The sequence below is a fragment of the Microbispora hainanensis genome, assembly GCF_006874475.1.
GTDB classification, from domain to species: domain Bacteria; phylum Actinomycetota; class Actinomycetes; order Streptosporangiales; family Streptosporangiaceae; genus Microbispora; species Microbispora hainanensis.
The window spans coordinates 1-55,005 of sequence record NZ_VIRM01000062.1; the positions used below are offsets into that span (position 1 = coordinate 1).

Below are 55,005 nucleotides of genomic sequence, written 5' to 3' on the forward strand. Positions count from 1 at the left end.
GGCACGTGCCGGACCGCCTCGGGCGTGGGGAAATCGCGGAGATCGCAGAGATCGCGTTTCCGTGACCTTGCGGCGGGCTTTCGGGGAGCGACCGGGGTGGGCGGAGGCTGCTTCACGCCGAGACCGGGCATGCGCATGCTGTAATGCTGAAAAAGCATGGAACGCTGGTTATTCCCCGGAAATATGAAGGCTATTCATATCGGATGTGGCGATCGGATGACGGATGAAAGGTAGGCACCGAAACCCGTCCGCCGCCGAATGTCTCGCATGCCGGAAAGCGGAATGAAAGGGCAGGTCATCCGGCTGATGGGGCGGCGATGGCAATCATGATCCGCAAGTTCTCCAGACAAGTCGGGAGACGATACGGAGCCGTTACCAGACCCCTTTCGGATGACCATATCGGTGTTATTTGCGGCTTATCCTCAACTCAGGATTTCTCTGGTTCTTTTCCTTCCCAACACATCGCGGTCAGTCTAAGATCTCGTTCTATGTATCGGTATGCATCAAGATTTCCTGTTAGGCAAGTGGCATGCCTAAGTCGCAGGGATGCTCTGGCCGAACATGATGCCGTCGTCGTCCTCACCCCGATCCGGTGCGCATGAACCCGCCCGTCGGGGATGTGACGCTCGACCCCGGCCAGGGGATGACGTGGGTGGACGAGCACGGCGCCCACCTCGTCGACTATGCCTCCGGCCACCTCGCGTCCGGCCCCATGCTCGCGGCGGTGACCGCCGCGCTGGAGTCGTGCGCCGCCCGCGAACGGCCCGGGAACGTTTCAGACCGGGCCTGGCTGCTGTCGGCGCTGCGCCGTGAGGTCGCCACCGGCCCGGGGCGGGGATTCGTGCCCGGCCCCGGGTCCGGCGGCCCCGACCACCTCGCGGTGCGGCGTGCCTGGCGCCTGGCCGACCCGCTGGGCGCGGAGACGCTGCTCCTGCTCTATCGCCACGAACTCCCGCTTCGGGATCTCGTGTACGTGCTCGCGCTGCCGCTGAAGGAGGCAGGCAGGCTCATCGCGCGCACCCAGGACGTGGTGGAGATCCTCGTGAGCGGGCTGGACGGCCTCGCCCGGGGCAGGCCGATCTGCCCGGACCTTGCTCCGCTGGCCGCCGCCGTCTTCCCCGACGAGCAGGGCGAGACGGCCGACTTCGGCGCCGCCCGTACGGCGCTGCTCCGGCACATCGTGACGTGTGTGGTGTGCAAACGGCCCATCAACATCCGATACACCGTTCCGCAGATCCTCTCCCGCCCTCCGGTCGCCGACCTCACGCCCGAGACCAGGCAGCGACTTCTGGACGCCCTGAGCAGGGCCGGCCGCAGAGCCAGGCCCGCCCCCGCGCCCCCTTCGCCGTCCGCTCTGCCGACTGCCCCGGTGTTCACTCCGCCGTCCCTTCCGCCGTTCCCGCCGTCATCCGCTCCGCCGTCCGTTCCGGCGCCTGTCCAGGCGTTCGCTCCGCCATCCCCTCCGCCATCCCCTCCGCCGTCCGTTCCGGCGCCTGTCCAGGCATTCGCTCCGCCATCCGATCCGGCGTCCGATCCGGGGGAGCGGACGGGGCACCGGCCTCCCTCGTCGTTCGGCATGCCGCTGTCCGCTCCCGTGGGCACCGCGCCCGCTCCCGCCGCCCCTGCACCGGCGTCCCCCGCACCGCCGCCGCCCGCGTCGGCGTCCCCCGCGTCGCCACCGGTTCCGCCACCGGTTCCGCCGCCGGCTCCGGCGGTCCCAGGGGCGACACCGCCCGGTCCGCCGTCGGTGCCGCCCGACTCCGGCCTGTCGCCGGTCGGGTTCCGGGAGGAGCCCCGCCCGTCGTCCCGTGAGGACCGTGAGGACCGGGAGGACATGGAGGACCGGGAGGACCGGGAGGACACAGGGGACCGGGAGGACACGCGACCCGGCCCCCTGCCCGCGAGGCCGGAAGCGCCCCGTCCTGCGGGCACCGCTGCGACCGCCGGGGGCGGACTGTCGCACGCGGCGACTCCCGGGGCCGTACGGCCGGCCGCGGCGACTCCGGGGGCCGAGCTGCCGACTGCGGGAAGTCCCGGGGTCGAGCTGCCGGAGCGCCCGGTGCGGCCCATTTCCCAGGAGGACACCCAGCCGAGCCTGCCGTGGCAGCCGGGAACGTTGAAGTCACGCGGCACGCAACGGCCCAATCCGTTCCCCCGGGCGGCGAGAGAGGCGCACCCGGCCTCCGGAAAGAGTGCCGCGCTGCAGCCGGGGCAGGACACGCCTCTCTACAACGCGCTGCTCTCGCAGATCAGGGCCAGAGAGGCGCTGGCGCACGCCGCCGAGGCGGTTCCTGTCCCCGCTCCCACCTCCGGCGCCGTCCCTGCACCTGCCGCCGTCCACGACGCCGCGGGTACGGCAGGGGAGGCGGACCTCGCGCCCAGGCCGCCCGCCGGTGCGCAGATCAGGATCGTCGCGGTCCTGGCCCGGGTCGGCTCGCTGCTTCGGGCGACCGCCTTGAGGATCGTCATCGTCGTCGTCGCGGGGGCGGCGGGGACCGTGACGGGGATCAACCTCTTCGCTCCCGCCCCCCAGTCACAGAAGGGGGCATTGGAGGCGAGCGTCGCGCAGACGTCCGCCGATCCCGCGGGAACGGGAACGGGCGCGAACCCCGCGGCCGACGGCGCGGCGGGTGCTACGGCGAACGGCGCGACAGGGGGCGAGGGCACCACCAGTACGGCCTCGGGCGCGCCCCAGGTCACGGTGACCGCGACCGCCGCAGGGGACACCACAGCCGGGGGCGCCGCGCAGCCCGGCGGACAGGACACGGCGAACGGGGGCGCCGCAGACAGGGGTGCCGCGCAACCCGGCGGACAGAGCGGGGGACAGGGCGACGGACAAAGCGGGGGACAGGGCGACGGACAAAGCGGGGGACAGAGCGGGGGACAGAGCGGGGGACAGAGCGGGGGACAGGGTGCCGCTCTGGACACTCCCACACGTCCCGGCGTCTTCCTGATGGGCGCCTGGGGTGTGCAGGCGCCGTCCGTCGTCGCACTCGACGCGTTCGGGAGGGGGACCCTCACTCTCTCGACGACATCCGGAAAACCCGTGAAATGGCGGATAACGGCTCCCGGCCTGGTGGTCGAGCCGTCCAGTGGAACGCTCAAGCCCGGGCACACCGACGTGCTCACCGTGCGCGCGTTGCGCGTCCGCTACTGGTGCGGGGTCCCCTCGCCCGTGACGGCGCCGCTCGAACTGCACGGCCCGAAGGGCAAGAAAGGCACCGCCACCGTGCGATGGAGCACCTGCTGACCGCCCCTGTTTCCTCCCGTCCTCGGTGAAAGGACCCGCCCATGACCGAGATCCACACTCCGGTGCCCACACCTGCCGAGCAGTTCCCGGAGAGCGTGCCCCTCACGGCCGAACATCTGCTGACCAACCGCCGCATCGAGCCCACGGGCGGATGGCGGCGGCTCGTCTATCAGCTCTCCGGCGGCCGGATCATCCCTTCCGAGTCGGCGGCGGAGCTGGAACGGCGCACGCTGATCGCCCAGGCCCAGACGCCCGTCGCCAGCGGTCACCACAGGATCGCGGTCATGAGCCTCAAGGGCGGGGTGGGGAAGACCACGACGACGGCGGCGCTGGGCAACACGCTGGCATCGTTGCGCGGCGACCGGGTGATCGCCATCGACGCCAACCCCGACAGGGGGACGCTCGGCATCAAGGTCAAGTCGGAGACCGCGGCCACGATAAGGACCCTGCTGGCCGAGGCGCCGCACATCGTCCGGTATGCCGACGCCCGCGCGTTCACGTCGCAGTCGTCCGCCCGGCTGGAGGTGCTCGCCTCCGACACCGACCCGGCCGTCAGCGAGGCGTTCGACGCCGAGGACTACCGTACGGTCGCCAATCTGATCGAGCGCTACTACTCGATCTGCATCACCGACTGCGGCACCGGGCTCCTGCACGGCGCCATGGGCGCCACGCTTGAGCTCGCCGACCAGATCGTGCTGGTCACCATGGTCGCGGTGGACGGCGCGAGCTCGGCCGCCGCGACCCTCGACTGGCTCACCGCCCACGGCCACGGCCACCTCGTGAGGAACGCAATCGTCGTGCTGAACGCGGTCGAGCCGAAGTCACACGTGGACGTCGACCTGCTCGAACGCCACTTCGCCGGACGCTGCCGCACGGTGGTGCGGGTGCCGTTCGACCCGCATCTCAAGGAGGGCGCGGAGGTCGACCTGGCTCGACTGAGGCCCACCACTCGGGGCGCGTACCTGCGCCTCGCCGCCGCCGCCGGGCAGGCGTTCTCGCAGCGGCAGGACCGGAGCAAGTAGTGGGACCTGTCATCCCCGATCCGGCGCTCGACTGGGACCTGGGACCACCGCGACGGTGGGATCCCCGGCACCTGGTCGTCGCCATCGCGGGGGTCGTCACCGTCATCGCCGTCGCGGTGATCGTTCTGCAGACCCGGCACACCGATGCGCCGCCCACGCCGGCGCGCGTCGTCGCGCCGACCGTCGCGCTGGCGGTGCCCACCGGTCACGAGGGCGACGGGGGCTATCCCGTCGGATTCCCCCACACCGAGATCGGGGCGGCGTCCGCCGCGGCCGCCGCCCTGGAGGCCGCCTGGACGCTCGACCTCGGCCAGGCGGAACAGGCGGCAGCGCTGTACGCGCCGCCGGACCAGCGTGAGGCGGCACGCGAGGGTGCTCGCGACGCCGTACGCGGCTGGCGGGAGACCCTCGGACTTCCCCCAGAAGGCGAACTTCCCGCCGGGGCGGCCCTGCGGACGCAGACGATCGGCGTCCAATGGAGGGTCCGCTCCGAGGACCAGGTGCAGGTCTCCGTCCTAGTGCAGGTGACGGCGACCACGGGCGCCGGTGCGACCGGCCCCGTCTACTCCAGCCCCTACGCCATGAGCCTGCTGATGGCGTGGAAACCCGATATGCGCGGTGCCGGCAAGGGCGACTGGGTGAACATCCCCGACCCGACGCCCCCGTCCGTGCCCGCAGCCGCTCTCCCAGGGACACCCGAGTTCGCCGCGGCGGGCTGGAAGTCCCTCATCGGTCCCCGGCCCACTCCCTAGATCGAGGAAGAGCCTCAATGACCCCCCGAATGTCCTCCCGGCGCGCCACCCTGGTCTCCGGCCTGCTCCTGGCAGCGGTGTCCGCGACCGGTGGCGCCGTCGTCGCGCAGCCCTGGGTGGCCGTGGCCGAGCCCGGCCGGGACGCCCCCCCACCGATAGAAGGCGCCGCCCCCATGGCCGCGCCCACCTCCGATGAGCGCACCTCCGATGAGCGCACCTCCGACGAGCCCACCTCCGACGAGCGCGGCCGCGCTTCGTCGCTCTCGTCGGATTCGTCGTCCTCGTTCGACCCGTCGTCGTCATCGGATCCGGCGTCGAATTCGGCGCCCGATTCCTCGTCGGGCGGCTCCGGCCGCGTGGGTGCCGGCGTGCACGACGACGCCGCGGCGGGCGCGGAGCAGGACTCGTCCCGCGGCCCGAGTGATTCGTCCGGCCGTTCGAGTGATTCGTCCGGTTCTGCCCGCGACGACTCCTCCTCGACCACCGCGAACGCGCCTGACCACACCACGATCGCGCCGCGCCGCACCGGCAGCGAGCCCACCGGCACCTCCACTCGCGACCGGACCGCTCGCGAGTCGCGTGACCAGGTCCGGCGAGTCCCGAGCCGTGCCACCGGTGACCGGACGGCTCGCGACACCGGTAACCACAACCGGCAGGGGTCCGGCCGGACCGGCACCGACTGGCCTTCCGGCACCTCGCGGGCGAACGCGGCGGCGGCTCCGACGCCGACGGTGGGCGGCGGCGCCACCACGGCTCCGGGCCAGAACGGCCAGAACGGTCAGAACGGCCAGAACGGTCAGACGGGCCAGCCCGGACACAGTGGCCAGCCCGGACAGAACGGTCAGGGAGCGCCTGCGCCGACCGCGAGCGGCGGACCTACCGCGGCGGCGACGCAGAGCGCTGCTGCGCAGGGTCCCACGGGGCAAGGGGCTGCGGCGCAGGCTCCTGCGAGGCAAGGGACTGCGGCGAAGAGTGCGGCGACGCAGGGTGCTGGGGCGCAGAGTGCGGCGGCTCGGGACGCCGGTCCCGCCTCCCCGGCACCCGGCGCAAGCGGTGCGACCGCGCCCAAGGCGGGCAACGAGCACACCGCGCCCGCGACCCCGCCCGCGACCCCGCCCGCGACCCCGCCTGCGACCCATCCAGCGACCCCGCCTCCGACACAGCAGGCCAGCCCGCAGGCGCCCGTCCCGGTGAGCGTCTCGCCCAACCCCGGCACCACGGCGAGCACGCAACCGGGCACGCAACCGAGCTCCACGCCCACAGGCGAACCGACCGGGAAGCCCACGAGCACGCCCACGAACGAAGCGACGGGCAAACCGTCTGAAAAGCCGTCCGAGAAGCCGACGGCCGATGCCACCGCGAATCCGAAGCCCACGGACACGCAGGCGCCGGGCGGCACATCGACGGCCAAGCCGACCCAGCAGCCTCCGACTCAGCAGCCTCCGGCACCCAAGCCGAGCGCGACCGTCACGTCGACCGCGCTTCCCGCCGCCTCGCCACCCGCCGTCCCGCAGGCGGGCGGCACCGCGACGCCGACGGGGACGGCCCCGGCCGTGACACCGACGTCCGCTCCCACAGCCGTGCCGACGTCGCCGGGCAGCCCGGTGTGGGAGATGCCCGCGCCGCCGCTCACCGGCCGGTCCTCGGTGGTGCCTCCCGCCGGTGGGCAGCCGCCGGCCGCACCGATCGCCATCCCGGGATATCTGCCGCTGCCGCCGCTGGTCGCCCACGCGCACGACCGATGCGGGGACGACGGCACGGCCGGCTGCTGGAGCCTGGCGCCCTGGCGGAGCCGTACGTCCGGGCACTCCGCGCCGTTCTCGGGTGACGAGGGGACGAGCGGAACGGCGACGCCGCGGTGGGCCTTCGCCCCGCCGAGCGTGAAGCCGGGCGGGCCCAGCCCGTCGGGCGTCCCCGGCGCGTTCAGCGTGCCGTTCGCCGGGTTCGCGCTCGCAGCGGACGAACCGGACGCGGGCCGGGCCGGATGCTGGGCCTTCAGCCCCTCCGCCCACTGCGCGAGATGGGACTGATCGCACGCCGCTGACCACGTGTTATGCCGTCACCGTTCCGGGCAGGCTGCTCCGCATGAAGCACATGGCGGAGGACCGGACACGGTGACGGCGGACACGGTGACGGCGGTCACGGTGACACCGTGCGAGGACGGCCCGCTGCTCGTGCGCGGGCCGTTCACGCTGATGACGCAGGACGGACGACAAATCGATCCGGGCAGGGCCAGCCCGGCACCTGGTCGTACACGCCCGCGCTCACTAGGGATCGGTGGGCAGCAGCGTGCCGAGGGGGCCCAGGTCGAGGTTGAGGTCCGACGGCGAGATGTCGAACCGTTCGCACAACTCGTTCATGGCCTCCTCCAGGCGCATGAGCGTCAGGCCGAGCGTCTCGACCTGCTCGTCGGACAGGTCGCCCTGGTCCATCCGCCGGATGGCCTGCCGCTCCACGAGCTGGCGTACGAGCTCGACGAGCGTCAGCACGAGACGGCTCAGGTCGCGCCGCACCGCGTCCGGGTCGGTGTTGAGCCGCCAGGGGCCGCCCCTTCCGGGCTCCGGGCCCGGCGCAGGCTGATCCGGCTCCCGCTGATCCGGCTGCGACCGAGCCGTCCCCGGCTGATCCGGCTCAGCCTGATCCCGCTCCCACCGGGTCGGCTCCCGCTGATCCGGTTTCCACTGGTGCGCGCCGGTCTCGATCTCGGTCTCGGTCTCGACGCCCAGCCGCCACGGCCCCGCCGCCGTGTTCCGCGGGGAGCTCATGGCCTCACCACCGGTCATCCTCACTCACCCCTCTGCTGCCGCGATCGTCCGTTGCCCGCCCCCTCCTCGCGTCGTACGGCTCGCCGAGCGGGTCGAACGGCTGGGTGCCGCGTACGGAGCCGAGCAACGCCCGCAGGGAGATGCGGACGAGGTCGACGTCGGCGATCGACAGCACGATGTCGCCGGTGATCACCACGCCGCCCGCGAGCAGCCGGTCGAGCAGGTCGACGAGCGCCACGCGCTCGGGCGGCAGGCGGCCCTCGGCGGCGAGCGCGGTGCCTCGCGACCGTTCCGGCAGGTGCGGCGGGGTCCCCTCGAACGTCATCGCACGCCTCCGCCCCGGCCCGCCCCGAGGTCGATCGAGGTGAAGGAGTAGGGCGCCCACGGGCCGGTCAGCTCGACGTCGAGGAACCGGCCACGACAGCTGTCGAGCACCGCGGCGAACTCCTCCTCGCGGGCCGGATCCACCAGGTAGGCGCCGTTGAGCACCATCGACTCGCTCCGCCCGGACAGCTGGGGGTCCTGTGGACGGTGGCGGCGGCTGGCCACGGCGATCCGTCCCAGCTCGGCGTGCAGGAGCTCGGCCCGTTCGGCCGCCGCGCGCCACAGGTCCTCCCTGCCGCGCAGGCTCTCCTTCTTCCGGCGCAGGTAGGCCATGCCGGGGCTGTCGCCACCTGCCGCGGTGGTGGCCGCGGGCGCCGGGGAGGAGGGCGCCGGGGAAGGGGGCGGCGTGTCCCGGCGCAGGTAGGCCTTGACGCCCCACTCCCGCCGTCCCGCGACATGCGACAGGATCTCCATGAAGTCGTCGTGCCGCAGGTCGAGAAGGTCGCGGACCTGGTCTTCACCGGTGTAGACGGTCACGAGGCGCACGGGGGCGGTCGGCCCGGCCGCGGCCAGCGCCTCGACGACCCGGTGATGGGCGCGGGCGACTCCCTCCACCCAGTCGAGGTCCTCCAGCGAGCGGCGCAGCGGTTCCTCGCCGAACCGGTCGAGGGGCACGTCGCTGACATGGGCCACGAGCCCGCCGCGAGGCACGGGCCGCACGACCCCGCCCATGACGCCGCCCATGACCCCGCCCATGACGCCGCTCATGACCCCGCTCATGATGCCGCGCACGCCGGCCGGAACCTCGCCGCGCTCCCCGGCCGTCCCGCCATACGTCACCGCGTACAGGTAGACCCCCTGTCCGGGGTGGTCGTCACGCATCGCCGGGCTCCGTTCCGCGAGGGCGGCCGGGCCGCCGGTCGCGGGCCTCGGCCTGGCGGTCGCGCGCTCGCTCCTGCGGGTGCTCGCCCGGTTCGAGTTCCGTCCGCTCCTCCCAGGCGAGCAGGCGCTCCTCGACCGCGCTCAGGCGCTCGCGGAGCCGGCGGTTCTCATCGACCAGCTCCTGGTCCCTGCCGCTGAGCCACGGGTCGCGTTCCCACCAGTCGATGCCGATCTCCCGCGCCGTGTCGACCGAGGCGATGACCAGCCGCAGCTTGATGGTCAGCAGCTCGATCTCCAGCAGATTCACCTTGATGTCGCCGGCGATCACGATGCCCCGGTCGAGGACGCGTTCCAGGATGTCGCCCAGGTTGGTCGACTCCCGGCCGATGACGGGCGGCGGGCCGTACGACGACTCGCGGAGCACGGGACGCGAGCGGGGATCGGTCATGGCCCACCCCCGTAGGCGCCCGTGCCGCGCCGGTAGGTCCGGGTGCGCCGGTAGGACATCAGGTTGCCCTCGTCGTCCAGTTGGCACTCGTAGATCGACAGCATGTCGCCGGTCGACGGAATCCTGCGGTCTTCGACGACCTCGATGTTCACCAGCCAGCCGTCATCCACGGGTTCGACCGATATGACCCCCTCGATCTCCTTGGAGGTCAGATCCGCGATGTAGCGCTCGCCGAGCCGTCCGGCGGACACCGCGTTCAGCGCGGCCCGGCGCCGGCGCGGCTCGGCAGCGCGCTCGTTTCTGCGCTCGCCCCTGCGCTCGCCCCTGCGCTCGTCCCTGTCCTCGAACCCGTCTTCGTCCTGGAACCCGTCTTCGTCCTCGTCCTCGACCTCGTCGTACGGCCCGTTCTCCTTGGCGGGCACGCCGGACGGGGCCCGCCGCCGAAAGGAGGCGGGACCCTCGTCATAACGGGCTCTTCGCCGGGGAGGCATCAGGCGGTCACCTCCTCGGCGGGCCGCTCATGAGCCTGAGGATCTCTTCCACGGCCTGGGCCTCCTCCTCTTCGGAGATCTGACCCGTGCGCCTGGCCTCCTCGATCGCCTCCAGCCGTCGCCGGACCGCGGCCGGATCCCGCAGTTCGTGCTCGACCTGCTGCTGGATCAGCTCGGCCAGCTTGATGACGCCGTGGACCGGGGCGACCGGCCAAGTGAACAGCAAACCGATCAGTCCCACGGCGGCCTCCTCTCGTGATTCAGGTGGTGACGAAGTCGTACGGCGCCATCGGCCCGAGCAGCCGGACCTCGACCCGGTCGCCCCACTCGGAGCGCAGCTCTCCCACGGCGCGTTCGAAGTCGGCCTGGCGGTCGTCCTCCACGAGGAAGGCGACGTGCGCCGCGTCCCGTTCGTGGCTGGGGTCCCGGACCACCGCGCCGGCGGTGAAGGGCTCGAAGCGTCCGACGACCGCCTGGGTGTCGGCCTCGCGTTTCGCGGCGATGAGCTGGGTGATCAGCTCGCCGAGCCGGATCCGTTCGTTGCGCGTCACCTCTTCCGGCAACTGCCTGATCCGTTCACGTAGCTGCCTGGCCTCGGCGTTCTCCGTCAGCACCTCGACCAGCACCGGCTGCTCGGCATACCGCGCCTTGAGGACGAACTGGGTGCGGCCCTCGATCTGCTTCAGGGCGGCCGCGAACGAGTCGTGGTGCGGGGCCAGCAGCTCCTCCACGACCGCTTCGGGCGTGGTCATCACGGCGCCGAACCGCAGGGGGAGCACGGGGACCTCCGCCGCGGCCTCGTCGAGCAGCTGCTCGTGGGCCACCAGGTCCTGGGCGCGGCCGAGGGGGCGGTCCACGTCGACGTCGCTGATCAGAGCGGCGATCTCACCGTGTCTGACGATCGTGACCGCGCGGGGAGGATCACCCACCCCGACGGCGTCCTCGCTGATCTCGACGTCCTCCGGGAGGATGCCGTAGACGTAGCATGCGGTGTTGCGCGGGGGAGCCTCGGCCTGGTCGCCCGCCCCGGACTGCCTGGTGGAGCCCGTCATCTCAGTCATCCTCCCGTCGACGCCTGCGGGCACGCGGGACGGGTTCGTCCGCGTAGCTCTCCCTCATGTCCTGCAGCTTCTCTCCGGCCGCCTCCAGCACGCCCTGGACCATGCCCTTGGTCTTGCCGCGGGCGACACTCTGCGGCGCACTCGACAGGAGGTCGGGCAGCCCCTGCTTCTGGGACGCCAGGTCGAGGCGGTTCACCGCCTCGGCGAAGCGGAGATAGGTGTCGACGCTCGCGACGACGACGCGTACGTCGATGGTCAGGATCTCGATGCCGACCAGTGAGACCCTCACGTAGGCGTCGATCACGAGGCCCTTGTCCAGGATCGTGTCAATGACGTCCGCCAGGCCCGATCCCGACGATCGGCCCGGCAATCCGCCGCCACCAGCCGGTGGAACGGCTACCGTCATGCGCTTCCCCTCCTCGGTTCTCTGTCGTATTTCCGATCACTCGCTCCGCCCGCCGCCGTCCGCGGCGTACGAGCGGCCGTTATGCGTCGCCTCCTATTCCGGGGAACGGCGGCGCCGGATCAGGGGACGGCGGCGGGGCGGCTGCTCCTCGGCCTCGCCCGCCTCCTCGGCCTCGCCTCCGCGGGTCTGCTCGCCCCTGCGGGTCTGCTCGCGCCCGCGACCCTGCTCACGCCCGCGACCCTGCTCACGCCTCGGGGGCCGCTCGCCCTCGTCCGCGGGCCCGCGGGTGCGTCCTTCGCGTCCGCCTGCCCGGGCGCCCGCGTAGGCCGGCCTGCGCTCCCGCTCCGGCTCCTCCTCTTCCTCCTCCTCGTACGGCTCCTCCTCGTACGGCTCCTCCTCGGCTTCGGGCTCGGCCTGCTCGGCTTCGGGCTCGGCCTCCTCGGCTTCGGCCTCGGGCTGCTCGGCCTCGCGCTCTTCGCCTTCCTGGCCCTTCTCGCGTTCGCGCTCCTCGCGCAGCGCCGTCTCGTGGTCCTTGACGACCTCGCTGTTGCGGATCTCGCCCCGCCAGCCCTCGATCTCGTCGGGACGCAGCAGGGAACTGGTCATGACGTGCCGTCTGAAGTGCTTGAACTCGAGCCGGACGCGGCGGCCCTGGGCCCGCCACAGGTTGCCCACGTGCTCGAAGAAGCCCTGCGGGTGATACTCGATGACGAGCAGCACCCGGGTCATCTCGGGACTGAGCTCGTGGAACGTCACCGTGCCGTCCGGGAAGCCCTTCGGGCCTTGCGACCGCCAGATGATCCTGCTGTCGGGAACCTGCTCGATGATGGTCGAATCCCACGTGCGGTGGGACAAGAAAATCTGCGCCTTCCACCCGAGCTTCTCGTCGGACTTCTGTTCGACGGTCTCGATCTTCTTCATGAAGCTCGGGAACTCCTCGAACTGCGTCCACTGGTTGTAGACCAGGCGGAGCGGCGCGCCGATGTCGAGCGACTCGACGATGTTGGTGACCTTGAGCTTCTTGCCCTTGCGGCCCTTGCCTCCGCCGCCACCGCCGAACAGTCCCTTGATCTTCTCCTTGCCGTACGCCATGAGGGCCGCGCGCATGGGGTGGCCGCCTCCGCCGTCCTCGGTGAGAGCGCTACTGAGAGTGCCGAGCAGGCCGCCTCCTCCCGTCGCGCCGAGCCGGTCGGCCGCCGACTTGAGCAGGTCCCGGCTGCCCTTTCCGCGGGTGAGGCCGCCGAGCAGGCCGCCGAGCGCCTGCCGTCCGCCGCCCTCCTTGCCCGTGAGCGCGCTGAACAGCCCGGAGCCGCCGTGCTCCACATAGTCGGTGAGACGGCCGGCGAGACCGTCGATCTTTTCGGCGACCCGCGACAACGCGCGCTCGGCCACGGCGGTGGCGAGGTTCTGGAACTCCTCTCCGAGCCGTTGCGTGGGCAGCGCTCCCGGGTCCGGCGCCCGCGGGCCCTCTGTCTGTTCAGTCTGGGTTTTTCCGGTCTGCGTTTGTCCGGTCTGGGTTTGTCCGGCCTGGGCTCGTTCGCTCTGAGCTCGTTCGGTCTGGCTGCGCTCTCGCGTCTGTTCGGCCATCGGTCTCACCTCCTCCGCACCACGGGACGGGGGGGACGGATCCGAGGCCGGCGCCGCTCCTCGGGTTCCTCCGCCTCTTCCTCGTACGGCTCCTCCTCGTACTCCTCTTCGTCCTCATAGGCCTCTTCGGGCTCAGGCTCGGGCTTGCGCTGCGGCGGGCGGCGGCGGGGCGCCCGGCGGCGGGCCTCCTCCGGACGCTCCCTCTCCTCTTCTTCTTCCTCTTCCTCCATCACCGCGGCCCGGCCCCGGCCCTTGGGCTGCCGGAGGGCCTCTGCGCGTTCGTGCAGCTTGTCGCTCAGGTTGTCGATCTGGCGGCTGGTGGCGCGCTTGGCCGCCGCCTTGCCGATGTCCACCAGGTCGCCGCGTACGCGCTCGGTGATCTTGCCGAGGTCGGGGGCGGCGCCGCCGAGGATCTTGGGGACCTGTTCGAGGAGGGCTCCCGCGGCCCCCTCTCCCTTGAGGCGGGCGGCGAGGATGGCCAGCGCGAGCACCATCGCCAGGCGCAGCTTGTGGTGCCGGCCGAGGTAGTAGCCCGCGATCACTGCCAGGGCCACCTTCAGTCCGTCTTTCATGATCGCGCCTCCTACTGGCCGCCCGATGCGCCGTTCCGGCCGCTCGCCCGTCATCCCGTACGGCGCTGCGATCCGACTGAACGGTATGAATGCCCCAGAAGGGCACACAAAAACTCGGTCCGGTACATACCGGGCAGTTTTGGATGGACCTGATCCCTGTCTTCGTGCTGTCCGCTCTGACCGTCGCCGGATTCGCCGGTCTTGGTGTGTTGGAGGGACTCCGCTGACCCAACCTCGCCCCACCTCGGACGATTACTGTGTGCAAACCGGGTATCACGGGCGTGTATCGGCGGTAAGCGGTATCTACTGCGCGCGTGAAGCGGGTGAGTCACATGACCGAGACCAGAACGTCGACCGCGACCGTCGAGCCGGCACCCGGGCGGTCCATGGGGACCCTGGGCGGCTCCAGTCTGGTGACGGAGCGGGGCCGCACCACGATCTCCGACGAGGTGGTCGCGAAGATCGCCGGCATGGCGGCCCGAGAGATCGACGGCGTCCACGACTTCGGCACCGGCACCGCTCGCGCGTTCGGCGCGCTCAGGGGCGCGCTCGGTGGCGAGGACGGTGTCACCCGAGGCATGTCGGTGGAGGTCGGCGAGCGGCAGGCCGCCGTGGACATCCACCTCATCGTCGAGTACGGCGTCGCGATCCCCGACCTCGCACAGGCGGTGCGGAGCCACGTGATCCGGGCCGTGGAACGCATGTGCGGGCTGGAGGTCACCGAGGTCAACATCGCGGTCGACGACGTCCACCTGCCAAGGCAGCAGGAGCCGCAGACGCCGGGCGACGGGGAGCCACGGGTCCAATGAACGCCGCGCCGGAGAACGCGGGAGCGGAACCCGGAAGGGTCACGACGCCCGAGCGGGCCGGGCCCGGCGCTCCGCAGGGCCAGCCCCGGCAGCGGGACGCCGGAGCGGAGGCACCGGGACGCGAGGCCTCGGAAGGCGCGGCCTCGGCAAGCGAGGTCTCGGAAAGCGAGGTCTCGGCAAGCGAGGTCTCCGCCCGCCGGATCGCCGACCGCGTGCTGTCGTGTCCCGATGTCGCGGGCCTGTCCCGGGGGCCGTTCGGCGTGGTCGCGACGTACCTGCCGGGAGGTCTCGTCCCGGGCGTCGCCGTACGCGACGACGCCATCGAGGTCGACATCGTGGCCCGGTATGGCAGGCCGCTGCCGGAGGTCGCCGACCTGGTGCGCGACGCCATCAGCGACCTGGCGGGCGGCCGGAGGGTGGACGTGACGATCGCCGACGTGGTCACAGACGACGGCGGAAGGAAGGGATGATCATGCAAGGCTATCCGGTCTGGGGCCTCGTGGGGCTGCTGTTCGGCACGGTGCTCGGGGTGGTCGGGGCCTTCGGCGGCCTCACCGCGTTCATCATCGTCCTGGTCCTCGGCGTCGTCGGGTTCCTCGTGGGCCTGGTGCTCGAAGGCGGCGTACACCTGCCGCAGATGCACCCGAGACGGCAATGAGCGTGCCCACGGAGCACGGGACGACGACGATCTCCGATCGTGCCTTCACGAGGATCGCCGAGAAACTGGCGAGTGAGGACGAGCACGTGGCGGGTCCGCCCCACGTGAGGGCGTCGGTGTGCGGGGCGGTCGCGGCGGTCCATTGCGACCTGGCCTTGCGATATCCGGCGCCGGTGCCGCGGCTGGCCGCGAGGATCCGCGAGCACATCCGGCGGCGGCTGCGCGAGCTGACCGGCGTCGCCGTGGAGAACGTGGACATCGAGGTCGTGGAGCTCGTGCCCGAGCAGAAGCCGGGGCGCGGGCTCGCGTGAAGGCCCGAGCGGGGGGATGGCGATGACCGAAGGCCGAGGGGCGCCTGAGAAGGTGCCGCGCTTCGTCCCGATGCGGGGGTTCGGGGCCGGCGGGGCCGGCGCGGCCTTCCGGCCCAGTCGCGGGCTGCCGGCCGCGGTCGCCGCGCTGGCGCTGCTGGCGATCGGGGGCCTCACCGCCGTCCACGTGGTCTCCGCGCTGCTGGGGCGGCCCGTCAAGCTCGTGCCGTACGAACAGTGGGCCCGCTGGGCGAGCACCACGCCCTGGAACGACGGCCGGACCCTCGCGGTGGCCTCCGCGCTGGCCCTGATCGGCCTGGTGCTGATCCTGATCGCGGTGGTCCCCGGCAGGGGACGGATGATCGCGCTGCGCACCGGAGACCCCGACCTGGTGGTCGGCCTGCCGCGCCGCGCGCTCGCACGGGCGCTCAGGGCCAGGGCCGGTGAGGTGGACGGCGTGCGCGCGGCGCGCGCGCGGCTGCGCGGCTGGCACGCGGACGTGTCGGTCAAGACCGACCTGCGTGACACGACGGCGCTCGCGGAGCGCGTGCGCGCGGCCGTCGAGGACGAGCTCGCCCGGCTCGCCCCCGCCCACCCCATCTCCCTGAACGTACGCGTCCACGGCCCGTCGTAGGCGAAGGAGGCAGGACGTGAAGACGAGATCGGGCAAGGGCAACCGGGTGGGCCTGGCGGTGTTGGGCCTGGTCCTGCTGGCGGTGGGCGGCCTCGCGATCGCGCGGGCGCTGGGCTCCTTCGGCGACGCCGCGGCGCGGGAGCCGGTGGTGGACGCCGGAGCCAGGAGCTTCGCGGCGACCACGCCGTGGTTCTGGCCCGTCGTGGCCGCCGTCGGAATCGTGATCGGGCTCATCGGGCTGGCCTGGCTGCTGGCGCTGTTGCGCGTCGACCGGCCGCGGCGGTTGCGCCTGGAGTCGGGCACGACGGGCGTCACCGAGGTCGACGCGCATCCCGCGAGCGAGGCCCTGGCCGAGCAGGTCAGCACTTATCCGGAGGTGCGCCGCGCGCACGCCGTGCTGCGCGGCCCGTCCGACGACCCGCACCTCGACATCGGCGTCTCCGCGGAGGAACCGGCCGACCTCGGGGCACTGGTCACCCGGTTGCACGACGAGGCCGTCCCCGACCTGCGCACCACGCTCGGCCTGCGCCGTCTCCCGGCGATGGTCCGGCTCAACCTGACCGGCGGCCGCCGGACCCGCCCCGTCCACTGAAACCGTCCTGCTGAAACCGTCCTGCTGAAACCGTCCACTGAAACCGTCCGCTGAAGCGCTCCACTGACAGGCGCTCCACTGACGTGCTTCGGGGATCACCGCGATGCGCTGCCCGACAGGACCTCGGCGAGGACGGCGGCCTGGCTGTGCTCGACGTCCCTGGTCGCGGTGAGCAGGGTCAGCGGGCCCTTCTCCATGAGCCGGCGCAGCCGGTCGAGCGCCGCCCGCCGCTCGGGCTCGTCCAGTTCGGCGAGGTAGCGGCTGCGGAACTCGTCGAACCTCTCGGGGACGTGCCCATACCAGGTGCGCAGGGTGCCGGACGGCGCCACGTCCTTGACCCATTCGTCCAGATGAGCGGCCTCCTTGGTGAGGCCGCGCGGCCACACCCGGTCGACCAGCACCCGGGTGCCGTCCCCGGGCGCGGGATCCTCGTACACGCGGCGGACCGTGACGGACACCGCTCCCACCTCCTCCTGCGACTCCTGCCGCCATACTCCCCGAAGAGGGGCGGCGCACGCCGGGTGTCCGGCAGGCCGGACAGTTCGTGTGACTGAAAGTTTCACTTTCCGTAAGGGCGTTGTCGCTGGTCGGGGTTTCGTCCAGATTGTCGACCAAATCGGGCCATGTCGCCCGCCTCGACCCGGTGCCTATGGTCCGGGGCATGAAGATACGAATGATCACGGCGGGCCTCGCCTTGCTCGGCTCCGTCGCCGCGTCGCTCGTCGTCGGTCAGGCGGCGCACGCGGACACCACGATCTGCGAGAAGTATGGTGCGACCACCATCCAGGGCGGCAAGTACGTCGTCATCAACAACGTCTGGGGCAGCGACGCCCAGCAGTGCATCAACGTGACGAACAACGGCTTCACGGTGACGCAGGCGGGGCACAACAAGGCGCAGAACGGCGCTCCGGCGGCCTACCCCGCCGTGTACGCGGGCTGCCACTATGCCAACTGCTCCAGCGGCAGCGGCCTGCCCCTGTCGGTGAGCAACAGCCAGTTCAACTCGGTGCAGACCAGCGTCAGCATGAGCTACCCGGGCTCCGGGGTCTACGACGCCGCCTACGACATCTGGTTCGACCCGACGCCGCGTACGGACGGGCAGAACACCGGCGCCGAGCTCATGGTCTGGCTGAACCACACCGGCTCGGTCCAGCCCGTCGGCTCCAGGGTCGGCACGGTCAACATCGCGGGCGGCACCTGGGACGTCTGGTTCGGCAACACCGGCTGGAACGTCGTCTCCTACGTCCGCACCTCCCCGACGAACTCCATCAGCTTCGCCGTGCGGGACTTCTACAACGACATGCTGAACAGGGGATACGCCCAGCGGTCGTGGTACCTGACCAGCGTCCAGGCCGGATTCGAGCCCTGGGTGGGCGGCGCCGGTCTCGCGGTGAACAACTTCTCCTACAGCATCGGCGGCGTGGTGCAGAGCCCCTCGCCGACCCCCACCGCCTCGCCGACCGGCGGCAACGGCAACGGCGGCGGCGCCTGCCGGGTCAGCTACAGCAAGAACGAGTGGCAGGGCGGCTTCACCGGCACGGTGACCGTCACCAACACCTCCTCCAGCGCGGTGAACGGCTGGAACCTCGGCTTCTCCTTCCCGAGCGGCCAGCGGATCACCGGCTACTGGAACGCCGACGTCGCCCAGAGCGGGTCGTCGGTGACCGCGAGGAACCTGTCGTACAACGGGTCGATCCCGCCGGGCGGGAACACCTCGTTCGGCTTCCAGGGCACCTGGAGCGGCTCGAACGGCGACCCGACCGGCTTCACGCTGAACGGCACCCGCTGCTCGTGACCCGCTGACACGCCCTGGCACCCCCTGACACCCCCCAAAAAAAACCGGCGCCGCCGGAGGGACGTCCCTCCGGCGGCGCCGTCACGTCAGGGGTTGACGTTGATGGTGAAGGTGGACGTCGTGTTCTTGACGTCCTGGTAGTTGTCGCTGAGCCTGAGGTTGTCGAAGGTCACCGACCCGACCGCCGGGCCCTGATCGGGCTCCGGCAGCTCGTTCGCCCAGAGGCCGAAGCCCGACTTGGCGTCGAACTCGTCACCGCTCCTGTGCGCCCCGGAGATCGAGACGTTGGTGAAAACGGTGTCCTTGATCGGGTTGACCGGCCGGCCGCCGAGATACTGGGTCTGGAACATGATCCCCGAGTACGTCGGATCCACGATGTCCACGTTGCTGACCCGGATGCCCTGGAACACCTTGGAGGCGGAGAACAGCCAGATCGCCGGGAAGGTCTGCCGGCCCCAGAAGTGGCCGCCCGCACGGACGATCGAGATGTTGTCGAACACCGTGGGCGGGCTCGCGCCGAAGCCGTTCATCGGATAGCCGAAGTCGAGCGAGCTGATCGTGATGCCGGAGTAGGTCAGCGTGTCCGCGATGTAGATGTTCCTGAACGTGTTCGCGTACCCGCCGTACACCGCGATGGCGGCCGCGCGCCACGGCAGGATCGCGGTCAGATTCTCGTAGACGTTGTTCTTCTCGTCGGCGCCTCCCGCGTCGATGGCCGAGAACAGCGCGAAGCTGTCGTCGCCGGTCGACCTCGCCTCGTTGTTCGAGACCAGGTTGTCGGTGCTGCCGTTGGTCATGTTGACGCCGTCGGCGAACGTGTCACGGATCCGCGAGTTCCTGATCGTGATGTTGTCGGTGTTCGCGCCCCAGTACATGCAGACCTGGTGCTCGACCCAGATGTCGTCGATCGTCATATTGGCGACGTTCGACCAGTCGAACACCTTGCCCGGCCCGTCGATGCGGCTGGTGTAGTTGCCGAAGTAGGCGAACCCGGAGAACGTCGAGCCGTTGGCCGACGCCTCCGCCCGGAAGCCGACGTCGGTGTTCTCCTGCGTCGACGGCGCGTAGAACCGGGTGAACCACGGCCCGGCACCGGTCACCTTGACCGGCTTGCCGTACACCTGGAACTTGCCCGACGTCTGGTAGTCACCGGCCGGCAGGTAGACGCCCACGAGCGTGCCCGTGGTGTCCATCCGCACCCTGTCGAGCGCGTTCTGCACGTCCTGGTGCGTGAACCCGGCCGGCACGGCATACGTCGCGGGGTCGGGGTCGGGGATCGCCGAGACCTGCTCCAGGTTCACGAAGTCGATCGCGTACGAGGAGGTGTTGGCGGCGTCCTTCTGCAGCCGGATCCTGCTGCCCTTCGGGACCGTCGTCCCGAGTAGGAGGTTGGCCTCGTCGTAGATGTGCCGGGGGCCGCCCGCGCCCGGCGAGTTGCCCGGGCTCGCCTCGGGACCGTACAGCCAGGCGTACTTCGAGGTCAGGTTGATCGCCTTGAGGAAGCTGCCGTTGACGTAGACGTTCAGCGTGGCGTCGGTGCCGCCGCCGCCCGCCGCGTCGGGGATCGAGAAGCGGGTGACCAGGGTGTTCGTGTCGGCCCTCGTCGTCCACTCCACGTAGCTGCCGGTGGTGGTGAGCCGCACGGCCTTGCGCCCGGACGCCTCGCCGGCGAGGTCGCCGATGGTCCGGTTCGGGCCGACGACCGTCGCCCCGCCGCCGGTCACGCCGTCTTCGGCCTCGTACATGTCGTACGGCATGTTCGCGCCGCGACCGGCGAAGAACGGCAGGCTGGAGGTGTTGTTGGCCTGCTTGACCGGCAGCTCGTTGGCGTCGGCGGCGAGCACGGTCTTCACCGTGTATCGGCCGTTGGCCGCCGTCCACGTGCCCAGGGTCACCGGGCTCGTCGTGGACCCGGCCGCGATCGCGCCGCTGTAGGAGCCGGTCAGCGTCTTGACCACGGTGCCCGAGTCGTTGGCGATCGTCAGCGTGATGCCGTGGGCGCCGCCCGCCGACGCGACCGTGCCCTGGTTCTTGATCGCCACGGTGAACGTCACCGTGCTGCCGCCCGCCGGGTTGCCCGGCGTCCAGCTCACCGGCGCGGCCACCAGGTCGGAGCTGTCCACCGGCCTCACGACCAGCGGGGAGGAGGCGGAGAAGGAGTTGTTGGTCTCGTTCTGCTCGATCACCGCGTTCGACTCGTCGACCTTGGCGCTCAGCGGGTAGCTGCCCGCGTCACGCTGGCCGATGTTCGCCGTCACGGTGGCCGAGGCGCCGGCCGCGAGCGCGCCGACCGCGGCGGTGCCCACCTTGGCGCCGCCCAGGTAGAAGTTCACGTTCGTGGCGCCGGAGCCGAGGGTGCCCGCGTTGCGCACCGTCGCCGACAGCGTGACGGCGTCGGTCTCGACCGGCGACGCGGGGGAGGCGGACAGGGAGGTGACGGTCAGGTCGGGGTTGGGCGCCGGGGTGCCGATCACCTGGAACTCGGCCACCTGCCCGGCCGGGGCCCCGGAGTTGGCGGTGAACCGGAGCTGCACGTCGGCGACCGTGCCGGAGACCGGGATCGTGACCGTGTTGCCGGTGGCCGGGTTGAAGGTGTAGGTCGCGGCGCCGGCCAGGTTGGTGAATCCCGGCGCGCTCTGCTCGCGGCCCAGCACCTGGATCGTCTGCGTACGGGTGGACCAGGCGGCGTCGGGGTTGAGCTTCAGCACGACCGAGCTCACGACCGCGTTGGCCCCGAGCTGCACGGTCAGCGTCTGCGGGTAGGAGCCGCCCGCGCCCTCCCAGTAGGTCGTCAGGTCGTTGTCGTTCGCGTTCGCCGCGACGTACGTGAACGTGGAGGAGGAGGCGGTGATCGGCTTGCCGACGGCCATGTTGGAGCCGCCGCCGCCCGAGCCGTTGCGGGTGACGGTGTTGCTGTCGGCCGACTCGTTGCCCGCGGCGTCCCTGGCCCGCACGTAGTAGGTCACCGTGGCGGTGGTGGGCTGGCTGTCGGTGTAGGTCGTGACATTTCCGGCGACGCTGCCGCGCAGCACGTTGTTCGCGTAGACGTCGTAGCCGGTGACGCCGACGTTGTCGGTCGAGGCCGACCAGGTGAGCATGACCTGGCCCGGCGTGGTCTCGGTGTAGGCGAGGTTGCTCGGAGCGGTCGGCGCCTGCGTGTCACCGGTCGCGCCGTTGCGGGTGACGGTGTTGCTGTCGGCCGACTCGTTGCCCGCGGCGTCCCTGGCCCGCACGTAGTAGGTCACCGTGGCGGTGGTGGGCTGGCTGTCGGTGTAGGTCGTGACATTTCCGGCGACGCTGCCGCGCAGCACGTTGTTCGCGTAGACGTCGTAGCCGGTGACGCCGACGTTGTCGGTCGAGGCCGACCAGGTGAGCATGACCTGGCCCGGCGTGGTCTCGGTGTAGGCGAGGTTGCTCGGAGCGGTCGGCGCCTGCGTGTCACCGGTCGCGCCGTTGCGGGTGACGGTGTTGCTGTCGGCCGACTCGTTGCCCGCGGCGTCCCTGGCCCGCACGTAGTAGGTCACCGTGGCGGTGGTGGGCTGGCTGTCGGTGTAGGTCGTGACATTTCCGGCGACGCTGGTGCGCAGCACGCCGTTGGCGTAGACGTCGTAGCCGGTGACGCCGACGTTGTCGGTCGAGGCCGACCAGGTGAGCCTGATCTGCCCGGAGCCGGGCTCGGTGTAGGCGAGGTTCGCCGGCGCGGCCGGGGCCTGGGTGTCACCGGTGGGCGCCGGGCCGTACACCTCGAACTCGGAGATCTGCGCGGCCGGCCAGGCGGTGTTGGCGGTGACGTTGATCCGGACGTAGCGGACGTTGGCCGTGGAGAACGTGATGGCGACCGTGTTGCCGCTCGCGGGATCGAAGGCGCGGCCCGCGGAGGCGGCGAGGGTGGAGAAGTTCGTGCCGTCGGTGCCGCCCTGCACGGCGAGCGTCTGGGTGCGGGCCTCCCAGGTGGGCGGGAGCTTCAGCACGACCCGGTTGACCGCGGTCGAGGCGCCGAGGTCCACCTGCAGCCATTGGGGGAAGGCGTTGTTGGCGCTCTCCCAGTAGGTGGCCTGGTTGCCGTCGTTGGCGTTGCCCGCGCCGTACACGTCGGCGTGCGCGCTCTCCCTCATGGTCTTGCCGAGGGCGAGGTTGCCGGACGCGGTGGCGGCGCCGTACACCTCGATCTCGGACAGCTGCGCCGCGGGCCAGGCGGTGTTGGCGGTGACGTTGATCCGGACATACCGGGTCGAGGTGGCGGCGAAGCCGATCGTCACCGCGTTGCCGCTCGCGGGGCTGAAGGCGCGGCCCGCGGAGGCGGCGAGGGTGGAGAAGTTCGTGCCGTCGGTGCTGCCCTGCACCGACAGCGTCTGGGTGCGGGCCTCCCACGACGCGGGCAGCTTGAGCACGACCTGGTCGATGCTCGTCGCGCCGCCGAGGTCGACCTGCGCCCACTGTGCTGATCCTTGAGGGGGGAAGGCGTTGTTGGCGCTCTCCCAGTAGGTGCCCTGATTGCCGTCGTTGAGGTTGCCCGGGACGTACGGGCTGGTGCTGGTGCTCACGGTCACGGTGCGACCGGTGGCGAGGTTGGGGCCGCCGGCGGCGGAGGCGGGGGAGAGGGGCGCGGCCACGGCGAGCAGGCAGGCCGCTGCCACCACAGCGATCAAGCGCAATAACGGGACATGCGTTTTCGACATTTGCGTTCCTCTGTCCGGGCAGGAACCGACCGGCGGGCTGTCCGATCCGCGCGGTCGTGGGGGGATTTTGGAAGTCGGGGCGCGCTGGGGTCGCGGCGGCGACCGGTTGCCCACTGCCGTGGCCGACATCACCTCGTGTCCTTTCACGCGAAAGGTGACGGTGGCGGGGCGCACGGACGCAGTGCTTCCTGCCGGAACTTGCGGAGAACCGCAAACTCTCGATTCAGACTTGCAAATTTCTTACATTTAGTTGCTCAGATGTTACATAGGCCCCACCGTGTCGTCAATGGGTCGGAAAAGCCGGAGGGAAGGTGACAGGTCTGTCCCGTCCCCGAGCAGGGCCTACCTGGGGATACTTCAAGTGGGCGCCGGTCCGGAACGGGCCTCGCGCCCGCCCGCGGGTCCCCCAACTCGCGAAAGGAACCCGGCAGAGGAGCCCTCATGTTTCTGCCCCCCAAGCGCTCGCTCGCGGTGCTGGCCGTGCCGCTGGTGAGCCTGTCGGCGGTCCCGGCCGCCGCGACAGCCGCCCCGCCGGCCGCGTCCGTCCAGGCGTCCGTTCAGGCGGCCGTGCACCCGCCTGCGCGCGCGGCCGTTCAGGCGGCCCCGCGCGTGGCGACCCTGGTCGACCTGCGCGCCGCGCACCATCCCGGGCTCGACCGGGTCGTCTTCGAGTTCCGCGGGCCGCTCCCGGCGCGGCGGAGTGCACGCTACGTGCCCCGGCTGATCGCCGACGGCTCGGGCCGTACGGTCCCGGTGGCCGGCGACGCGATCCTGGAGCTGTACTTCGGCGGCGCGACCGGCCACGACGACCAGGGGCGTCCCACCTATGGGCCCACGCGTGAGACGTTCGCGCTGCCCGGCGTGATCCAGGTCGTCAACGCGGGCGACTTCGAGGCGGACCTCACGTTCGGCGTCGGCCTGAGCCGGAAGGCGTCCTACCGCGTTTACACCCTCACGCGTCCGAACCGCGTGGTCGTGGACATCAAGACGCCCTACCGGACGGTGCCGGTGCGCACCTACTTCCTCGACTCCCGGGCGTACGCGGCCGGGCGGCGGCCGTACACGGCGGCGGTGTCGCGGCCGGTGGTGCCGCCGTCCACCGCGCGCGGCGCCCTCCAGCGGCTGTTCGCCGGGCCTACCCAGGCGGAGTACGCCAAGGGACTGCGGTTCGTCGCCTCGGGAGCCACCGGCGTCCGGTCCGTCGTCGTCCGCGACCGGGTCGCCCACGTGCGGCTCACCGGCTCGCTCCGCGGCGGCGGGTCGGCGTTCACCGTCGCCGACGAGATCACGCCCACGCTCAAGCGGCTTCCCGGCATCCGCTGGGTCAAGATCTACGACGCCGACGGCCGCACCGAACGCCCGAAGGGGCACTCCGACTCCATCCCGGAGAGCCTCGAACCATGACACCACGAGGGCCGGGTCACCCCCCGGCCCTCCTTTCCTCCGGAGGCCCTGCGCGGGGGTCAGTGCCCCGCGACGTGGAGGTGGACCTTCGAGAAGTCACGCGCGGCCAGATGGTCCCTGCGGATACCCCAGATCAGCCACGCGTCGTCGCCCCACAGCATCCCGGTCCTGCCGTCCTCGGCCAGTTGCAACAGCGTGACCCACTGGCGTGCCTCCTCCTGGAAGGCCGGATCGCCGTAGGAGCCGGTGCCGGCGGCGTGTGCCGCGACGGCCTCGATCGGGCTCTGGAGCGCGTCGGAGTATCCGCCCACCTGGTGCGGCGGCCCGTCCTTCCCTCCGTCCTCGAACAGCCGGAGCTGCTCCTCGAAGACTTCAAGGGTGTCCTCGTCCAGCACGTGGTGCCACACCGTCTCCTCGGCCTCCTGAAGGCTGCCGAAGACGTCGACGAGGACGGGGTGATCCCGTGGGGGCCAGGTCGGCTCGGTGGTCGCGGCGAGCGGCAGCTCGGCGTACACCTCGACGCGGTCGTCGGGCGCGGGCCGCTCGGCGACGGCGGTTCCGTGCGGCACATAGATCACCTGGTGCTCGTTCGCGTCGGTCGTGGCGAAGAACAGCAGCGTGCCGGCATCGGGCAGGGAGATGTCCACCTCGTAACGTGCCAGCGCCCCGCAGTCGAGCTCGGCCAGGAACGACAGCGGCCGGTCCCCGTCGGAGAGGGACGGCCACGCCATGCCGTCCGGTAGCTTCGGGAGTCCCCCGAGCCGCCCGACCACGGTCTCGCCGGCCTCGGCCGCGGAGAGCCGGATGGCGGGCCGCAACAGTCCGATCAGCCGCTCCGCTGTCTCCGGCGGCAACTCCTCGCGCGCGAGCTCCGCGAAGTCGATCATCCAGTCCTTCATGCCGCCCATGATGCTTCCCGGGTACGACAAACCCGCCGCCCCCGAGCGACCGGTTACTGCGGCGTGCCGCGACGCCAGGCCATCGCGCGGCGGGAGAGCACGCCATGACGGCAGCGAGCTCCGGGCCACGTCGCCAGTGGGGGTGACCGACTACGTGGAGCAGCAACCCGCGCCCTGACTGCGGCCTTTTCTGGCGTGTCGGCCGCGTGAGCGCCCGGCCACATACGTATTCCCGCCCGGTCATCGTGCCGTAACGAAGCGTGGCGATCGTCGTGGGTGACGAGGTCAACGCGGGAGGAGAGCGCTATGGCGTCCATCTTCGATCGGATCGGCGGTTCCGGCGCGGTCGCGGCCGTGGTCGAGGAGTTCTACACGCGGGTCGTCGCCGACCCGATGCTGCGCGGCTACTTCGCGGACGCCGACATGGCCAAGCTCAAGGCGCACCAGCGCAGTTTCGTCGCGGCCGCGCTCGGCGGCCCTCAGGAATACCGGGGCAAGTCGATGGACGAGGCGCACGCCGGGCTCGGCATCACGGGGGAGGAGTTCGACCAGGTGGTCGTCCATCTGGCCGGAGCGCTGGAGTCGTGCGGCGTCGACGCCGAGACGGTCGGCTCGATCGCCGGGGCCCTCGCACCGCTGAAAGAGCAGGTCGTGCAGAGCGCCGTCGCGGCCTGAACAGTCCCGGCAGGCCGTCCGCCGGGTGAGACGGCTCTTGACGCTTAACCGGTTCATTAGTGAACTGGGCGTGATGGAATCGCGATTCGAGGACGTCGCCGCGCTGGACGTGGACCCGGCGAGGGCCCGGGTGTACGCGGAGGGCTGGCAGTCGTGGAGCGTCACCACCGCCCTTCCCCTGACGGACACGCCCTATCGGGTGACCCTGCCGAACTCCCTGGTCATCGACTGCCACTACGGCTCCGCTCCGGACGAGGGCGTGTTCCGGGGCGAGGGGCTGCTGGCCGTCGATCCCGGGGACGGCGGCCCCGTCCACGTCTTCGGTGCCGCGAGTGCCGAGACGGCCGCCTCCCGTGTGCCGGTCATCGAGGCGCGGCCACGCGGCGGCCGGGTCGTGATCGCGTCGGACGCCCCCGTGGACCACACGGAGCATCAGGGCGGGCTGGAGACGGCGCTGGCCCGGTGGGGCGCCGCCTTCGCCGAGCGGGCCGGCATTCGCTTGCGCCCGTCGCCCGCGGTCTGGTGCTCCTGGTATCAGTACTTCTCGGAGGTCACCCAGGACGACGTCGCCGAGAACCTCACGGCTATGGACGAGCTGGCGCTCCCCGTGGGCGTCGTGCAGATCGACGACGGATATCAGGCCGCGCCCGGCGACTGGCTCACGTCCTCCGGCCGCTTCGACGACCTGCCCGGCCTGATCGGGCGCATCCGCGAGCACGGACGGCGGGCCGGGATCTGGATCGCCCCCATGGTCGTGGCCCGCAAGAGCGCGCTCTTCGCCGCGCACCCGGAGTGGCTGGTGACCGATCCCGCGAGCGGGAATCCGGCCTTCGCGGGTCACGTCCTCGGCGACTCCTGCGCCGCGCTCGACCTCACCCACCCCGGCGCGGCCGAATATCTGGCGGACGTGCTGCGCACCATGCGCGGCTGGGGCGTCGACTACGTCAAAATCGACTTCGTGTACGCGGGGGCGCTGGAGGGCCGCCGCCACGAGGACGTGACCGGTGTGGAGGCCTACCGCCACGGCCTGCGGCTCATCCGCGAGGCCATCGGGCCCGAGGCGTACCTGCTGGGGTGCGGCGCGCCGATCCTGCCCTCGGTCGGCATGGTGGACGCGATGCGGGTGGGCCCGGACATCGCGGCGTATTGGCAGAACCCGAGCGGGCACCCCTCCGAACCCAGCCAGGCCAACGCCACCAGGAACACCGTCGCCCGGGCCTGGCAGCACGGCAGGTTCTGGATCAACGACCCCGACTGCCTCATGCTCCGGCCGGAGGTCGAACGGCGCGAGGACTGGGCGCGCACCGTCGAGCGGTACGGCGGCCTGCGGGCCTCCAGCGACCGGCTGCGCGGCCTGGACCCGTGGGGGCTGGAGACCACCCGTCGCCTGCTCACCCCCGCCGACCCCACCCCGCTCGTCTGAGCCGCACTGCAGAGTCGTAGCCGTGGATCCGGCAGATGCGGCGTGTCAAGGGACGAGTCGCAGCTGGGGGCGGTGGGCGGGCAGGCCGATCAGCTCGCGTACGCGTGCCACGGGCCAGGCGAGCTCCCGGGCCAGCGCGGGCACGGTCAGCGCGGTCTCTGCCGCCGCCATGTCGAACGCCCGGCTGAGCAGGACCGGCTGCTCGCCGGGGTAGCCCGACACCGGTTCGGTGGCGAAGCCCGGCTGGTCGCGCAGCGCCGCGAGCCGCTGGTAGGCGCGCCCGGCCGCGGAGTCGGACAGCAGCCCGACCTCCCGGCACCGATACAGCAGGGAGTCGACCGACACGCCCCAGACGCGGCGCAGCTCCGCCAGCCGCCGCAGGTCGGCACGGGCGGGCAGGGCGGGCAGGACGCTGTCGCGCGGGGTGAGGAACTCCGCGGCGAAGGAGTCGGCCTCGCGCTCCTGCTGGCTGTCCCCGGCGGCGGCGTCCCCGTGCAGCACCAGGTGCCCCAGCTCGTGGGCGGCGGTGAAGCGGTGCCGATAGACGTCGTCGAACCGGTTGGGCGTCAGGACGACGATGGGCCGAGGCAGGCTGGAGGTGGAGAAGGCGTCCACCGTGACCGCGTCCTCGTCGGCCTGGGGGAAGACGACGACGATCCCCCGTGACTCCATGTGCCGCACCAGGTGGCTGATCGGCCCGGTGCCGAGCCCCCAGTGGGCCCGCAGCGCGCGGGCCGCGCCCATGGGATCGCGAGGCAGGGCGCTGCCCGAGTGCACCTCGCCCCCGGCGAAGCCCGGCAGGTCGACGTAGGGGAGACGCACCCGTTTCTCCAGCGCGTACGTCAGCTCCCAGACCTGTTCGACGAAGGCCACGGCCTTCGCCCGCTGGTAGGCCCGAGTGGAGCGCAGGCTGCGGAAGTGCGCCATCGAGCCGTCCAGCTTGCCGTGCGGGCGGCCCGGCAGGAAGAAGGCCGCGGGCACCGCGAGCACCTCGGCGAGGAGCGGGACCAGGTCGGGACGCGGCCGGGTGACCCCGGCCTCATACTGGCCGACCGCGGCGGGGGACACTCCGATGCGCTCGGCCACCTCCTTCTTCGTCAGCGCCGCCAGTCGTCGTGCCTGGGTGAGGCGGGTGCCGTCGAAGGCGTCCGCCACGGCCTGCGGGCTCGGCGCCCCGCGACCGAGCGAGGCGTTGCCGGGTGTCAAAGTGCCCGGTGTCAAAGTGCCCGGCGCCAACGTGCCCGGCGCCAACGTGCCCGGCGCCAACGTGCCGGGTGCCAGAGTGCCAGATGCCAGAGTGCCAGGTGTCGTCGTGCCGGATTCGGGGGGAACGGTCTCCTCGACCAGGCGCAGCCGGTCATCGTCCTTCATCGGCGGCGGCGTCCGGTGCGTACGGCGCCTCGCTCATGGGAGGCACGGCGGTCGCGCGCTCGTGGAGCGGGCGCGGGTTCAGGGCGGGAGCCGGCATCGCACCCCGGGCGAACGCGGACGCCTTGCCGAGGGAGGCCGCCACCTCGGGCAGCTCGGCCGCGGGCGCCTGCCCGGGGAGCGGAATGGGCTCGCAGTAGTGCCAGCGCAGGTTGCCGGTGCGGTCGAGCAGCTCGGCCTCGCCCCACCACACGTCGAGCAGACCGGCCCTGGCGTTGCAGGCGTACGCGATGAGTACGAGGCGGGTGCCCTCGGGCAGCCGGGTGAGCGCGCGGGCGGCCGGAGTCACGGGCTCCGGCAGGGCGGCCTCGACCCCGCCGAGCGTGAGCTGCTCGGCCCAGGGCCGCGGGCCGAACCTGGTGAACAGCGCCTGCACCAGCCCGGACGGCCTGCCGTCGCCGATCCTGGCGTTGACCACGCTGACCGAGCGGTCCTTGGCGTAGCGGAAGGGGAACAGCAGGTTGCCGCCGAGCACGACGAGCTGGTGCTGGGAGCCCGGCGGCTTGACGGTGACGACGTCGGGCATGTCCGCGAACGCGTCGGCCAGGGCCTCGAACTTGCGGGACATGAGCGTGAAGCCGAACGGGTGGAGGAGCTCGGTCCGCGCCGTCTTCTGGGCGTCCTGGGCGTTCTCCAATGCGATCGCCAGCGCCTCGGTCACCCCCTGGCGGATCTGCTCGGCGCGCGGGCCGAACGTCTCCACAGCCCAGGTCGACAGCATCGCCACCTCCGGTGTGCTCCGCACGTGCTGCTATGTCCAGTGACCGCCATAGGCCGGGGGCACTTTATTTTCCGACATCATAGTCCCGCGAACGCTTCATGAGTCACCCACGTCACAGCTCTTCTTGTAGTGAGGGCACCCCGGGCGCGGCCGAATAGATGGCTATAGTGCCAAATGTCGTGATCGGGGAGGGGAGCATGGCCGGCGAATGCGCCCGCCGTGCTCCCCTGCCGTACGGCCGGCCGCCGGGAGCGTGTCCGCGTACGGCACGCACAACGGGAGAGCAATGGCACACCCCCCACCTTCCGGCTCATATCCGGGCCGGCCTCCCGCCGATGCCTACGGCTCCGGGCCGTATGGTCCGGGTCAGCATGGTCTGGGTCAGCTCAACCAGCCGCCGGACCAACCGCCGCCCGGTCAACCGCCACAAGGCTGGCCACCGGGCGCGTACCCCCAGCCCGGCGGGCAGCCGTGGCAGCAGCAGCCGCCCCGGCAATTCCCCCAGCAGCCGCCCCAGCCGGGTCCGTGGCCCGCGCCCGGCGGTCCGTACGAACCGGGTGGTCCGTACGAGCCCGAAGAGGACGGCCGACCGCGGCGGGGAGCCGGGCGGGTCTTCGGCGGTGTCGTAGCCGGGGGTTTCGGCCTGATGCTCCTGCTCGGCGGGGGCGCCATCGTGGCGAAGGCCGTGTCGAACAGCCACCAGGAGATCCGCAACAAGGAATACGCGCGCAACCTGTGGCGCAACGAGCCCGCCGAGACGCTGTTCCCCACGGCGCTCGGCCGGCAGGACCCGGAGAAGAAAGAGAACGACCCGAAGACCGAGCGCGGCTGGACCAGGGTCGCGATCTCCCCGGACACCTCCTGCGCGAAGGCGCTGTCCGGGGTGGTGGCGAAGGAGGCCGCCCAGCGCGGCTGCGTCGCGGCCCTGCGCGCCACGTACGTGGACGACACGGGCGGCACCGCCGCGACCGTCGCCATCGTCATGTTCGGCGACCCGAAGGTCGCCCTCGATCTGGGCGATCTCGTGCACGACAAGGCGGACGCCGACCGGCCCGACCATGCCGTGCGCGCCCTCGCCGCCCCGGGGATCACCTGGAACGACGCCGTACGGGCGGGCAGTGGGGGCTACAACGTGATGGACATCTACACGCCGTGTGCGGTGGTCGCCTCTGCGGGACCGGTGGACGGCAGGAAGGCGGGCCGGCTCCCGCAGCCCTGGGGCAAGCGAAGCTACGAACAGCGCATGGACCGCGAGCCGTGGAGCGCGACGGCCGAAGGGCTGGCCAAGTCCCTCGCCTGGCGCCTGGCGGATCTGACCAACAGGGGTGGAGCGTGACCGGGCGCGCCCTACCCGCCGCCCTTCCCGCCGTCGTCGCGGCTGTGGTCGCGGCGGTCCTGGCGGTGGCGGGTACGGCGGTTCCGGCACGGGCCGACGCGCCCAGGGACTGGGAGGTCGCGGCCCTGCGGCTGCCCGAGGCGCACCGGACGGCCCAGGGGGACGGCGTTCTGGTCGCCGTGCTCGACAGCGGTGTGGTGGCCAAGCATCCCGCCCTGGGCGGCCGGGTGACGACCGGCCCCGACTTCATCGGGGGCGGCGCCCGGCCGGGCCGGTCCTACTGGGGCGAGCACGGCACCGCGATGGCGTCCGACGTGCTCAAGGTGGCGCCGAAGGCCCGCGTCCTGTCCGTACGAGTCCTGTGGGACCGGGAGGACCCCGCGCGGAAGCGGGCGCTGAAGATGACGAAGGACGCCCAGAGCGACAAGGCCGCGCATGCCCTGGCCAACGGCATCAGGTATGCCGTCGGCAAGGGGGCGAAGGTCATCTCGATGTCGCTCGGCACCGACGAGTGGGCGATCCTCTCGGGCTACGAGGAGGACACGGCCGCCGCGGTGGACTACGCGGTGAGCAAGGGCGTCACGATCCTGGCCAGCACCGGCAACGGCGGCTCGACCGACCCGCTGGAGGTGGACGCCAACAACCAGGTGTCCTACCCGGCCGCCTATCCCGGGGTCATCGGGGTGGGGGCGCTGGGCCCGGACGGCCGCCGGACGGACTTCTCCCAGGTGCACACCTACACCACGATCGCGGCCCCCGGCATCGATATCTACAGCGCCAGGAACACCGGCGGCTACGCGTCGATCGACGGCACCTCCCCGGCCTGCGCCCTCGCCGCCGGAGTGGTCGCGCTGGCGCTGTCCCGCAATCCGAAGCTCACGCCGGGGCAGATCCGCGCCATCCTCACCAGGACCGCCCGGCATCCGGCGGGCGGCAACGACCCGTTCGTGGGCTTCGGCCGGATCGACGCGGCCGCCGTGGTCGCGGCGGCCGGCTCTCCGGGGAAGCCCGCGATCAAGGCCGTGCCGTACAAGGGGAAGAAGTACTTCGGGAACGGCCCCACAGACGCGCCCATGACCCACCCGCCCATCGACACCGAGTATCTGGCCATCGGCGGGGGTGCGGGAGCGGCCGGGCTTCTGCTGCTGTTCGTCGCCTTCCTCCTCTTCCGCCGCCCTCGTAAGGCTTGAGGTCCACCACCGCACCGGCCGGAGCCCCGGCGACGGCCGGGGCCGGCCGGGCTTCTTATGGTGAGGTATGGGGAAGATCCTGGTCGGCACGGCGTCGTGGACCGACAAGACCCTGCTGGAGTCGGGGTGGTATCCGCCCGACGTCACCACGCCGGAGGAACGCCTGCGCTACTACGCGCGCATGTTCCCGCTGGTGGAGGTCGACTCGACCTACTACGCGCCGCCCGCCGAGGCCACCGTACGGCTGTGGTCCGAGCGCACGCCTCCGGAGTTCGTCTTCGACGTCAAGGCGTTCTCGCTGCTCACGCAGCATCCGACCCGACCGGCCGCGCTTCCGAAGGACCTGCGGCCGAGCGAAGGCGGCAAGAACCTGTACGTCCGCGACCTCGACCCGAAGGTGGTGGACCAGGTCTGGGAGCGGTTCGTCAGCGCCCTGCTGCCGCTGCGCGAGGCGGGCAAGCTCGGGGCGGTGCTCTTCCAGTTCCCCCGGTGGTTCCCGATCGGCAAGGCGAACAAGCACTACATCCTGGAGTGCAAACGGCGCTGCGAGCCGCTCCGCATCTCCGTCGAGTTCCGCAACCACACCTGGATGAGCGAGGACAACCAGGCCGAGACCCTCGACTTCCTCCGTTCGTACGCCATTCCGTACGTGTGCGTGGACATGCCGCAGGGCTATCCGGACTCGATCCCGCCGGTCGTCGCGGCCACGTCCGACCTGGGGGTCGTGCGGTTCCACGGGCACAGCGACAAGTGGACCAGCCGCGACATCCACGAGCGCTTCGGCTACCGCTACTCCCTCGACGAGCTGAAACAGTGGGCGCCGCGGCTGCGCGAACTCGGCGGCCAGACGTCCACGACCCACGTGCTGATGAACAACTGCTACCGCGACTACGCGCAGACCAACGCCCGCCAGCTCGCCGCCATCCTCGCGAGCCTGCCAGACTGCGACGTAAGCCCCCGGCCGGACGGCGACCTGACACACGAGGAAGGGACCCGATGACGGACCTGCCCAAGATCAGCGCTCCGGCAACGCGGGCGCTCGCGAGCGCCGGCTACACCGACCTGGAGAACCTCGCGCAGGCGACGGAGGCCGAGCTCCTCGCCCTGCACGGCATGGGACCGAAGGCGATGTCCGTGCTCCGCCTGGCCCTGGAGGAGCACGGCCTGTCCTTCCGCGATCAGCCGACCGCATAGTAGGAGACCACCGCCGCCTGACCGGTGTAATTAGGGCCCGCGCGGTCGTCGGCGCCGAGATAGGACCAGCGCAGGTCGATCTCCTTGCGGCCACGGCGGCTCACGCGTCTGTTCCTGGCGTCGTAATCGAGGCCGTTCGCCCGCAGCGCCGCCGTCAGCCGTCGTCCGGCGGGCGCCCCATCCGCGCCCCGTACGCCCCGTACGCTCCGTACGCTCCGAACGTCGAAGTTGGCGGCGAACAGCCCGTCGTCGGTCAGCCAGGAGGCGGCCCGGGCGATCACGCCCAGCTTGTCACCGACATAGTGCAGCCCATGGACGCAGGTGATCAGGTCGAATGCCGCATCGGGGGCCCACGAGGTCACCGACGCCGTGACCAGCCGCAGCCCCGGCGGCCGGGGCGGCCCGGCGAAGTAGCCGACCAGGTCCACGCCGACGATCTCCGCCCGGTCTCCCAGCGCGTGCGCGGCCTCGAACAGCGCGTTCGCCGTGCCGCAACACAGGTCGAGCCACCGGACGACCCGATCGGCGCCGCGCAGGAGGGCGAGGACGTCGACACCGAGTTCGCGCCGGTAGGCCGGCAGCCGGCGCTCGCGGTTCATGTCGCTGTTGGCCACGATCGAGGACCGCTCCAGCGCGTCGTCGTCCAGGAGCCGGAGATCACGATGGTCCATCCCCGTTTCCTGGGTCGTGTCTGACAAATCATGGCCCTGCTGCGTGTGGCCCAGGCGGCGCCTCGTTGCGTTCTCGTCGTCGCCCATGGCTCCCCTGTTGCCTCCTTCTCGGCCTCGCGATGCATCCACCGGTATCCCCGCTCGCGACGGTCGGCATTTGTCAGACACTCCCTAGCATCCCCGCGGAGTTGGTGCGCCAGGTGGTGTGCTGCCGACGGTGTATTTCGCCTAAAGTCACCTGAATGGCAGCAAACCCCTCTCGGCTGGCGTGGCTGGACGCCTTACGCGGGATCGCCGCTCCGGCCGTGGCGCTGCACCACTCGGCCTGGACCTTCATTCCCGCCGTGTGGGCGGAGGTGGACCGCCGGGTCGACGTCGGCACCTGGGGCGTCTTCGTGTTCTTCCTGGTCAGCGGATACATCATCCCGGCCTCGCTCGAACGGCGGGGCGACCTGCGGGCCTTCTGGACCGGCCGGGCCTTCCGGCTCGTCCCGCTGCTGCTCGCCGCCCTCGCCCTCGCGCTGCTCCTCGCGTACGCCGGGGTGTTCGAGACCTCGCCCGGCCTCGACAACCGGCCGCCGCCGCTCGTCGCGCTGGCGAACCTCACGATGCTGCAGGAACTCCTCGGCGTCCCCTCGGTGATCAACGTGATGTGGACGCTCTCCTACGAGATGGCGTTCTACCTGATGACGGCGGGGCTGTTCGCCGTACGGCAGGCGCACAGGTCGGCGCCGATCGCCGTGGTCCTGGCGGTGGCGGCCGTGCCGCTCGGACTGCTCATGCCCGGCGCGACGATCAACGGCGGCGCCGACCTGGTCGCCGCGCTCATGGGCGTCGCGGTGATCCTGGTCATCGTCGTGACCGTGACCGCGAACGGCCGCCTCAGGACGGCGGCGGCGCTGATCGGCGGCCTGCTCGGCCTGGCGCTGGTGATCCTCGGCAGCCGGATCGGGGCGGGGCAGGGCCTGGTCATCGCGGCGACGATGTTCGCCGGGACCGCCGTGTGGCGCGCCGAGCAGGGCACGCTCCGGCCGGCCTGGGCCGTCGCCGCGCTGCTGACCGTCATCGTGAGCGGCGTCCTGGTGGCCGGCGAGCCCGCCTGGGCCGCGGCGGTGCTGCTGGCGGTGGGCGTCTTCGCGCTCGCGTTCCGGTTGCGGCACCGGCCGTTCCCCCGGTGGCTCGCCCACCTCGGAGTGATCAGCTTCTCCCTCTATCTGCTGCATCCGCTCCTGCTGCGGGTCGTCCCGAACCTCCCGGTGTTCTTCCTCGTCCTGCTGGTGCTCGGCCACGTGGCGTACCGGTTCGTTGAGGCCCCGGGCCAGGGCCTCGGGCGCCGCCTGAACAGGAAGACCCACGCCGCCGGGCCCGAAGCCGTGAGGGGTGAGCGTGAGCCCCGTCACGGCTCCGCAGTCCCGGTCAGGCGGCGTCCGCGAGCCCGTCCAGGCGGGCCATCTCCTCGTCCGTGAGACGCAGCGTGGCGGCGGCGACGTTCTCTGCCAGGTGATCGGGGTTGCCGGTGCCCGGGATGGCCAGCACGTGCGGCCCCTGCTGGAGCGTCCAGGCCAGCCGCACCTGCGCGGGGGTCGCGCCGTGCGCGCGGGCGACGGCCAGCACCTCCTCCTGCTCCGTGCCGCTCGTCCCCGCCTCGCGGCCGTCGCCCGCGATCGCGTAGAACGGCACGAAAGCGATGCCCTGCTCGCCGCAGGTGCGCAGTTGCCCCCGGCTGCGCGTGGCGCCGATGCCGTACCGGTTCTGCACGCTCACCACCGGCGCGATCGCCTGGGCCTGCGCGAGATGCCCGGGCCTGACGTTGGAGATCCCGAGGTGCCGGATGAGACCGGCCTCGCGCAGTTCGGCGAGCGCCCCGAAGTGCTCGGCGATCGAGTCGAGCCCCGGCTGGCGCAGGTAGACCAGGTCGAGGTGGTCACGGCCGAGCTGGCGCAGGTTCTCCTCGACCTGGCCGCGCAGCTGGTCGGGCCGGGCGAACGGCAGCCACTCGCCGGACGGGTCCCGCCCCGGGCCCACCTTGGTCGCGATGATCAGGTCGTCCGGATACGGCGCGAGCGCCTGGTTGATCAGCTCGTTGGCCGAGCGCAGCCGCGAGAAGTAGAACGCCGCCGTGTCGATGTGGTTCACACCGAGATCGACGGCGCGCCGCAGCACCGCGATCGACCGCTCGCGGTTGCTCGGCGTGCCGAGGTCGAAGGCGGCGCTGCCCGTCAGGCGCATCGCTCCGAACCCCATCCGGTTGACCGTGAGGTCGCCGAGCCGCCAGGTCCCCGCGTCCGACGCGCTGATCGTGTCCGTGTTCATCGTTTCATCATGCCCGTTAAAGACCCATGCCGTCGGCGAGGGCGTCCATGACGGCGTCGAGGAGGGCGGCCCCGCTGTGCCCCGTGCCGGCCAACTGCCCCTGGACTTCCAGGCCGACCACGCCCTGGAGCTGGGCCCAGGCCATCACGGTGCCGGTGAGCGCGGTCGCCGCATCCCCCGGGGGGGCGAACGCACGCACCCACTCGGCGACCGCCGGGGTCTCCTCCAGCCATTTCCGCATCTGCTCTCGCAGCGGTTCCGCTCCCGGCCGGCAGCGTCCCCCGGCGAACACCGGCAGGAAGGGCCCGAGCACGTTCCGGGCCCGCAGCACGCTCTCGGGGGGCGCCTGGTAGCCGGGCGAGGGCGTGCCGGCCAGCAGCTGGAACAGGCGCGGATTGGCCACGGCCCATGCGCGGAAAGCCCCGGCCAGCGCGTGCAGCCGCTCCCGGGGCGCGCCCTGCCCGACGGCGGCCCGTACGGCCGCGGCGACGTCGTCGAAGCTCTCCAGGATCAGCTCGGTGAGCAGGTCGTCGCGGCTGCGGAAGTACTTGTACAGCGCCGGTCCCGTCACGCCGAGCTGTTTCGCCACCGCGTTCAGGCTCAGCGCCGGATGTCCGTTGCCGTACGGCAAAAAGGGCCGGACTCCCGGGGAAGAGGAAGTCCGGCCCAACGTGGAGTGGTGCCGGCCGACCCGGCGGTTTCAGTCGCTCAGGGGGTGTAGATCTCCTGCACCTTCACGATCGCGCCGCGATAGACGGTGATGAGCGCCGGACGATGCGTGTGCTTCATCCGGGAGATCAGCTCACTCCGGGAGCACCGCTTCGCCCCCAGGCCGCCGCTCTTCACCGTCACCGTGGTGCCCTTGCACCCGGTGGCGCTGTAGAACACCACGTTCTTGGCGACACGAGAGGCGTAGGCCCTCACGTCACCCTCGGGCGGGCCCTCGAAGTGCCCCTCCGTGTGGCCGGTCTTGTCCTTCGCCCACCTGATCGGCTCATATTCCGCCACCCCGGACCGGTAATACGTGACCCAGCCCCGCAGGATGCCGTCGTGCCGGGGCGAAATGTGCTTCGTGAAGTCATGGCGCGGGTCGGTCTGGAACGACGTGCCGTAGGGCTTGGGCGCGGCGAACTTCGGCATGGCGGCGGCGCCGGCCGGGAGTGCCGCGGCGCAGATCAACGCGGCCGCCGCGGCGGCGGGAAGGACAAAGCGGAGCGAGAGGGCATGCTTCATGCCCTGTTGGAGTCCGGATTCGGCGGAAAGGTTCGTGCGATCTGCCGGATTTCCGTACGCGCCCACGTGAGAACCAAGCGACGGCGCTCGCCGGTCGTCCCGGGGCGTGAAGCGGTGCGAGCCTACGCCCCCGCCTGAACAGGCTCTGTCTGAACGGGCTCCGTCTGAACGGGCTCAACCGGCCATGCCTGAGCGGGCTCCGCCGCCGGGCATGGCCGCCGGGCGCGGGAGACGCCTCAGCGGGCCTCGGGCTCGTCTCGCCGCGCGGCTTCCGCAGCGGCCCTGAGCCGGGCGTTCTCCTCTTCGAGCGCGCGCAGCCGTTCCTCGGCGTCCGGAACGGCGGGTGCCGTACGAGCCTGGGTGACGGGGATGTCGTCCTCGTCGCCGAGCCTGCTGGTCTCCTTCTTGAAGATCCGCAGCGACTGCCCGAGGGCCTTCGCGGTGTCCGGCAGCTTCTTCGCACCGAAGAGCAGCACGAGCACCACCAACACGATCATCCAGTGAACAGGGCTCAGCGACCCCATGGCTCTCCTCTGGTCGTCGTTTTGCCTGCTCACAGGCTATGCCATCGGGTGAGAGGCAGGCGGCGCGGGCGTCCGGCGAGGCGGCGGACCGCTCGAAGGGCGGGGGCGCCGGCGTCGTCAGGCCGTCCGGCGGACCACGGCCGCCGGCCGGTCACTCGCCGGGCCGGGCGCGATGAAACTTTCGTCTCTGTTTCGGAAAAGTCGGCCCGATAGTAGCGGTAATAACTGCGCGAACAGCGCACTCATCCTCCCCCTGGAGAGGGCTGAAACCCCTTCCGATTTGGGCCTTGCAGGGGCTGCAACATTTCGGTGATGCTTCGAAAAAATTCAGCCCGCGCGCGTGTCGGCGGTTCTTGCGGACCGGTGACAGGTCCGGGAATCCCCAGAAGGAAGGACGCACTGTCGTGAAAGGCCTCATGGAGCTCGACATGGTCCCGGCAGCAGCAGTGGCACCGGCTGCTGCAGTCTCGATCGATGCCGGCCGGCCCTCCCGCGGGGGCAGCCGATGATCGGCGACATCTTCTCCGGCGGCAGGAGCCGCGCCCTGTTCTCCGGCGGCACGGGCGTGCGCCGCGGGCTCGTCGTGGCCGCCGTCGCCGCGCTTTCGCTGGGTCTCGCGGTGGTCGAGATCCCCGGTGGCAACGCCGGTGTGGGCGCGCTCGCTCCCTGGACGGCGCAGGCGGCCAATGCCGCCGCCGGCGTCGAGGACGAGGGTGCCGACTGCCCGGTGCCCGACCTGGGGCAGTTGACGTCGAACTCCCGGCTTCCCGATCCGTTCAAGAAGATCAACGGGCAGCGCATCACGTCCAAGTCCGACTGGCGGTGCCGCCGCGAGGAGATCAAGAAGCAGGCCGAGCGCTACATCTACGGTGAGAAGCCCGGCAAGCCGGCCGGCGTCACGGGCACGGTCTCGCGGACCGGCATCACCGTGAACGTGTCCGCCAACGGCAGGAGCTCCAGCTTCTCCGCGTCGGTGGACGCACCGAGCGGCAACGGGCCGTTCCCGGCCGTCATCGTGTACGGCGGATTCGGCGCGGACACCGCCACCATCAAGGCGAGTGGCGCCGCGGTCATCAGCTACGACCCGTTCTCGGTCGGCAGGGAAGGCACGCCGCGCAACAACAAGCAGGGCGCCTTCTACAGCATCTACGGCTCCTCCAGCAGCACCGGCCTGCTCGCCGCCTGGGCCTGGGGCGTCAGCCGCATCATCGACGTCATCGAGCAGTCGGGCGGGAGCATCCTCAAGGCGGACGCGACGGGCGTCACCGGGTGCTCGCGCTACGGCAAGGGCGCCTTCGTGGCCGGCGTGTTCGACCAGCGCATCGCGCTGACGATGCCGATCGAGTCGGGCAGCGCCGGTGTTCCCATCCTGCGCGGCATCGCCCAGGAGAGCGGTGCGCAGCCGCTGAGCAGCGCCTACTCCGAGCAGCCGTGGCTGGGTGACGCGTTCAGCTCCTTCACCGGCAACCCGAACCAGCTCCCGGTCGACACGCACGAGATGGTGGGCATGATCGCTCCGCGTGGCCTGTTCATCATGGAGAACCCGCACGTCGACTGGCTGGGCGCCCAGTCGGGCAGCGTGGCCGCGCTGGCCGGCGCCGAGATCTACAAGGCGCTCGGCGCGGGTGACAACATCAGCTACTGGTCCGACGTCCAGGACGGCACCCACTGCGCCAGCCGCTCCGAGTGGCGGACGCCGCTGCAGCAGAACATCCAGAAGTTCCTGCTGAAGACGGGCAACACCCCCGGTGTGTTCCGGATCTCCTCCAGGAAGTCCGGCAACCTGTCGCAGTGGAAGGACTGGACGACCCCGACCCTGTCGGACTCCAACCCGTCTCCCAGCCCCAGCCCCAGTCCCAGTCCCAGCCCCAGCCCCAGTCCCAGTCCCAGTCCCAGCCCAAGCCGCTCGCCCAGCCCCAGCCCGTCCCCGAGTGGGAACACCAGCCCGAGCCCGTCTCCCAGCCCGAGCCCCTCGCCGTCCGGCGGAGTGAGCGGCGCGTGCTCGGCGACGATCCGCGTGGTCAACTCCTGGTCCGGCGGCTGGCAGGGCGAGGTCACGGTGCGTGCGGGGAATTCGTCGATCAACGGCTGGACCGTGAACTGGACCTGGCCGGATTCGCAGAGCATCACCCAGATCTGGGGAGGCGTACACTCGGGCTCCGGCTCGGACGTGACGGTGCGCAACGAGTCGTGGAACGGCTCGGTCGCGGCCAATGGGAGCACGACCTTCGGCTTCCTCGCCGGAGGGACCTCGGCCACCCCGTCGGCCACCTGCACCAGCCCGTGATCCACGGCTGATCCACGGGTGATCCGACGTCCGATCCGACGTCCGATCCGACGTCCGATCGCACGTTCGGCCGGACGCTGACGATCGGGGCCCGCGGCGACCACGCCGCGGGCCCCTCTGCGTGTCCGCGGCGGGGCTCGGCCTCCGTCAGCGCTCGAAGATCAGCGCTCGAAGATCAGTGCCCGAAGATCAATGCGCGGAGATCAGTGCCCGAAGAGCATGACGACGGCGACGATGACGAAATGGATGAGCACCGTGAGCGCCAGGACGCTGGCGAATATCCACTTGGCGGGGCCGTGCTCGAAGTGCTTGCTGTCCTTCATCGGCGGCCGCTTGGCGACGCGGTCGGCGATGCGCTCTTCGAGACTCTTCCTACGAGCCATGACACTTCCTGTGTTCTCGGCGATGCTTAGTGCACTAACAGTTAGTGTACTAATGGCCTAGCATGGCCATGGAGGTGCACATGAGTGACTTTGGCGACATCGCCGACCCACTGGCCCTGGAAAACCAGGTCTGCTTCGCCCTGGCGGTCGCCTCACGGTCGGTCATCGGTCTCTATCGGCCCCTGCTCGAACCGATGGGCCTGACCCACCCGCAATATCTGGTGATGCTGGCCCTGTGGCAGCACTCGCCCTTGTCGGTGAAGGACCTCAGCCGGTTGCTCCAGCTGGAGCCGGCCACGCTGTCGCCGCTGCTCAAGCGCCTGGAGGCGGCCGGCTACGTCGAGCGCCGCCGTGCCAGCGACGACGAGCGTTCCCTGGCGATCGTGCTGACCGACGGGGGACGCGCGCTGCGCCGGCAGGCCGAGAAGGTCCCGGTGGCGATCGTCGAGCGGCTGGGGATGGAGCTGGCCGAGCTGCGGAGTCTGCACCAGGCGCTGACCCGGGTGATCGCCGCGACCAACGGCGCCCACCTCGCCGGACAGCCCTGATCTGCCCGCTGATCTGCCCGCCGACCGGCCCGCAATAGGCCCGGGGATCGGCCCGGCGCAAGGGAGACGGGTCATGCGGTGACGGCGGCTCCCGGACCGGGCAGGATGTCGATGCCGGTGACGTCCATGGGGCGGTCGCACGCGGAACAGTGCAGCTCGACATGGCCGATCTCCCCGCAGGCATGGTGCCGGTACAGCACCGGCGGCCCGGCCTCGCCCGCCGTCCAGCGGTCGCCCCACCGCACCATCACCATCAGCAGGTCGCACAACTCCGTCCCCTTGGCGGTGAGCGCGTACTCATACCGGGGTGGCCGCTCCGAATATCGCCGCCGTTCCAGCACGTCGTTGTCCACGAGCCATCTGAGCCGCTCGGTCAGCACCTTCCGGGAGATGCCCAGGTTCCGCTGGAGCTGGTCGAAGCGGCTGATCCCCACCATGACGTTGCGCAGGATCAATGGCGACCACGGCTCGCCGATCACGTCCAGTGTGCGGGCGATCGAGCAGGCCATGTCGCCGAACCGGGTTCGCTGCATGAGCTCGATGGTAGCCGAGAGGGTTCCCTGAAGAGACGGACCTCTGCTAGCGTCGGCACCATAAGTTCCTTTAAGAGACGCACAGAGGAGCGTGCCGTGAACCGTCCCCCGGTCGTGTCGCCACAGGAATGGCAGGCCGCCCGCGATGCGCTGCTGGTCAAGGAGAAGGAGCACACCCGGGCGCTGGACGCGCTGGCCGCGGAACGGCGCAGGCTGCCGATGGTCCGCCTCGCCGACGGCTACCGCTTCACCGCGCCGGACGGTTCTACGGTCGACCTGCCCGGCCTGTTCGAGGGCCACCGCCAGTTGGTGATCTACCACTTCATGCAGGGCCCGGGGCAGGACTGGCTGTGCACCGGCTGTGCCACCTTCACCGACAACATCGCCGACCAGTCCCACCTCAACGCCCGGCGCACCCGGCTGATCCTGATGTCCCGCGCCCCGCAGGACGAGATCGACGTCGTACGGCGGCGGATGGGCTGGACCGTGCCCTGGTACTCGTCCGGTGACGACTTCTACGACGACCTCGGGCTCGGCGACGGCTTCGGGCTGAGCGTCCTGCTCCGCGATGGCGCGGAGGTCTTCCGCACCTACTACACCAGCGGCCGAGGGGTCGACCGGCTCCGGCTCGACTTCAACCTGCTCGACCTCACGCCCTACGGACGTCAGGAGGAGTGGGAGGACTCCCCCGAGGGCTGGCCGCAGGACCCGACGATGAGCCGGCTCCGGCCGCATGACCAATACCCCAGCTCGCCGTGGCCGTGACCGTCCGCCCTCGATTTCCGCAGCCCCGACCGCCTGCCCGGGAGGCAGCCATGGCACGAACGCTCACCGCCCCCGAGCGCGAGCACTTCCTCGCCCTGCCGCACGTCGGCGTTCTCAGCGTCGCCGCCGACGACGGCCGTCCCCCGCTCACCGTGCCTGTCTGGTACGCGTACACGCCCGGCGGAAACCTGCACTTCTTCACGGGCAGTCAGGGCCGGGTCGCGCGCAAGACCCGATTGCTCCAGCGGTCGAAGGCCCTGAGCTTCTGCGTGCAGCAGTCCGAGTTCCCCTACAAGTACGTAACGGTCGAGTGCACGGTGGTGGAGGAGAACTGGACGCCTTCGGTCGAGGAGGTGACGGCGGTCACCTCCCGCTACCTGCCGCCGGACCTCGCCCGCGCCTTCGCCGAGGCCGAGACGGCCCACCCCGCCGGCACCTTCGTACTGTTCACCGCGCGTCCCGACCGGTGGCTGAGCTTCGACTTCGTCGACGACGCGCCCGCCTCGGCCGGAGAGTGAGAGGGCGCTCCGGCCCGGAACGCCGGCTCCGTGGCTCCGCCGACACATCCCGTGCGGCCGGGGACTCATTCCTGGGGGATGACCCGCTCTCCTTCGCCCAAGGGCTCCTCGAAGCCCGCCAGGTATGACCGCAGAAGCTCCTCGGACACTGTGACGCTGTTCGGCCCGCTCAGAGCGTTGCGCGCCGCGAGCCGCCGGCGCAGGGTGTCCGGGCGCGCTTTCAGGTAGACCAGCTCCCACCGATATCCGTGACTCTCGATCAGTGACCTGTACCGGTCGCGCGTCGCACGCCGCCAGAAGCTGTAGTCGAGGACCACGCTCCGGCCCGCCCGCATCAGGCGCACAAGCTCCTGCCACAAGGCGTTCTCGGCACGGGCCTGATGGTCCTCGTACTTCTCCGGGTCGAGCTCGCCGCCGTCGCGCCCGAGGTGTGCCCAAACGGCCTCGTCGATGGACAGCCGGACGTAGCCGCGCCGCTCCAGCTCTCGCGCGTACGTCGTCTTGCCCGAACCCGCGATGCCGCACATCATCACAACGCGCCGCTCCGTCTCGTCCTCAACGCGAGGGACGGGACGCCCTACGCCGAGGTGGTCAGGAATGCCGGTCATGCCCCAAGTCTCGCGCTTTCTGTGCAGCTTTCTGGGGCAGCGCCTTCCACGCTCTCTGAGCGGCCCCCTTCGCTGCCCCTTCTGGGCCGCCCCTTCGGCGGCCGGTACGCCCTTTTTTTGGCCTGGCCTGCGGCTCCAACCCTTCGCTTCGCACTGTTGCTACTCGCTCACCTAGCGTGAAAGAATACATACATCAGTTCGAATCAAGTGAGGAGGGTGTGATGGATCTGTTCGACATCGATCCTGAGCACCTTCGTCGTTCGAACGATGGCGACGGGGAGTGGTGGGACCGTCTGATCGCCAATTCCCCGCTGTGGTCGTCCGACGGCTCGTCCGCCCGCGACCCCTTCCCGATCATCGGCCTTGAGTCGCAGCAGCGTGCGAGCCGCGCCGAGGGCGACACCGACACCGACCACGACACCGATAGCAGCAGCGGTGGCGCGCCCGGTGCCGGTCAGGGCAAGGGTCGGTCGTCGTGGGTGGTGGTGGGGTCGGTTCGTGAGGTGGCGCAGGAGCTGGCGCTGGTCCCGCTTCCCGATGACGTGGACGTCTGTCTGGCGGAGGCGGAGGAGTTGCTGTTCGCCCGGGATCGGATCACGTGTGCGCTGGCCGACCGGGTAGGCCGGGTCCATCGTGCAGGGCAGGCCAAGCAGCATGGGCATGCCTCCACCCGGTCCTGGCTGCGTACCGCCGCCGGGATGACGGTGGGCGGTGCGGGCCGCCTGCTCATGCTGGGCGCGGAGCTGCCGCGCCTCCCTCAGGTGCGGGAGAAGTTCGCCGCGGGTGAGTTGGCGGCGGGGGTGGTGGAGGCCATCTGCGCCGCCGTCGCCGGGCTGACCGATGAGCAGGCCGGGTTGGCCGAGCCGATCCTGGTGGAGCTGGCCGGCAAGGCGGGGGCGGCGGAGGTGGCCAAGGCCGGCCGCCATTTGCGGGCGGTGCTCGACCCCGACGGCGAAGAACGCGATGAGCAGGCCGATTACGGGCGGCGGTTCCTACGGGTCCGGCCCGGTAAGGGCGGCGGCGTGGAGGGGGAGTTCTACATTCCCCGTGAGCCCGGCGCCCGCCTGATGACCTTGTTGCAGGAGTACGCCAAGAAGAAGGCCGAGGGTGATGACCGCACGCTGACGGAGCGCCAAGCGGACGCCTTGATCGCCGCGTTGGAGCAGCAGATCGTCACCGAGCTCCTCGTCGTGGTCAGCGCCGAATCCCTCCCCACCGACCCCGAAAACACCGACCCCACAGACACCGACCCAGCCACCGAAGACCCCGCCGACCACCCCGGCGACCCTGCTTCCTACGAGGCCGAGGCAGATGCCGGTGCGGAGAGCGCTGGCGACACCGGCGACCCTGCCACCGGCGAGGCCGACCCCGCCACCGACCCCACCCCTGCCGCCGGCTCCGGCAACGCCGCGACCGGACTTCGCGATGAGGAGTCTCGCGGCTGCGGAGTCGGTGAGCGCGAGGCCGGTAAGCGGCGGCCTGGCGAGTGCGCGCCGGACGACACCGCGAGCACGAGCTCTGCCGAGGGCGACGAGAGCGGGCCCACCGTGGGCGGAGACGGCGACCGTGTTGCGGCCCCGTCTGGAGCACCCCACGGCACGCGGCGCGCGTCGGCACGGCCTGCCGACGCTGGCGGGCGTTCGCGCACGGCTCCTTCGGACACGGCTCCTTCGGACACGGCCCCTTCGGACACAGGGTCTTGGGGGGCGACGGCTTCGGACGCGACGGCTTCGGACACAGCGTCTTCGGGCGCACCGCTATCGCAGGTAGCGCCTTCGGATGCGGCGTCTTCGGATGCGGCGCTTTCGGAGGCGGGGCGGCCGGATCCTCCTCCCGAGGATGCCTCCCCACATCACACCCACGCCGGGCCTCGGCCTGCGGGGGAGTGCCGGCATGGCCAGGGCGCGTGCCGGTGCGGCGGCGAGGCGCGCTGCTCCCACGCGGCGCAGGCACCGGGAACAGCACAGGGGGCGTCGGCAACGGCGCCCGGCGGGCCGGGACCGGAGCCGGAGACACCACCCGGGAGGGCATCGAGAACAGCACCGAGAGCCGGGCGAGGGACGCGCGGAGCGGCGCAGGGTGCGTCACCGGGAGCGGCGCAAGGAGTGGCGCAGGGTGCGTCACCGGAAGCAACTCCGGGAGCGTCGGCAGGCACGCCGCCTGGGGCGTTCCAGGGGACGGCGCTGGGGGCGTCACTGGGACCAGCGTTGGGGGCGTCGTTGGGGATGGTGCCGGGGTTGCTGCTGGCGACCGGGCAGGTGCTGCCCCTCTCCAGCGTGCACCGCCTCGCCCGCACCAGCACCCTGGTCCGGATCGTCATGAACGCCGACGGACAGATCCTCGACATGGGCCGCAAAGTCCGCCTGGCCACCCCCGCCCAACGACGGGCCATCTTCGCCCGGTATGCCACCTGCTGGATCGACGGCTGCCCCCTGCCCGCCACCATGTGCCAGATCGACCACGCCGACAACTGGAGCACCGGCGGCCTCACCGACCTGAAACTGCTCGGCCCGGCCTGCCAGTTCCACAACCGGGACCGCTACCAGCACCCCGAGCGCTACACCCGCCGCAAAGCCGGCACCGACCGCTGGGCCTTCACCTACCACCGCCTGGGAACAGCCCGGCGGCTGCGTGAGTGATAGAGGGGTGGCACGCGGACAGGACCGGGCGGTGGCGGGAGTGAGGCGGGAGGCACGGTGGGGCAACTCGCAGGTAGGCCCGGGCGACGCGCAGGCAAGCCGGGCGGCGCGCAGACAGGTCGGGCGGCGCGCAGACAGGTGGGGCGGCGGTGGTCGCTGAGCAGGATGGCGTCCTCGTCGCTGTGGAGCCATGCGCCGGGGGCGAAGGTCACGCCGCCGAAGCTCACGGGGACATCGATATCTCCCAGGCAGGTCTTGGCGCTCTTGCGCGGGTTGGCGCCGAGCGTCTTGATACCGAGGTCGAGACCGGCCAGGGTGGCCGTCTGTCCCACGTCGCAGGTCTCGGCGGCGTACGCGTGGTCACGACCGGGGGCGGCGGGCCGTGAAGTCGTCCGCGATGGCGTCGAACGTGGACCACCGGACGCCCTCGTGCCCGCCGATGTGCTCGATGAGGCGCTCCAGCATGAGCAGGACCTGCGGGCGGCCCGAGACGTCCGGGTGGATCGTCATGGTGAAGACGGCGTAGTCCGACTCGCGGTGGACCCAGTCGAACTGGTCGCGCCACATCTCCTCGAGATGCCGCGGGTTCACGAAGCCGTGGCTGTTGGGGCTGGCCTTGACGAACATCATGGGCGGCAGGTCGTCGAGATACCAGCTCCCCGGGATCTCGACGAGGCCGGTCTCCTCCCCGCGGACGAGCGGCTTCATCCACTCGCGGGCATCCTTGCCATAGTCGACCTTCGACCAGGTGTCGCCGACGCGCACGTAGTAGGGCTCGAAGTCGCGGTGCATCAGCGAATGGTCGTATTTGATGCCGCGTTCGAGCAGCAGCTCGTTGGTGACCGGCGAGAACTCCCACCACGGCGCGACGTACCCCGTGGGGCGCCGGCCGGTGCGCGTCTCGATGAGGTCGATGCAGTGGTCGGGGACGGCCGACTCCTGCTCACGGCTCATCGCGATGGGGTTCTCGTGGCTGTATCCGTGCACGCCGATCTCGTGTCCGGCCGCCACGACCTGCGCGAACTGCTCGGGAAAGGTCTCGATGGAGTGACCGGGCCAGAACCAGGTCGACGGCAGGCCGTACTTGTCCAGCAAGGCGTTGAGCCGCGGCACGCCCACCTCGCCGGCGAACAGGCCCCGCGAGATGTCGCACGGGGAGTCCGCACCGCCGTAGGACCCGAGCCAGCCGCCGACCGCGTCGACGTCGATCCCGAACGCCACGAAGATTTCCTTGGCCATCGGCGCATCCTCTCCTCCGGGTGCCGGCGGGACGGACACGGGCGGCGAGGGCCTGCCGCGTGACGTGGGGCGATGCCGTCCGGCCCTATCGCTTCCGTTCCCCGTATGTGCGCAGGAACGACGCCCGCCCGGGCGCCGGAAAATCGCTCGCTCTCCCCTCATGCGCTACGAGACCATGACCACGGCGGGTTCGGCGTTCGGGGGAGGGCTCATGACTGCGCTGGGGTCGATCGAGGACGCCGATAGCGGCCCATCTGCGCGCAAATCCGCGGTTCTGCTGGTGCTGCAGTACTACTTCGGCGAGCTGCGGCGCCAATGGCGGGTCGCGGTGCCCGCACTGACGTTGCCGGCCATCGGGAACATCTGCCTGTTCTACCTGGCGCCGCTGGCGGTGGCCGGGCTCGTGGGGCATCTGTCCGAGGGCGGGGACGGCACCGTCGGCGTGCTGCTGCCGTACGTCCTCGGCTTCGGCGCGATGCTGCTGGCGGGCGAGGCGCTGTGGCGGGTGGGGCTGCACTTCCTCAACCGCGCCGACGCCCGGGGCATCGAGCGGCTCGGCGTGGTGGGCATGGACGAGCTGCTGGCCAAGGACGCCGCGTTCTTCCACGACAACTTCGCGGGCTCGCTCACCAAGCGGGTCATCGGGTTCTCCTCCAGGTTCGAGGAGTTCGTCGACACGCTCACCTTCTCGGTCGTCGCCAAGCTGGTGCCCCTGATTTTCGCCTCGGTTGTGTTGTGGCGATACCACCCACTGCTGGTCGTCGTCCTCGTGGGCCTCGTCATCGTCAGCGGCGTTCTCGTCACCCCGCTCATCCGCCGCCGCCGGGTGCTGGTCGACAAGCGCGAGGCCGCCAAGGTGCGGGTGTCGGGGCACGTCGCCGACGTGCTGGCCAACATGGACACGGTCCGCGCGTTCGCCGCGGAGGAGCGCGAAGCCGCCGAATATCGGGCGAGGATCGCCGAGCAGCGCAGGTTGTCCCTGCGGTCCTGGGACTACGGCAACCTCCGGGTGGATACCGTCGTCGCCCCGCTGTCGGTGCTCACCAGCACCGTGGGCCTGCTCCTCGCCGTTGCGCTCCGCGGCGGCCTCGGCGTGGAGGCCATCGTGGTGACGTTCACCTACTACACGAACACGATCAGCATCATGTTCGAGTTCAACCAGATCTACCGGCGCGTCGAGAGCGTGCTCACCGAGGCGGCCCAGTTCACCGAGCTGCTTCTCGTGCCGCCCACCGTGGTGGATGCGGTCGATCCGCAGCCGCTGCGCCCCGTGGACGCGAGCATCCGCTTCGAGCGGGTGCGGTTCGGGTATGGCGGCGGCACGCCCCTGTTCGACGGCCTGGACCTCGACATCCGCAGCGGCGCCAAGATCGGGCTGGTCGGCCAGTCAGGCGGCGGCAAGAGCACGCTCACCCGGCTGTTGCTGCGGCTCATGGACGTGGACGGAGGCAGGATCCTGATCGGCGGCCAGGACATCGCCCGGCTGCGTCAGGCCGACCTGCGCAGCCTGATCGCCTACGTGCCGCAGGAGCCCGCCATGTTCCACCGGTCCGTACGCGACAACCTCGCGTTCGCCCGGCCGGGCGCCACCGAGGCCGAGATCCTCCGGGCCGCGCGGGCGGCGCACGTCACGGAGTTCGTCGAGTCGCTGCCGGACGGGTTCGACACCCTGGTCGGCGAGCGCGGCGTCAGCTCTCCGGCGGCCAGCGGCAACGCATCGCGCTCGCCCGCGCCATCCTGCGCGACGCCCCGATCCTGCTGCTCGACGAGGCGACCAGCGCGCTCGACTCCGAGAGCGAGATCCTCGTCCAGGAAGCCCTCTGGCAGTTGATGGAGGACCGTACGGCGCTCGTGGTCGCGCACCGACTGAGCACCGTCGTCCGCATGGACCGGCTTATCGTGCTCAACCGGGGACAGGTCGTGGAGCAGGGCAGCCACCACGAACTGCTCCAGGCCGACGGCCCCTACGCCCGGCTCTGGCACCACCAGTCCGGAGGCTTCCTCGTCGAACAGGACGCCCCGGACGCGCTCCACCGCTGACGCCGTACGGCGGAGCGGCCGGACGGGTCACGGGAGCGGCATGGTGGTCGACTCCCGGACCACGAGCCGGCAGGGGTGGGCGTGCCGGCCGGGGGAGGGGGAGCCGTTGATGGCGGCCAGGAGCATCTCCGCCGCCGACCGGCCGAGCCCTTCGAGGTCGAGATCGATGCTGGTCAGCGGCGGCTGGCAGGCCTCGGTCATGACGTCCCAGTTGTCGAAGCCGATGAGGGCGACGTCCTGGGGCACCCGGCGGCCGGCGGCCCGCAGCGCGTCGCAGACGCCCCGGGCGATCTGGTCGCTGCCGCAGAAGACGGCGTCGAACTCGGACCGGCCGGCGAGGAGGATGCCGACGGCCTGACGGCCCCACACCTCGCTCCATCCGCCGAACAGCGGCGGCGCGACCAGGGACAGCCCGTCCTCGGCGAGGCGCTCGGCGGCGGCCGCCGCGCGCACCCGGGCGGAGTTGTGGTGCTCGGGCCCGGTGACGTGGGCGATCCGGGTGCGTCCGACGGCGAGGAGGTGCTCGACCGCCTTGCGGGCGCCGCCCGCCTCGTCGGGGACCACGGAGCAGTCGCCGGGGTCGGCGGAGCTGATGAACGCGTAGACCACGGGCACGGGCAGGTTGGCGCCGATGGGCGCCCGCGCCTCGGTGCGCCGGCCGGTGACGATCATGCCGTCGACCCGGCGGCTGAGGAGGGTCTTGACGTAGTACTGCTCGCGGATGGGATCGTCGCGCCCGTCACAGAGGAAGACCGACATCTCCCCGGCGCCCAGCGCGTCCTCCGCGCCCATCAGCACGGGGATGCTGAACCGCCCGATCGTGTCGGTGGTGATCATGCCGACCGTGTAGGTGCGGCCCGAGTGCAGGCTGCGGGCGCCCGCGTTGGCCTCGAAGCTGAGCTGCCGGGCCGCCTCCCTGACGCGCATGCGGGTCTCCTCCCGCAGCGATCCGCGTCCGTTGAGCGCCTTGGAGGCCGTGCCCACCGACACCCCGGCCAGCGCCGCGACGTCGGCGATCGTGGCATGACGCTCCAGCTTTCCCACGTTTCCTCCACTTTCCTTGAGGGGTTGCCTGGCACCCACTCTATAGGCCGTACGTGCGACGACGAAGCCGCTGTAACAACGCGGAAACAGGCTATTGACGGCCTGGAAGGCGGTTGGATACCGTGACGGCAATCGTTTTCCTAGTTTCCTAACGCGAGCGACTTGCCCCAGGGCTTCTCGCTTCGCCACGCACCAGGGAGGTCCGCCTCGGCGGACCTCCCACGTCCCTCGCCATGAGCCGGAGACTCCTCGGCGGCGTGCCGGACGACCCCTGCACGACCCCTGCACGACCCCTGCACGAGCACCGCACGACCACTGCAGGACCACTGCAGGACCACTGCTCCACGAAAGATGAGGCATGACTGAGCAGAAGTTGTCAGAGACCTCCCCGGCCGACCTCCGTGGCTCGGCGGAGCCGGTAGCGCTGCGTGGTTCTGCGGGGCCTGCCGCGCTGCGTGGTTCTGCGGGGTCTGCCGCCCCGGGGCCCGGGGCGGTCGCCGCGCTGTGGCCGCTGAGCCCGGACCAGGCCCGTCTCGATCCGGGAGGACTGCTGGGGCAGTGGCAGCGGCGCAACGCCGCGGACACGCTGCCGCACTGCGTGGACAACCTGCACCGCGCCGGGAACATCGGCAACCTCCGCGCCGCCGCGGGTGAGCCGGACACGGCGTTCGCCGGCATGTGGTTCGCCGACTCCGACGTCCACAAGACGCTGGAGGCCGCCGCCTGGGAGCTTGGCACCTCGCCCGGCGACGAGGCGCTGCGGTCGTTCGTGGAGGACACGGTCGCGTTGCTCGCCCGCGCCCAGCAGGCGGACGGCTACCTCAACTCCTACTTCACGGTCGTCGCACCGGACGAGCGGTGGCGCAAGCCCGACTGGAGCCACGAGCTCTACTGCGCCGGCCACCTCTTCCAGGCGGCGGTGGCCGCGGCCCGCACCGGCGCGAGCCCCGAGCTGGTGACCGTGGCCCGGCGGTTCGCCGACCTGCTGGTGGAGCGGTTCGGCCCGGACGGCGTCGAGGAGGTCTGCGGGCATCCGGAGATCGAGACCGCGCTCGCCGAGCTCTATCGGCTGACCGGCCACCGGCCCTATCTCGATCTGGCGCGCCGGTTCCTCGACCTGCGCGGACGCGGGCTGCTCGGGCACGGGCGGTTCGGGCCCGCCTACTACCAGGACCACGTGCCCGTACGGGAGGCCCGCGAGGTCACCGGCCATGCCGTACGTCAGCTCTACCTGCTGGCCGGGATGGTCGACGTGGGCGTGGAGACGGGCGACCACATGCTGCTGGACGCGGCCGAGCGACTGTGGGAGGACGCCGTCAACCGGCGCACCTACGTGACCGGGGCGCACGGCTCGCGCCACCGCGATGAGGCGTACGGCGACCCGTACGAGCTGCCGGCCGACCGGGCGTACGCCGAGACCTGCGCGGCGATCGCGAGCGTCCACCTGAACTGGCGGCTGCTGCTGGCCACCGGCCGGGCCCGCTACGCCGACGAGATGGAGCGGGCGCTCTACAACGCGGTCGCCCCCGCCGTGTCGTCCGACGGCAGGCACTTCTTCTACTCCAACCCCCTCCAGTTGCGCACGGGACATTCGAGCTCCGGCGAGGAGGCGGCGGCGCGCCGGTTGTCCTGGTATTCGTGCGCCTGCTGCCCGCCCAACATCGCCCGGCTGATGGCCTCGCTGCACGGCTATCTCGCGACCGCCCACGACGACGGCCTGCAGATCCACCTGTACGCCTCGGGCAGCGTGGACGCCGTGGTCGCGGGCGCCGCCGCACACGTGGACGTACGCACCGAATATCCCTGGCAGGGCCGGATCGAGCTGACGGTGAGCGCCGAGACCACCGCCTCGTGGACGCTCTCGCTGCGCGTGCCGGCCTGGTGCGACGCGTACACGGTCAGGATCGACGGCGGCCCGGTGATGGCCCCCGTGCGGGACGGCTACATCCGGCTCACCCGGGTCTGGGCGCCGGGCACGACGGTCGTCCTCGACCTCGACATGCCCGTACGGCACGTGACCGCGCATCCGCGCGTGGACGCGGCGCGGGGCTGCGTCGCCCTGGCGCGCGGCCCGCTCGTGTACTGCCTGGAGCAGGCCGACCTGCCGCCCGGCACGGTCCTCGAAGACGTGCGGCTCGACCCCGCCGCCCCCGCGGTCACCGCCGCGTCGACCACATCGGGCGAGAACACGCCGGACATCCCCGTCGTGATCAACGTCGGAGGGCAGGTCGCCCACGTGGGCGACTCGCTGTACGTCACCGGGAGAAGGCGGGAGCGGCCGGGCACGCCGCTCACGCTCACGGCGGTGCCGTACTTCCTGTGGGGCAACCGGAGCGAGGGCCCGATGCGGGTCTGGATCCCGGTCGCCACGCCATGATTCCGCGGGCCGCAGACCATGCACAGACCATGCACAGACCATGCGGCCCGCGGCGACACAGGGAACCGCCCGCGGCGCGCGCCGCCGGATTCGGGGCGGGCGGTTCCCGGCTTCACCTCCTCTCCACCCCCCACCTGAGCCCCAGAAAGAGCGAGGTAGGTACATGCGCAGACCCCGACGCACGACCCCGCTGCCCGCGCTGGCCGTATCGCTGTCCGTATCGCTGTCCGTGTCACTGTCCGTGTCACTGGTCGGGGCGCTCGTCCCGATCGCGCCCGCCGAGGCGGCGGGCGCCACCCTGACGGTGAACGTGGCCCAGCCCTTCCGGCCCGTCACCCAGGTCGCCGCCGGCGGCCTGTACGGCCTGGCGGAGAACAGCAGGCCGGCCGACTCCGCGCTGCTGCCGCTGAAGGTCAACTCGCTGACGCAGCCCGCGCCGGGCGTGGGACAGCGGCCCAACGGCCAGCCGCCCGGCGGCGACGCGCTGCTCGTGGCCCCGCAGGCCACCCGCGTCGGGGCGGGGGAATTCATCCGGATGCCGGACATCTACCCGAACTTCCCCTATCAGTGGGTGAGCTGGAACGACTGGCTGGCGAAGGTGAACACGATGGCCGGGGCCCGCCGCAACGCGACCACGGTGACCAACGTCATCGGCTGGGAGCTGTGGAACGAGCCCGACTGGACCTGGAACACCTCCGCGGCCGGGTCGTTCAACGACGGCTGGACGCGCACCTACCGGGCGGTGCGGGCGCTCGACACCACGACGCCGATCGTCGGCCCGAGCACCTCCTACTACAACCGCTCCTGGTTGTCGTCGTTCCTGAGCAGCGCCAAGGCCGCGGGCACGCTGCCCGACGTCATCTGCTGGCACGAGCTGGGCGACCCCACCGCCATCGCCGCGCACATCGCCGACTACCGCTCCCTTGAGTCCTCGCTCGGCATCAGCCCCCGCCGCATCGCGATCAACGAGTACGCCGCGACGAGCGAGGTGGACGTCCCCGGCCGGATCGCCAGCTACGTCGCCAAGTTCGAGCGCGCCGGCGTCGAGATGGCCCACCGGGCGTTCTGGTACGAATACGGCACCATGAACGGGCTCGTCGTCAACAACAGCCAGCCCACCGGCACCTGGTGGCTCTACAAGTGGTACGGCGACATGGCCGGCCGCATGGTCGCCACCACCCCGGCCACCCAGACCGGGCTGGACGGCTTCGCCTCCTACGACTCCACCCGCAAGATCGTCAACGTGGTCTTCGGCAACGAGTCGGGCACCAACACGGTGCGCGTCACCGGCATCGGCGCGCTGGGCTCCTCGGTGCGGGTGACCCTGCAGTCGACTCCCGCGAGCGGCCGCTTCACCGCCGTGACCGCGCCCACGACCATCTCGACGAGCACCTCCACCGTGAGCAACGGGCAGATCAGCGTCTCGGTGCCGAACATGTCGGCGACGAGCGCCTACAACCTGGTGATCCAGCCGGTCGGCGGCGTGCCGTCCTACCAGCAGCGTTACGAGGCGGAGAACGCGTCGGTCTTCCGCGCCCAGCGGCTGACGAGCTCCAGCGCGTCCGAGGGCGGTTACGTGGGGCGCATCGACAACAACAACGGCGACCACACCACGGACAGCTACGTCGACTTCGTGGTGAACGTGCCCACGGCCCGGGCGTACACGATGACCATCGGCTACGCCAACGGCACCGGGGCGACCGCGACACAGGGGCTGGCGTACAACGGCGGCGCCTGGACGACGGTCAGCTATCCGCCCACGGCCGGCTGGGGCCAGTTCGGCGCGACGGTGAGCACCACGGTGAACCTGCGGGCGGGCTACAACGTGATCCGCCTCGCCAAGGGGTCCCCCTACTTCGACGGCGGGACCGGCTATGCCGAGCTGGACTACATCCAGCTCACTTGAGCGCCACCCGAGCTCTCCACAGCGCGGGTTCGCACCCTGACCGCGCAGACCCGCTCCGGTGAACGAGATGAC

General features: G+C 71.2%; 56 protein-coding genes. 28 read left to right on the plus strand and 28 right to left on the minus strand.

Annotated features, from left to right (window positions below; all coding sequences use genetic code 11):
* Window positions 1–598: 598 nt before the first annotated feature.
* The 3 genes from FLX08_RS40965 to FLX08_RS34520 are packed head-to-tail and all read left to right on the plus strand — an operon-like array spanning window position 599 to window position 5,024.
* A complete protein-coding gene (locus tag FLX08_RS40965) occupies window positions 599–3,250 on the plus strand; it encodes a hypothetical protein (RefSeq protein WP_167530684.1) in 2,652 nt (883 codons plus the stop codon).
* A gap of 41 nt (window positions 3,251–3,291) precedes the next feature.
* Window positions 3,292–4,272 carry a MinD/ParA family ATP-binding protein gene (locus tag FLX08_RS34515; RefSeq protein ID WP_142624461.1) on the plus strand — a complete coding sequence of 327 codons (981 nt, stop codon included), beginning with the start codon at window positions 3,292–3,294 and terminating at the stop codon, window positions 4,270–4,272.
* Entirely contained in the window at window positions 4,272–5,024 is a 753-nt protein-coding gene (locus FLX08_RS34520) for a hypothetical protein (protein WP_142624462.1), read from the plus strand. Before FLX08_RS34515 ends, FLX08_RS34520 begins: the two co-directional genes overlap by 1 nt.
* Here the strand turns inward: FLX08_RS34520 and FLX08_RS34525 are convergent.
* Both FLX08_RS34525 and FLX08_RS34530 read right to left on the minus strand, forming a co-directional pair.
* Entirely contained in the window at window positions 4,999–5,565 is a 567-nt protein-coding gene (locus FLX08_RS34525) for a hypothetical protein (protein ID WP_142624463.1), read from the minus strand. The two genes, FLX08_RS34520 and FLX08_RS34525, sit on opposite strands and share 26 nt — an antisense overlap.
* A gap of 891 nt (window positions 5,566–6,456) precedes the next feature.
* A complete protein-coding gene (locus tag FLX08_RS34530) occupies window positions 6,457–6,657 on the minus strand; it encodes a hypothetical protein (RefSeq protein WP_142624464.1) in 201 nt (66 codons plus the stop codon).
* Between FLX08_RS34530 and FLX08_RS34535 the strand changes: the two genes are divergently transcribed.
* Window positions 6,638–7,054 carry a hypothetical protein gene (locus FLX08_RS34535; RefSeq protein ID WP_142624465.1) on the plus strand — a complete coding sequence of 139 codons (417 nt, stop codon included), beginning with the start codon at window positions 6,638–6,640 and terminating at the stop codon, window positions 7,052–7,054. The two genes, FLX08_RS34530 and FLX08_RS34535, sit on opposite strands and share 20 nt — an antisense overlap.
* Window positions 7,055–7,291: 237 nt before the next feature.
* Here the strand turns inward: FLX08_RS34535 and FLX08_RS34540 are convergent, their stop codons facing one another.
* From FLX08_RS34540 to FLX08_RS34585, 10 genes are all read right to left on the minus strand, one after another.
* Window positions 7,292–7,789 (minus strand): gas vesicle protein K, encoded by a 498-nt coding sequence (locus FLX08_RS34540; RefSeq protein WP_244313108.1) that lies wholly within the window; start codon window positions 7,787–7,789, stop codon window positions 7,292–7,294.
* Between the two features lie 4 nt (window positions 7,790–7,793).
* Complete coding sequence (locus tag FLX08_RS34545) at window positions 7,794–8,114, minus strand: gas vesicle protein (protein ID WP_142624466.1); 321 nt, start codon at window positions 8,112–8,114, stop codon at window positions 7,794–7,796.
* The gene (locus FLX08_RS34550) at window positions 8,111–8,995 is read right to left on the minus strand and encodes a GvpL/GvpF family gas vesicle protein (RefSeq protein WP_142624467.1); all 885 of its coding nucleotides are present in this window, start codon (window positions 8,993–8,995) and stop codon (window positions 8,111–8,113) included. The genes FLX08_RS34545 and FLX08_RS34550 overlap by 4 nt, the downstream gene beginning before the upstream one ends.
* Window positions 8,988–9,443 carry a gas vesicle protein gene (locus FLX08_RS34555; protein ID WP_142624468.1) on the minus strand — a complete coding sequence of 152 codons (456 nt, stop codon included), beginning with the start codon at window positions 9,441–9,443 and terminating at the stop codon, window positions 8,988–8,990. The genes FLX08_RS34550 and FLX08_RS34555 overlap by 8 nt, the downstream gene beginning before the upstream one ends.
* Window positions 9,440–9,934, minus strand: a complete 495-nt coding sequence (gene gvpO, locus FLX08_RS34560; protein ID WP_142624469.1) for a gas vesicle protein GvpO — start codon at window positions 9,932–9,934, stop codon at window positions 9,440–9,442. Before gvpO ends, FLX08_RS34555 begins: the two co-directional genes overlap by 4 nt.
* A gap of 7 nt (window positions 9,935–9,941) precedes the next feature.
* A complete protein-coding gene (locus FLX08_RS34565; RefSeq protein WP_142624470.1) occupies window positions 9,942–10,175 on the minus strand; it encodes a gas vesicle protein GvpG in 234 nt (77 codons plus the stop codon).
* A 19-nt stretch (window positions 10,176–10,194) separates the two neighbouring features.
* Window positions 10,195–10,986 carry a GvpL/GvpF family gas vesicle protein gene (locus FLX08_RS34570; RefSeq protein ID WP_142624471.1) on the minus strand — a complete coding sequence of 264 codons (792 nt, stop codon included), beginning with the start codon at window positions 10,984–10,986 and terminating at the stop codon, window positions 10,195–10,197.
* Between the two features lies 1 nt (window position 10,987).
* Window positions 10,988–11,401 (minus strand): gas vesicle protein GvpJ, encoded by a 414-nt coding sequence (gene gvpJ, locus FLX08_RS34575; RefSeq protein WP_142624472.1) that lies wholly within the window; start codon window positions 11,399–11,401, stop codon window positions 10,988–10,990.
* Between the two features lie 93 nt (window positions 11,402–11,494).
* Window positions 11,495–12,988 (minus strand): SRPBCC family protein, encoded by a 1,494-nt coding sequence (locus FLX08_RS34580; RefSeq protein WP_142624473.1) that lies wholly within the window; start codon window positions 12,986–12,988, stop codon window positions 11,495–11,497.
* A gap of 5 nt (window positions 12,989–12,993) precedes the next feature.
* Entirely contained in the window at window positions 12,994–13,560 is a 567-nt protein-coding gene (locus FLX08_RS34585; protein ID WP_142624474.1) for a hypothetical protein, read from the minus strand.
* Window positions 13,561–13,892: 332 nt separating this feature from the next.
* Between FLX08_RS34585 and FLX08_RS34590 the strand changes: the two genes are divergently transcribed.
* Genes FLX08_RS34590 through amaP form a run of 6 tightly spaced genes read left to right on the plus strand, consistent with a single transcriptional unit; the run spans window position 13,893 to window position 16,561 of the window.
* The gene (locus FLX08_RS34590) at window positions 13,893–14,369 is read left to right on the plus strand and encodes an Asp23/Gls24 family envelope stress response protein (protein ID WP_142624475.1); all 477 of its coding nucleotides are present in this window, start codon (window positions 13,893–13,895) and stop codon (window positions 14,367–14,369) included.
* Window positions 14,366–14,839, plus strand: a complete 474-nt coding sequence (locus FLX08_RS43315) for an Asp23/Gls24 family envelope stress response protein (protein ID WP_341874369.1) — start codon at window positions 14,366–14,368, stop codon at window positions 14,837–14,839. Before FLX08_RS34590 ends, FLX08_RS43315 begins: the two co-directional genes overlap by 4 nt.
* A gap of 2 nt (window positions 14,840–14,841) precedes the next feature.
* Entirely contained in the window at window positions 14,842–15,027 is a 186-nt protein-coding gene (locus FLX08_RS34600) for a hypothetical protein (RefSeq protein WP_142624476.1), read from the plus strand.
* Window positions 15,024–15,338, plus strand: a complete 315-nt coding sequence (locus tag FLX08_RS34605) for an Asp23/Gls24 family envelope stress response protein (protein ID WP_142624477.1) — start codon at window positions 15,024–15,026, stop codon at window positions 15,336–15,338. The genes FLX08_RS34600 and FLX08_RS34605 overlap by 4 nt, the downstream gene beginning before the upstream one ends.
* A gap of 22 nt (window positions 15,339–15,360) precedes the next feature.
* Window positions 15,361–15,969 carry a DUF6286 domain-containing protein gene (locus tag FLX08_RS34610; protein ID WP_142624478.1) on the plus strand — a complete coding sequence of 203 codons (609 nt, stop codon included), beginning with the start codon at window positions 15,361–15,363 and terminating at the stop codon, window positions 15,967–15,969.
* A gap of 16 nt (window positions 15,970–15,985) precedes the next feature.
* Entirely contained in the window at window positions 15,986–16,561 is a 576-nt protein-coding gene (amaP, locus tag FLX08_RS34615) for an alkaline shock response membrane anchor protein AmaP (RefSeq protein ID WP_142624479.1), read from the plus strand.
* A gap of 95 nt (window positions 16,562–16,656) precedes the next feature.
* Here amaP and FLX08_RS34620 read toward each other — a convergent pair whose 3' ends face one another.
* On the minus strand, window positions 16,657–17,019 hold the full coding sequence (locus FLX08_RS34620; RefSeq protein ID WP_142624480.1) for a DUF488 domain-containing protein: 363 nt from the start codon (window positions 17,017–17,019) through the stop codon (window positions 16,657–16,659).
* 203 nt (window positions 17,020–17,222) lie between these two features.
* On the opposite strand from FLX08_RS34620, the gene FLX08_RS34625 reads away from it, so the two are divergent.
* The gene (locus FLX08_RS34625; protein ID WP_208761848.1) at window positions 17,223–18,356 is read left to right on the plus strand and encodes a glycoside hydrolase family 12 protein; all 1,134 of its coding nucleotides are present in this window, start codon (window positions 17,223–17,225) and stop codon (window positions 18,354–18,356) included.
* Between the two features lie 86 nt (window positions 18,357–18,442).
* Here FLX08_RS34625 and FLX08_RS34630 read toward each other — a convergent pair whose 3' ends face one another.
* The gene (locus FLX08_RS34630) at window positions 18,443–22,996 is read right to left on the minus strand and encodes a discoidin domain-containing protein (RefSeq protein WP_244313112.1); all 4,554 of its coding nucleotides are present in this window, start codon (window positions 22,994–22,996) and stop codon (window positions 18,443–18,445) included.
* 480 nt (window positions 22,997–23,476) lie between these two features.
* Here FLX08_RS34630 and FLX08_RS34635 point away from each other — a divergent pair, with 480 nt between their 5' ends.
* Entirely contained in the window at window positions 23,477–24,439 is a 963-nt protein-coding gene (locus tag FLX08_RS34635; protein ID WP_142624482.1) for an AMIN-like domain-containing (lipo)protein, read from the plus strand.
* A 59-nt stretch (window positions 24,440–24,498) separates the two neighbouring features.
* Here the strand turns inward: FLX08_RS34635 and FLX08_RS34640 are convergent, their stop codons facing one another.
* Complete coding sequence (locus FLX08_RS34640; protein WP_167530685.1) at window positions 24,499–25,338, minus strand: DUF1963 domain-containing protein; 840 nt, start codon at window positions 25,336–25,338, stop codon at window positions 24,499–24,501.
* A gap of 306 nt (window positions 25,339–25,644) precedes the next feature.
* On the opposite strand from FLX08_RS34640, the gene FLX08_RS34645 reads away from it, so the two are divergent.
* Together FLX08_RS34645 and FLX08_RS34650 are read left to right on the plus strand one after the other, a co-directional pair.
* Entirely contained in the window at window positions 25,645–26,013 is a 369-nt protein-coding gene (locus tag FLX08_RS34645; RefSeq protein ID WP_142624484.1) for a group I truncated hemoglobin, read from the plus strand.
* A gap of 73 nt (window positions 26,014–26,086) precedes the next feature.
* Window positions 26,087–27,436 (plus strand): glycoside hydrolase family 36 protein, encoded by a 1,350-nt coding sequence (locus FLX08_RS34650; protein WP_142624485.1) that lies wholly within the window; start codon window positions 26,087–26,089, stop codon window positions 27,434–27,436.
* A gap of 45 nt (window positions 27,437–27,481) precedes the next feature.
* Here FLX08_RS34650 and FLX08_RS34655 read toward each other — a convergent pair whose 3' ends face one another.
* Window positions 27,482–28,807: a helix-turn-helix domain-containing protein gene (locus FLX08_RS34655; RefSeq protein ID WP_208761850.1), complete on the minus strand. Its 1,326-nt coding sequence runs from the start codon at window positions 28,805–28,807 to the stop codon at window positions 27,482–27,484.
* Window positions 28,794–29,609, minus strand: coding sequence for a hypothetical protein (locus FLX08_RS34660; protein WP_142624486.1), 816 nt, complete (start codon window positions 29,607–29,609; stop codon window positions 28,794–28,796). Before FLX08_RS34660 ends, FLX08_RS34655 begins: the two co-directional genes overlap by 14 nt.
* Before the next feature lie 622 nt (window positions 29,610–30,231).
* Here FLX08_RS34660 and FLX08_RS34665 point away from each other — a divergent pair.
* From FLX08_RS34665 to FLX08_RS34680, 4 genes are all read left to right on the plus strand, one after another.
* Window positions 30,232–30,921, plus strand: coding sequence for a hypothetical protein (locus tag FLX08_RS34665; RefSeq protein ID WP_142624487.1), 690 nt, complete (start codon window positions 30,232–30,234; stop codon window positions 30,919–30,921).
* Entirely contained in the window at window positions 30,918–32,111 is a 1,194-nt protein-coding gene (locus FLX08_RS34670) for a S8 family serine peptidase (protein ID WP_142624488.1), read from the plus strand. Before FLX08_RS34665 ends, FLX08_RS34670 begins: the two co-directional genes overlap by 4 nt.
* A 67-nt stretch (window positions 32,112–32,178) precedes the next feature.
* Entirely contained in the window at window positions 32,179–33,111 is a 933-nt protein-coding gene (locus tag FLX08_RS34675; RefSeq protein ID WP_142624489.1) for a DUF72 domain-containing protein, read from the plus strand.
* Window positions 33,108–33,305 carry a helix-hairpin-helix domain-containing protein gene (locus FLX08_RS34680; RefSeq protein ID WP_142624490.1) on the plus strand — a complete coding sequence of 66 codons (198 nt, stop codon included), beginning with the start codon at window positions 33,108–33,110 and terminating at the stop codon, window positions 33,303–33,305. The genes FLX08_RS34675 and FLX08_RS34680 overlap by 4 nt, the downstream gene beginning before the upstream one ends.
* Here the strand turns inward: FLX08_RS34680 and FLX08_RS34685 are convergent.
* Complete coding sequence (locus tag FLX08_RS34685) at window positions 33,290–33,976, minus strand: class I SAM-dependent methyltransferase (RefSeq protein WP_142624491.1); 687 nt, start codon at window positions 33,974–33,976, stop codon at window positions 33,290–33,292. The two genes, FLX08_RS34680 and FLX08_RS34685, sit on opposite strands and share 16 nt — an antisense overlap.
* Window positions 33,977–34,218: 242 nt before the next feature.
* On the opposite strand from FLX08_RS34685, the gene FLX08_RS34690 reads away from it, so the two are divergent.
* Window positions 34,219–35,442, plus strand: a complete 1,224-nt coding sequence (locus FLX08_RS34690) for an acyltransferase family protein (protein ID WP_142624492.1) — start codon at window positions 34,219–34,221, stop codon at window positions 35,440–35,442.
* Here the strand turns inward: FLX08_RS34690 and FLX08_RS34695 are convergent.
* The 4 genes from FLX08_RS34695 to tatA form a co-directional block, all read right to left on the minus strand.
* On the minus strand, window positions 35,393–36,289 hold the full coding sequence (locus FLX08_RS34695; RefSeq protein ID WP_142624493.1) for an aldo/keto reductase: 897 nt from the start codon (window positions 36,287–36,289) through the stop codon (window positions 35,393–35,395). The two genes, FLX08_RS34690 and FLX08_RS34695, sit on opposite strands and share 50 nt — an antisense overlap.
* A gap of 16 nt (window positions 36,290–36,305) precedes the next feature.
* Complete coding sequence (locus FLX08_RS34700; RefSeq protein ID WP_142624494.1) at window positions 36,306–36,959, minus strand: TetR/AcrR family transcriptional regulator; 654 nt, start codon at window positions 36,957–36,959, stop codon at window positions 36,306–36,308.
* A gap of 38 nt (window positions 36,960–36,997) precedes the next feature.
* A complete protein-coding gene (locus tag FLX08_RS34705; RefSeq protein ID WP_142624495.1) occupies window positions 36,998–37,522 on the minus strand; it encodes a hypothetical protein in 525 nt (174 codons plus the stop codon).
* A 236-nt stretch (window positions 37,523–37,758) separates the two neighbouring features.
* Window positions 37,759–38,046, minus strand: coding sequence for a Sec-independent protein translocase subunit TatA (gene tatA / locus FLX08_RS34710; RefSeq protein ID WP_142624496.1), 288 nt, complete (start codon window positions 38,044–38,046; stop codon window positions 37,759–37,761).
* Window positions 38,047–38,551: 505 nt separating this feature from the next.
* Between tatA and FLX08_RS42610 the strand changes: the two genes are divergently transcribed.
* On the plus strand, window positions 38,552–40,333 hold the full coding sequence (locus tag FLX08_RS42610; RefSeq protein WP_142624497.1) for a glucuronyl esterase domain-containing protein: 1,782 nt from the start codon (window positions 38,552–38,554) through the stop codon (window positions 40,331–40,333).
* Between the two features lie 203 nt (window positions 40,334–40,536).
* Here the strand turns inward: FLX08_RS42610 and FLX08_RS34720 are convergent, their stop codons facing one another.
* The gene (locus FLX08_RS34720; protein ID WP_142624498.1) at window positions 40,537–40,716 is read right to left on the minus strand and encodes a hypothetical protein; all 180 of its coding nucleotides are present in this window, start codon (window positions 40,714–40,716) and stop codon (window positions 40,537–40,539) included.
* 80 nt (window positions 40,717–40,796) lie between these two features.
* On the opposite strand from FLX08_RS34720, the gene FLX08_RS34725 reads away from it, so the two are divergent.
* Window positions 40,797–41,264: a MarR family winged helix-turn-helix transcriptional regulator gene (locus FLX08_RS34725; protein ID WP_142624499.1), complete on the plus strand. Its 468-nt coding sequence runs from the start codon at window positions 40,797–40,799 to the stop codon at window positions 41,262–41,264.
* Between the two features lie 71 nt (window positions 41,265–41,335).
* Here FLX08_RS34725 and FLX08_RS34730 read toward each other — a convergent pair whose 3' ends face one another.
* The gene (locus FLX08_RS34730) at window positions 41,336–41,797 is read right to left on the minus strand and encodes a winged helix-turn-helix transcriptional regulator (RefSeq protein WP_142624500.1); all 462 of its coding nucleotides are present in this window, start codon (window positions 41,795–41,797) and stop codon (window positions 41,336–41,338) included.
* A 96-nt stretch (window positions 41,798–41,893) separates the two neighbouring features.
* Between FLX08_RS34730 and FLX08_RS34735 the strand changes: the two genes are divergently transcribed.
* Window positions 41,894–42,562: a DUF899 domain-containing protein gene (locus FLX08_RS34735; protein ID WP_142624501.1), complete on the plus strand. Its 669-nt coding sequence runs from the start codon at window positions 41,894–41,896 to the stop codon at window positions 42,560–42,562.
* A gap of 50 nt (window positions 42,563–42,612) precedes the next feature.
* Window positions 42,613–43,080: a pyridoxamine 5'-phosphate oxidase family protein gene (locus tag FLX08_RS34740; protein WP_142624502.1), complete on the plus strand. Its 468-nt coding sequence runs from the start codon at window positions 42,613–42,615 to the stop codon at window positions 43,078–43,080.
* 65 nt (window positions 43,081–43,145) lie between these two features.
* On the opposite strand, the gene FLX08_RS34745 is transcribed toward FLX08_RS34740, so the two are convergent.
* Window positions 43,146–43,688: a P-loop nucleotide/nucleoside kinase family protein gene (locus FLX08_RS34745; protein ID WP_142624503.1), complete on the minus strand. Its 543-nt coding sequence runs from the start codon at window positions 43,686–43,688 to the stop codon at window positions 43,146–43,148.
* 221 nt (window positions 43,689–43,909) lie between these two features.
* Here FLX08_RS34745 and FLX08_RS34750 point away from each other — a divergent pair, with 221 nt between their 5' ends.
* On the plus strand, window positions 43,910–46,327 hold the full coding sequence (locus tag FLX08_RS34750) for an HNH endonuclease signature motif containing protein (protein WP_142624504.1): 2,418 nt from the start codon (window positions 43,910–43,912) through the stop codon (window positions 46,325–46,327).
* Here the strand turns inward: FLX08_RS34750 and FLX08_RS43530 are convergent.
* Both FLX08_RS43530 and FLX08_RS34760 read right to left on the minus strand, forming a co-directional pair.
* Window positions 46,288–46,659, minus strand: coding sequence for an RraA family protein (locus FLX08_RS43530; RefSeq protein ID WP_142624505.1), 372 nt, complete (start codon window positions 46,657–46,659; stop codon window positions 46,288–46,290). The genes FLX08_RS34750 and FLX08_RS43530 overlap by 40 nt on opposite strands.
* 28 nt (window positions 46,660–46,687) lie before the next feature.
* A complete protein-coding gene (locus FLX08_RS34760; RefSeq protein WP_142624506.1) occupies window positions 46,688–47,566 on the minus strand; it encodes a polysaccharide deacetylase family protein in 879 nt (292 codons plus the stop codon).
* A gap of 211 nt (window positions 47,567–47,777) precedes the next feature.
* Between FLX08_RS34760 and FLX08_RS34765 the strand changes: the two genes are divergently transcribed.
* Window positions 47,778–49,397 (plus strand): ATP-binding cassette domain-containing protein, encoded by a 1,620-nt coding sequence (locus FLX08_RS34765; protein ID WP_208761852.1) that lies wholly within the window; start codon window positions 47,778–47,780, stop codon window positions 49,395–49,397.
* Complete coding sequence (locus FLX08_RS43140) at window positions 49,283–49,606, plus strand: hypothetical protein (protein WP_280117151.1); 324 nt, start codon at window positions 49,283–49,285, stop codon at window positions 49,604–49,606. The genes FLX08_RS34765 and FLX08_RS43140 overlap by 115 nt, the downstream gene beginning before the upstream one ends.
* Window positions 49,607–49,633: 27 nt before the next feature.
* On the opposite strand, the gene FLX08_RS34770 is transcribed toward FLX08_RS43140, so the two are convergent.
* Window positions 49,634–50,650 (minus strand): LacI family DNA-binding transcriptional regulator, encoded by a 1,017-nt coding sequence (locus FLX08_RS34770; RefSeq protein ID WP_244313110.1) that lies wholly within the window; start codon window positions 50,648–50,650, stop codon window positions 49,634–49,636.
* Between the two features lie 358 nt (window positions 50,651–51,008).
* Here FLX08_RS34770 and FLX08_RS34775 point away from each other — a divergent pair, with 358 nt between their 5' ends.
* The gene (locus tag FLX08_RS34775) at window positions 51,009–53,027 is read left to right on the plus strand and encodes a glycoside hydrolase family 127 protein (RefSeq protein WP_142624508.1); all 2,019 of its coding nucleotides are present in this window, start codon (window positions 51,009–51,011) and stop codon (window positions 53,025–53,027) included.
* A gap of 163 nt (window positions 53,028–53,190) precedes the next feature.
* Entirely contained in the window at window positions 53,191–54,933 is a 1,743-nt protein-coding gene (locus tag FLX08_RS34780; RefSeq protein WP_142624509.1) for a carbohydrate-binding protein, read from the plus strand.
* Window positions 54,934–55,005 lie beyond the last annotated feature (72 nt).

Coding starts and splice junctions, on each gene's coding strand:
- FLX08_RS40965 (WP_167530684.1), top strand. CDS start 599: ATGAACCCGCCCGTCGGGGATGTGACGCTCGACCCCGGCCAGGGGATG.
- FLX08_RS34515 (WP_142624461.1), top strand. CDS start 3,292: ATGACCGAGATCCACACTCCGGTGCCCACACCTGCCGAGCAGTTCCCG.
- FLX08_RS34535 (WP_142624465.1), top strand. CDS start 6,638: ATGCCCGCGCCGCCGCTCACCGGCCGGTCCTCGGTGGTGCCTCCCGCC.
- FLX08_RS34540 (WP_244313108.1), bottom strand. CDS start 7,789: ATGAGCTCCCCGCGGAACACGGCGGCGGGGCCGTGGCGGCTGGGCGTC.
- FLX08_RS34545 (WP_142624466.1), bottom strand. CDS start 8,114: ATGACGTTCGAGGGGACCCCGCCGCACCTGCCGGAACGGTCGCGAGGC.
- FLX08_RS34550 (WP_142624467.1), bottom strand. CDS start 8,995: ATGCGTGACGACCACCCCGGACAGGGGGTCTACCTGTACGCGGTGACG.
- FLX08_RS34555 (WP_142624468.1), bottom strand. CDS start 9,443: ATGACCGATCCCCGCTCGCGTCCCGTGCTCCGCGAGTCGTCGTACGGC.
- gvpO (WP_142624469.1), bottom strand. CDS start 9,934: ATGCCTCCCCGGCGAAGAGCCCGTTATGACGAGGGTCCCGCCTCCTTT.
- FLX08_RS34570 (WP_142624471.1), bottom strand. CDS start 10,986: ATGACGGGCTCCACCAGGCAGTCCGGGGCGGGCGACCAGGCCGAGGCT.
- gvpJ (WP_142624472.1), bottom strand. CDS start 11,401: ATGACGGTAGCCGTTCCACCGGCTGGTGGCGGCGGATTGCCGGGCCGA.
- FLX08_RS34580 (WP_142624473.1), bottom strand. CDS start 12,988: ATGGCCGAACAGACGCGAGAGCGCAGCCAGACCGAACGAGCTCAGAGC.
- FLX08_RS34585 (WP_142624474.1), bottom strand. CDS start 13,560: ATGAAAGACGGACTGAAGGTGGCCCTGGCAGTGATCGCGGGCTACTAC.
- FLX08_RS34590 (WP_142624475.1), top strand. CDS start 13,893: ATGACCGAGACCAGAACGTCGACCGCGACCGTCGAGCCGGCACCCGGG.
- FLX08_RS43315 (WP_341874369.1), top strand. CDS start 14,366: ATGAACGCCGCGCCGGAGAACGCGGGAGCGGAACCCGGAAGGGTCACG.
- FLX08_RS34600 (WP_142624476.1), top strand. CDS start 14,842: ATGCAAGGCTATCCGGTCTGGGGCCTCGTGGGGCTGCTGTTCGGCACG.
- FLX08_RS34605 (WP_142624477.1), top strand. CDS start 15,024: ATGAGCGTGCCCACGGAGCACGGGACGACGACGATCTCCGATCGTGCC.
- FLX08_RS34610 (WP_142624478.1), top strand. CDS start 15,361: ATGACCGAAGGCCGAGGGGCGCCTGAGAAGGTGCCGCGCTTCGTCCCG.
- FLX08_RS34625 (WP_208761848.1), top strand. CDS start 17,223: ATGAAGATACGAATGATCACGGCGGGCCTCGCCTTGCTCGGCTCCGTC.
- FLX08_RS34635 (WP_142624482.1), top strand. CDS start 23,477: ATGTTTCTGCCCCCCAAGCGCTCGCTCGCGGTGCTGGCCGTGCCGCTG.
- FLX08_RS34640 (WP_167530685.1), bottom strand. CDS start 25,338: ATGAAGGACTGGATGATCGACTTCGCGGAGCTCGCGCGCGAGGAGTTG.
- FLX08_RS34645 (WP_142624484.1), top strand. CDS start 25,645: ATGGCGTCCATCTTCGATCGGATCGGCGGTTCCGGCGCGGTCGCGGCC.
- FLX08_RS34650 (WP_142624485.1), top strand. CDS start 26,087: ATGGAATCGCGATTCGAGGACGTCGCCGCGCTGGACGTGGACCCGGCG.
- FLX08_RS34655 (WP_208761850.1), bottom strand. CDS start 28,807: ATGAAGGACGATGACCGGCTGCGCCTGGTCGAGGAGACCGTTCCCCCC.
- FLX08_RS34665 (WP_142624487.1), top strand. CDS start 30,232: ATGCTCCTGCTCGGCGGGGGCGCCATCGTGGCGAAGGCCGTGTCGAAC.
- FLX08_RS34675 (WP_142624489.1), top strand. CDS start 32,179: ATGGGGAAGATCCTGGTCGGCACGGCGTCGTGGACCGACAAGACCCTG.
- FLX08_RS34680 (WP_142624490.1), top strand. CDS start 33,108: ATGACGGACCTGCCCAAGATCAGCGCTCCGGCAACGCGGGCGCTCGCG.
- FLX08_RS34685 (WP_142624491.1), bottom strand. CDS start 33,976: ATGGACCATCGTGATCTCCGGCTCCTGGACGACGACGCGCTGGAGCGG.
- FLX08_RS34690 (WP_142624492.1), top strand. CDS start 34,219: ATGGCAGCAAACCCCTCTCGGCTGGCGTGGCTGGACGCCTTACGCGGG.
- FLX08_RS34695 (WP_142624493.1), bottom strand. CDS start 36,289: ATGAACACGGACACGATCAGCGCGTCGGACGCGGGGACCTGGCGGCTC.
- FLX08_RS34705 (WP_142624495.1), bottom strand. CDS start 37,522: ATGAAGCATGCCCTCTCGCTCCGCTTTGTCCTTCCCGCCGCCGCGGCG.
- tatA (WP_142624496.1), bottom strand. CDS start 38,046: ATGGGGTCGCTGAGCCCTGTTCACTGGATGATCGTGTTGGTGGTGCTC.
- FLX08_RS42610 (WP_142624497.1), top strand. CDS start 38,552: ATGATCGGCGACATCTTCTCCGGCGGCAGGAGCCGCGCCCTGTTCTCC.
- FLX08_RS34720 (WP_142624498.1), bottom strand. CDS start 40,716: ATGGCTCGTAGGAAGAGTCTCGAAGAGCGCATCGCCGACCGCGTCGCC.
- FLX08_RS34725 (WP_142624499.1), top strand. CDS start 40,797: ATGAGTGACTTTGGCGACATCGCCGACCCACTGGCCCTGGAAAACCAG.
- FLX08_RS34730 (WP_142624500.1), bottom strand. CDS start 41,797: ATGCAGCGAACCCGGTTCGGCGACATGGCCTGCTCGATCGCCCGCACA.
- FLX08_RS34740 (WP_142624502.1), top strand. CDS start 42,613: ATGGCACGAACGCTCACCGCCCCCGAGCGCGAGCACTTCCTCGCCCTG.
- FLX08_RS34745 (WP_142624503.1), bottom strand. CDS start 43,688: ATGACCGGCATTCCTGACCACCTCGGCGTAGGGCGTCCCGTCCCTCGC.
- FLX08_RS34750 (WP_142624504.1), top strand. CDS start 43,910: ATGGATCTGTTCGACATCGATCCTGAGCACCTTCGTCGTTCGAACGAT.
- FLX08_RS34760 (WP_142624506.1), bottom strand. CDS start 47,566: ATGGCCAAGGAAATCTTCGTGGCGTTCGGGATCGACGTCGACGCGGTC.
- FLX08_RS34765 (WP_208761852.1), top strand. CDS start 47,778: ATGACTGCGCTGGGGTCGATCGAGGACGCCGATAGCGGCCCATCTGCG.
- FLX08_RS34775 (WP_142624508.1), top strand. CDS start 51,009: ATGACTGAGCAGAAGTTGTCAGAGACCTCCCCGGCCGACCTCCGTGGC.
- FLX08_RS34780 (WP_142624509.1), top strand. CDS start 53,191: ATGCGCAGACCCCGACGCACGACCCCGCTGCCCGCGCTGGCCGTATCG.